Source organism: Streptomyces sp. NPDC003379 (genome assembly GCF_053589195.1).
The window spans coordinates 56,395-112,819 of record NZ_JBSFRK010000025.1; the positions used below are offsets into that span (position 1 = coordinate 56,395).

At 71.2% G+C, this 56,425-nt stretch carries 52 protein-coding genes and 2 riboswitches (2 of these 54 running past the window's edge); of the genes, 20 read left to right on the plus strand and 32 right to left on the minus strand.

Features of this window, described 5'->3' with window-relative positions; all coding sequences use genetic code 11:
- The 3 genes from ACWDVB_RS24275 to ACWDVB_RS24285 all read right to left on the minus strand — a co-directional run.
- A protein-coding gene (locus ACWDVB_RS24275) for a cysteine desulfurase family protein (protein WP_451516658.1) crosses the window boundary here: on the minus strand, positions 1-374 show its start. It extends 796 nt beyond the left edge of the window; only the first 374 of its 1,170 coding nucleotides appear in the window; the start codon lies at positions 372-374; the stop codon falls past the left edge of the window.
- 48 nt (positions 375-422) lie between these two features.
- Entirely contained in the window at positions 423-641 is a 219-nt protein-coding gene (locus tag ACWDVB_RS24280) for a DUF4190 domain-containing protein (RefSeq protein ID WP_451516709.1), read from the minus strand.
- A 196-nt stretch (positions 642-837) separates the two neighbouring features.
- Positions 838-990, minus strand: a complete 153-nt coding sequence (locus tag ACWDVB_RS24285; RefSeq protein WP_451516657.1) for a hypothetical protein — start codon at positions 988-990, stop codon at positions 838-840.
- Between the two features lie 111 nt (positions 991-1,101).
- On the opposite strand from ACWDVB_RS24285, the gene ACWDVB_RS24290 reads away from it, so the two are divergent.
- Together ACWDVB_RS24290 and ACWDVB_RS24295 are read left to right on the plus strand one after the other, a co-directional pair.
- Positions 1,102-1,749 carry a TetR family transcriptional regulator gene (locus ACWDVB_RS24290; protein ID WP_451516656.1) on the plus strand — a complete coding sequence of 216 codons (648 nt, stop codon included), beginning with the start codon at positions 1,102-1,104 and terminating at the stop codon, positions 1,747-1,749.
- 171 nt (positions 1,750-1,920) lie between these two features.
- On the plus strand, positions 1,921-2,826 hold the full coding sequence (locus tag ACWDVB_RS24295) for an alpha/beta fold hydrolase (RefSeq protein ID WP_451516655.1): 906 nt from the start codon (positions 1,921-1,923) through the stop codon (positions 2,824-2,826).
- Here the strand turns inward: ACWDVB_RS24295 and ACWDVB_RS24300 are convergent.
- The 3 genes from ACWDVB_RS24300 to ACWDVB_RS24310 form a co-directional block, all read right to left on the minus strand.
- Positions 2,726-3,763, minus strand: coding sequence for a helix-turn-helix transcriptional regulator (locus ACWDVB_RS24300; protein ID WP_451516654.1), 1,038 nt, complete (start codon positions 3,761-3,763; stop codon positions 2,726-2,728). The two genes, ACWDVB_RS24295 and ACWDVB_RS24300, sit on opposite strands and share 101 nt — an antisense overlap.
- Positions 3,764-3,790: 27 nt before the next feature.
- Positions 3,791-4,660: a thioesterase family protein gene (locus tag ACWDVB_RS24305; protein ID WP_451516653.1), complete on the minus strand. Its 870-nt coding sequence runs from the start codon at positions 4,658-4,660 to the stop codon at positions 3,791-3,793.
- 64 nt (positions 4,661-4,724) lie between these two features.
- On the minus strand, positions 4,725-5,399 hold the full coding sequence (locus tag ACWDVB_RS24310) for a trimeric intracellular cation channel family protein (RefSeq protein WP_451516652.1): 675 nt from the start codon (positions 5,397-5,399) through the stop codon (positions 4,725-4,727).
- Positions 5,400-5,573: 174 nt separating this feature from the next.
- Between ACWDVB_RS24310 and ACWDVB_RS24315 the strand changes: the two genes are divergently transcribed.
- The gene (locus ACWDVB_RS24315) at positions 5,574-5,762 is read left to right on the plus strand and encodes a hypothetical protein (protein ID WP_451516651.1); all 189 of its coding nucleotides are present in this window, start codon (positions 5,574-5,576) and stop codon (positions 5,760-5,762) included.
- A gap of 64 nt (positions 5,763-5,826) precedes the next feature.
- On the opposite strand, the gene ACWDVB_RS24320 is transcribed toward ACWDVB_RS24315, so the two are convergent.
- From ACWDVB_RS24320 to ACWDVB_RS24355, 8 genes are all read right to left on the minus strand, one after another.
- Complete coding sequence (locus ACWDVB_RS24320) at positions 5,827-6,972, minus strand: ABC transporter ATP-binding protein (RefSeq protein ID WP_451516708.1); 1,146 nt, start codon at positions 6,970-6,972, stop codon at positions 5,827-5,829.
- Between the two features lie 29 nt (positions 6,973-7,001).
- A complete protein-coding gene (locus tag ACWDVB_RS24325) occupies positions 7,002-8,099 on the minus strand; it encodes an ABC transporter ATP-binding protein (RefSeq protein WP_451516650.1) in 1,098 nt (365 codons plus the stop codon).
- Complete coding sequence (locus ACWDVB_RS24330) at positions 8,096-9,097, minus strand: ABC transporter permease (RefSeq protein WP_451516707.1); 1,002 nt, start codon at positions 9,095-9,097, stop codon at positions 8,096-8,098. The genes ACWDVB_RS24325 and ACWDVB_RS24330 overlap by 4 nt, the downstream gene beginning before the upstream one ends.
- Positions 9,098-9,258: 161 nt before the next feature.
- The gene (locus ACWDVB_RS24335) at positions 9,259-11,022 is read right to left on the minus strand and encodes an ABC transporter substrate-binding protein (RefSeq protein ID WP_451516649.1); all 1,764 of its coding nucleotides are present in this window, start codon (positions 11,020-11,022) and stop codon (positions 9,259-9,261) included.
- Positions 11,023-11,124: 102 nt separating this feature from the next.
- Complete coding sequence (locus tag ACWDVB_RS24340; RefSeq protein WP_451516648.1) at positions 11,125-12,129, minus strand: ABC transporter permease; 1,005 nt, start codon at positions 12,127-12,129, stop codon at positions 11,125-11,127.
- Between the two features lie 308 nt (positions 12,130-12,437).
- The gene (locus tag ACWDVB_RS24345) at positions 12,438-13,211 is read right to left on the minus strand and encodes an enhanced serine sensitivity protein SseB C-terminal domain-containing protein (RefSeq protein ID WP_451516647.1); all 774 of its coding nucleotides are present in this window, start codon (positions 13,209-13,211) and stop codon (positions 12,438-12,440) included.
- 151 nt (positions 13,212-13,362) lie between these two features.
- Positions 13,363-14,142 (minus strand): enhanced serine sensitivity protein SseB, encoded by a 780-nt coding sequence (locus tag ACWDVB_RS24350; RefSeq protein ID WP_451516646.1) that lies wholly within the window; start codon positions 14,140-14,142, stop codon positions 13,363-13,365.
- Between the two features lie 70 nt (positions 14,143-14,212).
- A complete protein-coding gene (locus ACWDVB_RS24355; RefSeq protein ID WP_451516706.1) occupies positions 14,213-14,917 on the minus strand; it encodes an AAA family ATPase in 705 nt (234 codons plus the stop codon).
- 143 nt (positions 14,918-15,060) lie between these two features.
- A riboswitch (glycine riboswitch) is annotated at positions 15,061-15,166 on the plus strand.
- Positions 15,167-15,290, plus strand: a riboswitch (glycine riboswitch).
- A gap of 35 nt (positions 15,291-15,325) precedes the next feature.
- On the opposite strand from ACWDVB_RS24355, the gene gcvT reads away from it, so the two are divergent.
- The 4 genes from gcvT to ACWDVB_RS24375 all read left to right on the plus strand — a co-directional run bounded on the left by gcvT (position 15,326) and on the right by ACWDVB_RS24375 (position 19,729).
- Positions 15,326-16,459 (plus strand): glycine cleavage system aminomethyltransferase GcvT, encoded by a 1,134-nt coding sequence (gcvT, locus tag ACWDVB_RS24360; protein ID WP_451516645.1) that lies wholly within the window; start codon positions 15,326-15,328, stop codon positions 16,457-16,459.
- Positions 16,460-16,517: 58 nt separating this feature from the next.
- Positions 16,518-16,898, plus strand: coding sequence for a glycine cleavage system protein GcvH (gene gcvH, locus ACWDVB_RS24365; protein ID WP_451516644.1), 381 nt, complete (start codon positions 16,518-16,520; stop codon positions 16,896-16,898).
- A gap of 11 nt (positions 16,899-16,909) precedes the next feature.
- A complete protein-coding gene (gene glyA, locus ACWDVB_RS24370; RefSeq protein WP_451516643.1) occupies positions 16,910-18,169 on the plus strand; it encodes a serine hydroxymethyltransferase in 1,260 nt (419 codons plus the stop codon).
- 159 nt (positions 18,170-18,328) lie between these two features.
- The gene (locus ACWDVB_RS24375; protein ID WP_451516705.1) at positions 18,329-19,729 is read left to right on the plus strand and encodes an L-serine ammonia-lyase; all 1,401 of its coding nucleotides are present in this window, start codon (positions 18,329-18,331) and stop codon (positions 19,727-19,729) included.
- A gap of 9 nt (positions 19,730-19,738) precedes the next feature.
- Here the strand turns inward: ACWDVB_RS24375 and ACWDVB_RS24380 are convergent, their stop codons facing one another.
- Positions 19,739-21,340 (minus strand): alpha/beta hydrolase, encoded by a 1,602-nt coding sequence (locus ACWDVB_RS24380; protein WP_451516642.1) that lies wholly within the window; start codon positions 21,338-21,340, stop codon positions 19,739-19,741.
- Positions 21,341-21,443: 103 nt separating this feature from the next.
- On the opposite strand from ACWDVB_RS24380, the gene ACWDVB_RS24385 reads away from it, so the two are divergent.
- Complete coding sequence (locus ACWDVB_RS24385) at positions 21,444-21,734, plus strand: hypothetical protein (RefSeq protein ID WP_451516641.1); 291 nt, start codon at positions 21,444-21,446, stop codon at positions 21,732-21,734.
- 62 nt (positions 21,735-21,796) lie between these two features.
- On the opposite strand, the gene ACWDVB_RS24390 is transcribed toward ACWDVB_RS24385, so the two are convergent.
- Positions 21,797-22,456: a GNAT family N-acetyltransferase gene (locus ACWDVB_RS24390; protein WP_451516640.1), complete on the minus strand. Its 660-nt coding sequence runs from the start codon at positions 22,454-22,456 to the stop codon at positions 21,797-21,799.
- Between the two features lie 81 nt (positions 22,457-22,537).
- On the opposite strand from ACWDVB_RS24390, the gene ACWDVB_RS24395 reads away from it, so the two are divergent.
- On the plus strand, positions 22,538-22,750 hold the full coding sequence (locus tag ACWDVB_RS24395; RefSeq protein ID WP_451516639.1) for an EF-hand domain-containing protein: 213 nt from the start codon (positions 22,538-22,540) through the stop codon (positions 22,748-22,750).
- A 55-nt stretch (positions 22,751-22,805) separates the two neighbouring features.
- Here ACWDVB_RS24395 and ACWDVB_RS24400 read toward each other — a convergent pair whose 3' ends face one another.
- From ACWDVB_RS24400 to ACWDVB_RS24410, 3 genes are all read right to left on the minus strand, one after another.
- Complete coding sequence (locus ACWDVB_RS24400) at positions 22,806-23,606, minus strand: ABC transporter ATP-binding protein (protein ID WP_451516638.1); 801 nt, start codon at positions 23,604-23,606, stop codon at positions 22,806-22,808.
- Between the two features lie 5 nt (positions 23,607-23,611).
- On the minus strand, positions 23,612-25,321 hold the full coding sequence (gene leuA / locus ACWDVB_RS24405; protein ID WP_451516704.1) for a 2-isopropylmalate synthase: 1,710 nt from the start codon (positions 25,319-25,321) through the stop codon (positions 23,612-23,614).
- A 269-nt stretch (positions 25,322-25,590) separates the two neighbouring features.
- On the minus strand, positions 25,591-26,238 hold the full coding sequence (locus tag ACWDVB_RS24410) for a MerR family transcriptional regulator (protein WP_451516637.1): 648 nt from the start codon (positions 26,236-26,238) through the stop codon (positions 25,591-25,593).
- A gap of 127 nt (positions 26,239-26,365) precedes the next feature.
- On the opposite strand from ACWDVB_RS24410, the gene ACWDVB_RS24415 reads away from it, so the two are divergent.
- Together ACWDVB_RS24415 and ACWDVB_RS24420 are read left to right on the plus strand one after the other, a co-directional pair.
- A complete protein-coding gene (locus ACWDVB_RS24415) occupies positions 26,366-27,334 on the plus strand; it encodes a hypothetical protein (RefSeq protein WP_451516636.1) in 969 nt (322 codons plus the stop codon).
- Positions 27,331-27,813: an ABA4-like family protein gene (locus tag ACWDVB_RS24420; protein WP_451516635.1), complete on the plus strand. Its 483-nt coding sequence runs from the start codon at positions 27,331-27,333 to the stop codon at positions 27,811-27,813. The genes ACWDVB_RS24415 and ACWDVB_RS24420 overlap by 4 nt, the downstream gene beginning before the upstream one ends.
- Here the strand turns inward: ACWDVB_RS24420 and ACWDVB_RS24425 are convergent.
- A complete protein-coding gene (locus ACWDVB_RS24425; RefSeq protein WP_451516634.1) occupies positions 27,755-28,696 on the minus strand; it encodes an AraC family transcriptional regulator in 942 nt (313 codons plus the stop codon). The genes ACWDVB_RS24420 and ACWDVB_RS24425 overlap by 59 nt on opposite strands.
- A 102-nt stretch (positions 28,697-28,798) precedes the next feature.
- On the opposite strand from ACWDVB_RS24425, the gene ACWDVB_RS24430 reads away from it, so the two are divergent.
- Together ACWDVB_RS24430 and ACWDVB_RS24435 are read left to right on the plus strand one after the other, a co-directional pair.
- Complete coding sequence (locus ACWDVB_RS24430) at positions 28,799-29,800, plus strand: zinc-dependent alcohol dehydrogenase family protein (RefSeq protein ID WP_451516633.1); 1,002 nt, start codon at positions 28,799-28,801, stop codon at positions 29,798-29,800.
- A 107-nt stretch (positions 29,801-29,907) separates the two neighbouring features.
- Complete coding sequence (locus tag ACWDVB_RS24435; protein ID WP_451516632.1) at positions 29,908-30,567, plus strand: NADPH-dependent F420 reductase; 660 nt, start codon at positions 29,908-29,910, stop codon at positions 30,565-30,567.
- 22 nt (positions 30,568-30,589) lie between these two features.
- On the opposite strand, the gene ACWDVB_RS24440 is transcribed toward ACWDVB_RS24435, so the two are convergent.
- The 7 genes from ACWDVB_RS24440 to ACWDVB_RS24470 all read right to left on the minus strand — a co-directional run bounded on the left by ACWDVB_RS24440 (position 30,590) and on the right by ACWDVB_RS24470 (position 38,057).
- Positions 30,590-31,141, minus strand: coding sequence for a glycoside hydrolase family 25 protein (locus tag ACWDVB_RS24440; RefSeq protein WP_451516631.1), 552 nt, complete (start codon positions 31,139-31,141; stop codon positions 30,590-30,592).
- 93 nt (positions 31,142-31,234) lie between these two features.
- A complete protein-coding gene (locus ACWDVB_RS24445; protein WP_451516630.1) occupies positions 31,235-32,422 on the minus strand; it encodes a YncE family protein in 1,188 nt (395 codons plus the stop codon).
- The gene (locus tag ACWDVB_RS24450) at positions 32,422-33,216 is read right to left on the minus strand and encodes a polysaccharide deacetylase family protein (RefSeq protein ID WP_451516703.1); all 795 of its coding nucleotides are present in this window, start codon (positions 33,214-33,216) and stop codon (positions 32,422-32,424) included. Before ACWDVB_RS24450 ends, ACWDVB_RS24445 begins: the two co-directional genes overlap by 1 nt.
- A 492-nt stretch (positions 33,217-33,708) precedes the next feature.
- Entirely contained in the window at positions 33,709-34,212 is a 504-nt protein-coding gene (locus ACWDVB_RS24455) for an ATP-binding protein (RefSeq protein ID WP_055530097.1), read from the minus strand.
- Between the two features lie 307 nt (positions 34,213-34,519).
- Positions 34,520-35,287: an enoyl-CoA hydratase/isomerase family protein gene (locus tag ACWDVB_RS24460; protein ID WP_451516629.1), complete on the minus strand. Its 768-nt coding sequence runs from the start codon at positions 35,285-35,287 to the stop codon at positions 34,520-34,522.
- A gap of 87 nt (positions 35,288-35,374) precedes the next feature.
- On the minus strand, positions 35,375-36,613 hold the full coding sequence (locus ACWDVB_RS24465) for a L,D-transpeptidase (protein WP_451516628.1): 1,239 nt from the start codon (positions 36,611-36,613) through the stop codon (positions 35,375-35,377).
- A 232-nt stretch (positions 36,614-36,845) separates the two neighbouring features.
- Positions 36,846-38,057 carry an Ig-like domain-containing protein gene (locus ACWDVB_RS24470; RefSeq protein WP_451516627.1) on the minus strand — a complete coding sequence of 404 codons (1,212 nt, stop codon included), beginning with the start codon at positions 38,055-38,057 and terminating at the stop codon, positions 36,846-36,848.
- Between the two features lie 153 nt (positions 38,058-38,210).
- On the opposite strand from ACWDVB_RS24470, the gene glgX reads away from it, so the two are divergent.
- The 3 genes from glgX (at position 38,211) to ACWDVB_RS24485 (ending at position 43,097) form a co-directional block, all read left to right on the plus strand.
- Positions 38,211-40,499 (plus strand): glycogen debranching protein GlgX, encoded by a 2,289-nt coding sequence (gene glgX, locus ACWDVB_RS24475; protein ID WP_451516626.1) that lies wholly within the window; start codon positions 38,211-38,213, stop codon positions 40,497-40,499.
- Positions 40,500-40,589: 90 nt separating this feature from the next.
- Positions 40,590-41,546: a LysR substrate-binding domain-containing protein gene (locus ACWDVB_RS24480; protein WP_451516625.1), complete on the plus strand. Its 957-nt coding sequence runs from the start codon at positions 40,590-40,592 to the stop codon at positions 41,544-41,546.
- Positions 41,547-41,720: 174 nt separating this feature from the next.
- A complete protein-coding gene (locus tag ACWDVB_RS24485) occupies positions 41,721-43,097 on the plus strand; it encodes a carbohydrate-binding protein (protein ID WP_451516624.1) in 1,377 nt (458 codons plus the stop codon).
- A 7-nt stretch (positions 43,098-43,104) separates the two neighbouring features.
- Here ACWDVB_RS24485 and ACWDVB_RS24490 read toward each other — a convergent pair whose 3' ends face one another.
- The 4 genes from ACWDVB_RS24490 to ACWDVB_RS24505 all read right to left on the minus strand — a co-directional run bounded on the left by ACWDVB_RS24490 (position 43,105) and on the right by ACWDVB_RS24505 (position 46,723).
- Positions 43,105-43,737, minus strand: a complete 633-nt coding sequence (locus ACWDVB_RS24490) for a response regulator (protein ID WP_451516623.1) — start codon at positions 43,735-43,737, stop codon at positions 43,105-43,107.
- Positions 43,727-44,956: a sensor histidine kinase gene (locus ACWDVB_RS24495; RefSeq protein WP_451516702.1), complete on the minus strand. Its 1,230-nt coding sequence runs from the start codon at positions 44,954-44,956 to the stop codon at positions 43,727-43,729. The genes ACWDVB_RS24490 and ACWDVB_RS24495 overlap by 11 nt, the downstream gene beginning before the upstream one ends.
- A 112-nt stretch (positions 44,957-45,068) precedes the next feature.
- A complete protein-coding gene (locus ACWDVB_RS24500) occupies positions 45,069-45,824 on the minus strand; it encodes an ABC transporter permease (RefSeq protein ID WP_451516622.1) in 756 nt (251 codons plus the stop codon).
- On the minus strand, positions 45,821-46,723 hold the full coding sequence (locus ACWDVB_RS24505) for an ABC transporter ATP-binding protein (RefSeq protein ID WP_451516621.1): 903 nt from the start codon (positions 46,721-46,723) through the stop codon (positions 45,821-45,823). Before ACWDVB_RS24505 ends, ACWDVB_RS24500 begins: the two co-directional genes overlap by 4 nt.
- A 187-nt stretch (positions 46,724-46,910) precedes the next feature.
- Between ACWDVB_RS24505 and ACWDVB_RS24510 the strand changes: the two genes are divergently transcribed.
- From ACWDVB_RS24510 to ACWDVB_RS24525, 4 genes are all read left to right on the plus strand, one after another.
- Positions 46,911-48,854 carry an ABC transporter ATP-binding protein gene (locus ACWDVB_RS24510; protein WP_451516620.1) on the plus strand — a complete coding sequence of 648 codons (1,944 nt, stop codon included), beginning with the start codon at positions 46,911-46,913 and terminating at the stop codon, positions 48,852-48,854.
- Positions 48,851-50,755, plus strand: coding sequence for an ABC transporter ATP-binding protein (locus tag ACWDVB_RS24515; protein ID WP_451516619.1), 1,905 nt, complete (start codon positions 48,851-48,853; stop codon positions 50,753-50,755). Before ACWDVB_RS24510 ends, ACWDVB_RS24515 begins: the two co-directional genes overlap by 4 nt.
- A gap of 343 nt (positions 50,756-51,098) precedes the next feature.
- A complete protein-coding gene (locus tag ACWDVB_RS24520) occupies positions 51,099-53,141 on the plus strand; it encodes a M4 family metallopeptidase (RefSeq protein WP_451516618.1) in 2,043 nt (680 codons plus the stop codon).
- Positions 53,142-53,413: 272 nt separating this feature from the next.
- The gene (locus ACWDVB_RS24525) at positions 53,414-55,045 is read left to right on the plus strand and encodes a M4 family metallopeptidase (protein ID WP_451516617.1); all 1,632 of its coding nucleotides are present in this window, start codon (positions 53,414-53,416) and stop codon (positions 55,043-55,045) included.
- 91 nt (positions 55,046-55,136) lie between these two features.
- Here the strand turns inward: ACWDVB_RS24525 and glgP are convergent, their stop codons facing one another.
- Positions 55,137-56,425 carry the 3' end of an alpha-glucan family phosphorylase gene (gene glgP, locus ACWDVB_RS24530; RefSeq protein WP_451516616.1) on the minus strand. The gene runs 1,339 nt beyond the window's last position, so only the last 1,289 of its 2,628 coding nucleotides appear in the window; its start codon lies off the right edge, out of view — the gene reads right to left on this strand; the stop codon is at positions 55,137-55,139.

The following is a 56,425-nucleotide window of genomic DNA, read 5'->3' on the forward strand; positions in this document are numbered from 1 at the left end:
GAGTCGACCGGCAGGTACTCGACGGTGGCGCCCTCGTGCTCCCCGAGCCAGTGGACGGCGTCGAGGACGGCGTGGTGTTCGACGGGGCTGGCGAGAACGCGGGTGCGGGCCGGGTCCGCGTCGCGGCGGGCCCAGTACAGGCCCTTCACGGCGAGGTTGTCGGCCTCGGTGCCGCCGGAGGTGAAGACCACCTCGCTGGGGCGTGCGCCGAGCGACTCGGCGAGCGTCTCGCGGGCCTCCTCGACGGTACGGCGCGCCCTGCGGCCCGCCGCGTGCAGCGAGGAGGCGTTGCCGGTGACGGCGATCTGCGCGGTCATCGCCGCGATCGCCTCCGGGAGCATCGGAGTGGTCGCTGCGTGGTCGAGGTAGGCCATGGTGCGCACGATTCTACGAGCCGCGCGGCACCGGACGACCCCGCGGTATCAGCCTCCGAGACCCCAGGACACGGTGTTGTCCATCGAGACCAGCGCGGCGAGGACGATCAGGTCGGCCACACCGAGCCCGAGTCCCAGCAGCGCACGGCCCCTTCGGGCGGTGCCGCGCCACAGGGCGACGCTCGCGAGGACGATCGCGACGGGGCCGAGAAAGATGTTCAGGACGAGCAGCCCGAGAAGGCCGCAGACGAAGGAGGCGACGGCCATGCCGTCGGTGTCGCGGCGTCCGGTGGGGCGTTCGGCACGGGTTTCAGTACGGGCCTCGGTGCGGGCCTCGGTGCGGGCCTCGGTGCGGGTTTCACTACTGGCCTCAGTACGGGCTTCAGTACCGCGTTCGGTGGTGAGTGCCATGGTCCGACTCCTTGCAGGTGGAGTTGCCGTGCGGATCTGGGGCGATGGCCGCTCAGTGGTGACGCGTGCCGCGCTCGCGGATCGCGAAGACGACCAGCCATACGCCGATGACCGCGGCGGCGACGAGAGTGACCGGCAGCGGGGTGTGGGCCACGGAACCCATGGCGACACCCAGCAGGAGCAGGGCGGCGACAAGGAAGATCACGAGAGATTCCTCTCCGGTTCGGTGAACGCTTGTGGTAACAACTGTTCACTGACTTACAGAGTACCCCCTCCGCGCTTTCAAAACTCGGAGAACAGTTGTTGACTGCATGGCATGAGTCACACGCTCGGCGTCCGGCAGGCCCAGAAGCAGAAGACCCGGCAGGCGCTCCTCGACGCGGCGCTCCAGCTGCTTGAGGAGCAGAGCCTCAGCAGCCTGGGCCTGCGCGAGGTCACCCGCGCCGTGGGTGTCGCCCCCACCGCCTTCTACCGGCACTTCCGCGACACGGCCGACCTGGGCGTGGCCCTCGTCGAGGAGGCGCTCGGCAGCCTGCACACCGCGCTCACCGCCCTGCTCGCCGCGACCGGCGACCGCGCGGGAGAGGACGACGGGGAGGAGCGCATCGCGGCCACCGTCGAACTGATCGCCGCGTACGTCCGCGCCCACCCCGCCCACGTCCGCTTCATCGCCCGCGAGCAGCACGGCGGCGTGCAGTCGGTGCGCGCCGCGATAGGCGGCCAACTCGCGCTGTTCGCGGAGGAAGTGAAGGATCAGTTCGCCAGGGAACCGGAGGCGGCAGGCTGGGCCGAGGACGATCTGCTGATGCTCGCCGGGATGTACGTCGACCACATGGTCATGACCGCGTCCGCGCTCCTGGAGGCGGGGCGGGACCCGCGGGCCGCCGAGCGGGTGGCGGCCACGGCGCGCCGACAGCTGCGGCTCGTCAGCCTCGGCCGCCGCCACTGGCTGGACGAGCGCTGACACCGGCCGATCCCGAACACCGGCCGATCCCGAAGACCGGCCGATCCCGAAGACCGGCCGACCCCGAACACCGACCGACCCCGAGCATCGACCGGCCCGGAACACCGACCCCCTCCGGCGCAAGCGGCGGCTCCTCGACTCCCACGTAAGGGGCAACTAACCTCTACGCTCATGACGATCGCCGACGACACCTGGACCCTCGACCGCACCTTCCCCAGCTCCTCGGGCGCCGTCCGCTGGGCCGCGCTCGGCCCCGCCGACGCCCCGCCCGTCGTACTCGTGCACGGCACGCCCTTCTCGTCGTACGTCTGGCGGGGCGTCGCCCGGGCCCTCGCGCGTGAACACCGCGTGTACGTATGGGACTTGGCCGGATATGGCGCATCGGAGATGCGGGAGGGGCAGGACGTCTCGCTCGCCGCGCAGGGCCGCGTCCTGACCGAGCTGCTCGACCACTGGGGTCTTGAGCGGCCCGCCGTCCTCGCCCACGACTTCGGCGGCTGCGTCGCCCTGCGCGCGCGGCTGCTGCACGGCGCCCGCTACGACCGTCTCGCCCTCGTCGACCCGGTGGCCCTCGCCCCCTGGGGCTCCCCCACCTACCGGCTCCTCGGCGCGCACCCCGACGTCTTCGCGCAGCTGCCACCCGGCCTGCACGAAGCGCTCGTACGCGAGTACGTGGGCTCGGCGAGCCACCGCGGTCTGCACCCGGCGGTGCTCGACCGGCTGGTGGCGCCCTGGTGCACGGACGAGGGCAGGCCCGCCTTCTACCGGCAGATCGAGCAGAACGACCAGCGCTACACCGACGAGATCCAGGGCAGGTACGGCGAGCTGGACCTGCCCGTGCTGATCTGCTGGGGCGCCGACGACACCTGGATCCCGGTGGAGCGCGGCCATGAACTGGCCAAGGCGATCCCAGGTGCCGAGCTTCACGTGATCGACGGCGCGGGACATCTCGTACAGGAGGACGCGCCCGCCGAACTCACCGGGGAGCTGGCGCGTTTTCTCCAGGACCGGCTGCCTCAGGAGGGCCGTACAGCGGTCCGTACAGCGGTTCGTACGGCGGGCCGTACAGCGCGATGACCGAGGCTGCGGCGCGGGCGAGTTCCTCGCGGATCTCCGGTGGCGAGAGCACCTCGACGTGATGGGTGAACGGCAGCAGCATCTTGGCGGCGCCCACCACCTCGTACGCGAGGCGCACCGTGATCCACTCGCTCACGCCGTCGTCCTCGGGGCGCTCGGCGAGCGCGTGGCCGTTGATGCGCAGGAACTGGTCGAAGCGGGCCCTGCGCACCCGGGCGGTCACCGCGATGCCACCCGGCCGCTCCTCCACCTGGCGTCTCAACACCGCCCATACGTCGGCCAGTTCGACGCCAGGCCGCCGCTGGGCCGGGGCGTCGGTGAGGGCCGCCGAGTGGACCCGGTCGACGCGGAAGAGACGCGGGGCGCCGCGCCGGTCCGCGACGAGGTACCAGACGCCCGCCTTGGACACCAGGCCGTACGGGTCGACGGTGTACGTCCTCGGCTGCGCGGCGCCGCTGTGCCGGTAGCGCAGCCGCAGCCGCCGGTCGGCGAAGACCGCGTCCTGGAGCGCCTCCAGGTCGACGCTCATGCGCGGCCCCGGCATCCAGCGCGAGGCGTCGACGAGGATGCGGCGGCTCGCCAGCTCGGCGGCGGGCCGGTGCGGTGCGGGCAGCGCGGCCATGACCTTGCGCAGCGCCGAGCCGAGCGCCTCGTCCAGGCCGAGTGCGGCGTGCGCGCCCTGCGCGGCGAGGACGAACAGCGCCCGCGACTCGTCGGCGGTCAGCCCCGTCACGTCGGTGCGGAAACCGGCGAGCAGCTCGATGCCGCCGTGCCGCCCCCGCTCGGCGTAGACCGGGACACCGGAGGCGGACAGGGCCTCGATGTCCCGGTAGATGGTGCGGACGGAGACTTCGAGCCGCTCGGCGAGCTCGTGCGCGGGCACCCGGCCGCGGGTCTGGAGCAGCAGCAGGATCGAGAGCAGCCGGTCAGCTTTCACGCCGTCCAGGATCCCCCACGGCCTGGCCTAGGAGAGCCGCGCCCGCGCGAGCTGGCGGGACTGCGCGACCAGGCGGTCCTCGCTGTCCCAGACCTCGGCGTCCTCCTCCAGGAAGCCGCCCGCGAGGTTCCGCGTGGTGATCGCGACGCGCAGCGGTCCGGGGGCCGGGCGGTGACGGACATGGACCGTCAGCTCCACGGTCGGGACCCAGCCGGTCAGGCCCATCTCGAAGGCGGTCGGCGGCAGCGCGTCCACCGCGAGCAGCAGCGACAGCGGGTCGGCGTCGCGGCCGTCCGCGAGACCGAACCAGGCGCGCATCTCGCCCTTGCCGGAGGGCTGCCCGAGCGCCCAGCCGAGCGTGGCGGGGTCCAGCTTGAGGAAGAGGCGGTCGGCGATGGCGGAGCTGCCGGGCACCGGGCGGTGGTCCGGGGCGTCCTGGGCGCCGAAGCACTGGTCGAGCGGCGGGATCGCGGGCGGCTCGGCAGTGGTGCGGACGTCGTCGGGCAGCGCGTCGAGGTCTCCGTACGAGGCGAGCACGCGGATGCGCTCGACCTCGCGGCCCTCCTCGTCGTACTGGAAGAGGGAGGCCTGTCCGGTGGAGAGCGACCGGCCGCCGCGCACCACGTCCGTGCGGACCACGGCGGGGCCGGGGCTCGACGCGGTGAGGTAGTGCGCCGAGATGGTGAAGGGGTCGGCGTGCGGCAGGGCGTCCGCGAGGGCGCGGCCGATGACGGCGAGGAGATAGCCGCCGTTGACGGCGCTGATGATCGTCCACCCCGCCGAGAGCTCGGTGTCGTAGACGCCGGGCTCGCGCCGGGTGACCGCGGTGTCGCGGTCGAACTCGCTGTCGCCGATGCGCGCGGGCACCGCTGCGGGAACTGTTGCTGCCGTTGCCATGGCAGCAACGTACAACATGTAATTACTGAGCGGTAGCTTTTTCTGTCGGTCCGGCAGAGCCCTGCTACGGCGTCTCCTCGACCTCCGCCTCCACGGCCGTCGACCGCCGGTGCCAGGCGCGCGGCGCCCGCCAGTGGTAGCGCAGCGCCAGCAACCGCAGGACGAACGTCGTCACGACGGCGAGGCCACTGGTGAAGGCCGTCAGCTCGTCGAAGCGGATGCACAGGGCGACCATCGTGGCGCCCACGATGGCGGGCACGGCGTACAGGTCGCGGTCCCAGCGGACCAGCGAGGGCACTTCGTTGGCGACGATGTCGCGCAGCACGCCGCCGCCCACCGCGGTCGCGAGCCCCAGGGTGGCCGACGCGGTGAGGCCGAGGCCGTAGTCGTACGCCTTGGTCGTGCCCGCGACGCAGAAGAGGCCGAGCCCCGCCGCGTCGAAGACGTTCACCGCGAGCTGGGTGCGCTCCACCTCCGGGTGGAGGAAGAAGACCAGCGCCGCCGCGAAGAGCGGCGTGATGAAGTATCCGAGGTCGGTGAAGGCGGCCGGCGGCACCGCCCCGATGACCAGGTCGCGGAAGAGCCCTCCGCCCAGCGCGGTGACCTCGGCGAGGACGGCGATGCCGAAGACGTCGAAGTTCTTGCGTACGGCGAGCAACGCGCCGGAGATCGCGAAGACGAAGATCCCCACGATGTCGAGCGCGTGCTGGACGGAAGGGCTGAACAGATCCTGGAGCACGCGCCATTCTTACCTGTGGCCGGGCGGGGCCCGTCGTGACCTTCACCGCGGCTTGAGGGTTTGCGCGCCCTGAACCCTATCCCCCACGGCTCCCTCGTCCGGAAAGTCTCACAGGGGATGTCAATGACAAGGTTGAAGCTCAGGCGACGCACGAGAGGGAGGAGCGCGGAAGCCATGAAGTTCCTGCTGGAGGTCGACATGGGCGAGAACGCGTTCGACGGGAAGGCCGCCGACGAGCTGGGCCGCATCCTGCGGTACTGGGGCGGCAACCTCGGGCACTACGCGCTGACGCCCGGCGACGGCGAGACGATCAGTGACTCCGCCTACCGGGAAGTGGGCCGCTGGAGCGTCGTCGCCGAGTGACGTGGGTCCCGGACACGCCGACGGGAGGGTGCGATCCCCTCGCACCCTCCCGTCGGCGGTCTTCCTACTTCTCTGCCTGCTTCCCGGTCGGCTTCGCGGAAGCCTCCGCCGCCGACTCCTCGGCCTTGGGGACCACCGTCACCACCTCGATCGCCTCCTTGGCGGCCGAGAGCAGCTTTGTGTCCTCGGGCGCCTGGTCCTCGGCGTTCTCCGGGTGGTGGCACGCCACCTGGTGCCCCGTGGCCAACGCGGCCAGCGGCGGCTCCTTCGTCGTGCAGATCTCCGTCGCCTTCCAGCACCGCGTGTGGAAGCGGCAGCCGGTGGGCGGGTCGATCGGCGAGGGGACGTCGCCGCGGAGCAGGATGCGCTCGCTCTTGACGCCGCGCCGCCTGGGGTCGGGCACCGGCACGGCGGAGAGCAGCGCCTTCGTGTACGGGTGCATCGGCGTGGAGTAGAGGTCCTTGCGGTCCGCCAGCTCCACGATCTTGCCGAGGTACATCACCGCGATGCGGTCCGAGACGTGCCGGATGACCGACAGGTCGTGCGCGATGATCACGTACGTCAGGCCCAGCTCGTCCTGGAGGTCGTCCAGGAGGTTGACCACCTGGGCCTGAATGGAGACGTCGAGCGCCGAGACCGGCTCGTCCGCCACCACCAGCTTCGGCCGCAGGGCGAGCGCCCGCGCGATGCCGATGCGCTGGCGCTGACCGCCGGAGAACTCGTGCGGGTAGCGGTTGTAGTGCTCGGGGCTGAGCCCGACGCGCTCCAGCATCTCCTGCACGGTCTTCTTCACGCCGCCCTCGGGCTTGACGCCCTGGAGCTTGAAGGGCGCGCCGACGATCGTGCCGATGGTGTGCCGCGGGTTCAGCGACGAGTACGGGTCCTGGAAGATCATCTGGACGTCGCGGCGGAGCGGACGCATCTTCCCGGTGTTCAGGTGCGTGATGTCCGTGCCCTGGAACTCGACGCGGCCGCCGGTCGGTTCGAGCAGCCGGGTGATGAGCCGGCCCATCGTCGACTTGCCGCAGCCGGACTCGCCCACCACGCCGAGCGTCTCACCGGGGCGCACGTCGAAGGTCAGCCCGTCGACCGCCTGTACGGCCCCGACCTGGCGCTGGAGCAGCCCCTTCTTGATGGGGAAGTGCTTCACCAGGCCGTCGACCTTGAGCAGCGGCTCGGTCGGACTCTTCGTGTGCGCCGGGATCGTCATCTCCTGGCCCTGGCCCTTCACGTCATCTTTCACAGCTTCGGCGCAATCTCTTCGGTCCAGATCCGGGTGCGCTCTTCCTGCGACATGTGGCAGGCGGAGTAGTGCCCGGCGGCCACCTCGCGCAGGTCGGGGCGCTCGCGGCGGGTGATCTGATCCTTGGGGATGTCCGCGTAGGGGCAGCGCGGGTTGAAGGCGCAGCCGCTCGGCAGGTTGATCAGGCTGGGCGGGGAGCCCTTGACCGGGATGAGGCGCTCGGTCTCCTCGCGGTCGATGCGGGGCATCGAGCCGAGCAGGCCCCAGGTGTAGGGGTGCTGCGGCTCGTAGAAGACCTTCTCGGCGGTGCCGCGCTCGACGCACCGGCCGCCGTACATGACCAGGAGCTCGTCCGCCATCTCGGCGACGACGCCCAGGTCGTGCGTGATCATGATGACGGCGGAGCCGAACTCCTTCTGCAGATCCCGGATGAGGTCGAGGATCTGCGCCTGCACGGTGACGTCCAGGGCGGTGGTCGGCTCGTCGGCGATGAGCAGCTCGGGGTTGTTCACCAGCGCCATGGCGATCATCGCGCGCTGGCGCATGCCGCCGGAGAACTCGTGCGGGTAGGAGTCGACGCGCTTGTCCGGCTGGGGGATGCCGACCCGGTCGAGCATCTCGATGGCGCGCTTGCGGGCGGCCTTCTTGTCGACGTCGTTGTGGACCCGGTACGCCTCGGTGATCTGCTTGCCGATGGAGTAGTACGGGTGCAGCGCGGAGAGCGGATCCTGGAAGATCATCGCCATTTCGCGGCCGCGCAGCTTGCGTACGTCGTCGGGGGCGGCGCTCAGCAGTTCCTTGCCGTTGAGCCAGATCTCCCCGGAGATCCGCGCCCTGCGGGCACCGTACTGGCCGGCGGTGTGCAGACCGAGGATGCCCAGCGAGGTGACCGACTTGCCGGAGCCGGACTCGCCCACGATGCCGAGGGTCTTGCCCTTCTCCAGCTGGAAGTCGAGTCCGTCGACGGACTTGACCAGGCCGTCGTCGGTCGGGAAGTGCACCTTGAGGTCGCGCACCTCCAGGAAGGCGGAGGGATCGGGCGAGTCGGCGACGGGCTCGCCCACCGCGGCTCCGCTCTTGGACAGTTCGGTCATCCCAGCCTCACTCGCGGGTCGATGACGGCGTACATGAGGTCGACGACGAGGTTGGCCACGGCGATCGCGAGCGCCGCGCACAGGGTCACGCCGAGGATGACGGGCAGGTCCTTGCTGCTGATGGCCCTGACCGCCTCCAGACCGAGCCCCGGCAGGTTGAACGTGGACTCGGTGAGCACCGCGCCGCCCATCAGGACACCGAGGTCGAGTCCGAAGACGGTGAGGATCGGCGTCATCGCGGAGCGCAGCGCGTGCTTGCGGATGACGGTGACCTCGCCGAGGCCCTTGGCGCGGGCGGTACGGATGTAGTCCTCGCCGAGCACTTCGAGCATGGTGGCGCGGGTGAGGCGGGCGTACATCGCTGCGTTGAGGAAGGCGAGCACGATCCACGGCAGGATCAGCGTCTGGAGCCAGACGCCGGGTGAGTCGTCGGTGCTGAGGCTGTCCGCGATCTTCACCCAGCCGAGCTGGTGGACGAAGATGCCCATCGCGATCATGCCGGTGAAGAAGACGGGGAGCGAGACGCCGGCGAGGGCGGTGGTCATCGCGGCCCGGTCCCAGATGGTGCCCCGCCGCAGCGCGGAGATCACACCGGTGGCGACACCGCCGGCGAGCCAGAGCACACAGGCACCGGCGGCGAGCGCGCCGGTGACGGGCAGGGCCTCCTTGAGGGTGTCCCAGACGGGAGCCTCGGTGCGGAAGGAGTAGCCGAAGCAGGGCGCCGGGCAGTGCGTGACGTCACTGCCGTTGACGTAGTCGCGCCCCATCGGGATGCCCTTGATGAAGTCCCAGAACTGGACGAGGAGCGGGTCGTCGAGTCCCAGCTTGGTCCGGATGCCCTCGATCTGCTCGGCACCGGTCGCCTTGCCGGCGAAGAGGACGGCGATGTCCTGTCCCGCCCACTTGGGCAGCATGAAGAAGACGGTGAAGGTCGCGAGCAGTACGACCAGCACCATGATGACGACGGCGATCAGGCGCCGGATGAGATAAGCAAGCACTGTGCGCGGCCCGGCGGTGGCCGGGGCCCCCTTGTGGGGAGTCCCGGCCATCGCCCCGGGCCATCACCTGCCCTTCGGACTGGCGGGATTCGGCGGCGGTGAGACGGTCGATCGACCAGAGGGGTCGATCAGTCGATCAGCTACGGGTCATACGGGCGTTGCTACTTGACGACGCCGAGCGAGACGTAGTCGTAGCGGCCGTTGTAGGCGTCGCTCATGTAGGCGTTGGTCAGCCGCGGCCCGCGCCAGGTGATGTTCTTCTCGTAGAGGAAGGGCATCCAGTCGGCGTTGTCGAGGATCCGCTTGTCGAGTTCCTTGTAGATCTCGCCGGCCTTGGCCGGGTCGGTCTCGGCGATCGCCTTGTCGAAGAGCGCGTCGACCTTCTTGTCCTTGATCTGGGACTCGTTGTAGTTGCCGGTCGGCATCACGAAGCGGCTGTCGAACAGCGGCTGCGCGTAGCCCTGGCCGGACGGGAAGTCCGGGCCCCAGCCGCTCATCGTCATGCCGTAGCCGCGCTTCTTCACGACGGAGGGCGAGCCGGTGATGCTGGAGGTGTCGGCGCCGTCGAGGGGGTCGACGGAGACCTTGATGCCGACCTTGTCGAGCTGCGCCTGGAGCGCCTCGGCCGCGTCGACCTCACCCGGGTTGTTGTTGCGGGCGGTGAGCTTGGTGCTGAAGCCGTTCGGCTTGCCGCACTTCTTCAGCTCGTCCTTGGCCTTGGCGGCGTCGGGCTTGCCCTTGCGCGCGAGGACGCCGTACGGGTCGTAGTCGCTGTGGCCGGGGATCGCCACCGGGAAGGTGCTGTTGGCGATGTCACCGGCCGCGACCTTGCCGCCGCGGGTCTGCTGGAGAGCCGCGAAGTCCGTGCCGTAGAAGACGGCCTTGCGGCAGTGCACGTTGTTGAAGGGCTCCGCCGTGTGGACGAGCGCGACGTAGCGCACGAAGGACGTGTGCATGTTGTCGACGCTGTCCTTGTGGTCCGATACGGCGGTGACGCGGCCGGACTGGGTCATGCCCGTGCCGTTGAGGTCGACGTCGTAGTCGCCCGCCATCAGCTTCTTGTCGTTCTCCTCCAGGTTGGCGGAGATCGTCACGTCGATCTTGTCGGGCAGCGCCGCGCGGATCGGGTCCGAGGACTTCTTCCACTTGTCGTTGCGGACCAGGACGATCTTCTTGCCGGCCTTGTACTGCTGGAACTTGTACGGGCCGGAGGAGAACGGACGCTGGGTGTACTTGGCCTTGGTGTCCTTGGCCGCCTTCACCGGGGAGCCGCTCGGCATCGCCAGGAACTGCTCGAAGTCACCGTTGCGCTTGGGCAGCTTGAAGATGATGGTCTGGTCGTCGGGCGTCTCGATCGCGTCGAGGCCCTCCTTCGAGGTGTCCTTGTAGGGACCCTTGTACTTGGTCTTGGGGTCGAGCGTCTGCTTGATGTAGCCGGGACCGCCGGTGATGGTGTCCGTCGCCCAGGCGCGCTCGATGCCGTACTTGACGTCCTTGGAGGTCAGCTTGGAGCCGTCCTCCCAGGTCAGGCCGGAACGCAGCTTGTACGTGTAGGTCTTGCCGTCGTCCGAGATCTTGGCGTTGGAGGTGGCGAGGTCCGGGACCAGCTTCGTGCCCGCCTTGCCCGGCTTGGTGTCGTAGGACACCAGCTGCCGGGTGTAGAAGCGCATGAAGTCCCACGACATGCCGTAGTAGGCGCGCTGGGGGTCGGCGGAGTCGAGGTCCTGCTTGCCGACCATCTTCAGCGTGCCCCCCTTCTTCTTGGACGCGTTGGCGACCTTGTCGAGCGCCGCGTTGTAACCGGCTCCCTTGCCGCCGTCACCGCTGTCACCGTCACCGCTGCCACAGGCCGTGGTGGTCACCAGCGCCGCGACGACGAGGGCCGCACCAGCGGTGAGCCGTCGTTTCGAGGAAACTGTGGGCATTTTCTCGTAACCTCCGAGATTCGCGGTCCCTGGCCTTGAGCTGCCGGAGAACCATGGATAGAGCCACCTGACATGCGGCAGGGGCAAGTCGGTCGAGGACCTCTAACGCGTCCCCTTCGGATCGAGCGCGTCCCGCAGCCCGTCACCGAAGAGGTTGAAGGCCAGGACCGTGATGAAGATCGTCACGCCCGGGAAGACCATGAACATCGGGTCGTGCTCGTACGTTTCGAGCGCGTCGCGCAGCATGCCGCCCCATGAGGCGGTCGGCGGCCGCACACCGGCGCCGAGGAAGCTGAGGGCCGCTTCCGTGAGGATGTTGGTCGGGATCATCAGCGTCGCGTAGACGGTGATCGGGGCGACCAGGTTGGGCAGGAGCTCGCGGAAGAGGATGTGGCGCTTGCCGCCGCCGAGACTGCGGGCCGCTTCGACGTACTCGCGTTCACGGAGCGAGAGGGTCTGGCCTCGGACGATGCGGCCGACGTAGGGCCAGCCGAAGAAGCCGATGACCAGGACGAGGATCGCGACGCGCACGCTGGAGCCGGTCAGGCCGAGCAGGTCGTCGGGGAGCACGGAGACGAGGGAGATGATGAAGAGCAGCTGCGGGAAGGAGAGCAGCACGTCCATCACGCGGCTGATCAGCGCGTCGACCCAGCCGCCGAAGTAACCGGCGATGATCCCGAAGAGCGTGCCGAGCACCACGGCGACGATGGCGGCGAGGAACGCCACCAGGAGCGAGATCCGCGCGCCGTAGACGATGCGGCTGAAGACGTCACGGCCCTTGTTGGGCTCGACCCCGAAGAGGAAGTCGCTGCTCATGCCGCCGAGCGCACCCTTGGGGAGGTTCGTCAGCTCGTCGAGCTTCTCCTGATGGAAGTCGTTGGGCGGATGGCCCAGCAGGCTGACGATCAGCGGGGCGAAGACGGCGACCAGGACCAGGAGGACCACCGTGATGCCGCCCGCGAGAGCGACCTTGTCCCGCTTCAGGCGGTTCCAGGCGATCTGCTTGAGGGAACGGCCCTCGACCTTCTTCACCCCTGCACCAACTGCGGAAGCGACGTCCTCGGTCGGGTCCGCGTCCGCAGGTGTGTCATGCAATGGTGCCGTCATCGTGGCAGGGACCCCTCTCAACCGGTGGTGACCGGCCCGCACTTGCCGCTGTAGCGACGTGATCAGTCCGTCGTACACAGGGGGCGAAAGCCCCTGGAGCGGGAGTCTTCATCCACGTCGTGATCTGTTACCAGACTTGACGGGGAATGGATGCGCAACCGTGATGCTGATCGAGGTGTTCCGTTATGCGGACGCGAGTGAACGAGGGGCGAACACGGGGCACTTGGGGTGCAGGACTGCACGGGGGTCCATAGGGCCCCACCTGCATCAGAACGGACATCGTCGCCGTTCGCGCTGCTCAGTACCGGTCAGTACTGCGCGGGGTAGCCGTATCCCCCCGCGGGCGCCGGGGCCGCCTGGGCCTCGCGGTCGTAGAACGGGCGGGCGTTGGCGCGCAGCCACATGGCGACCGGATCGTAGTCGTCGGACATCGCTACGGTCGAGACCGGCAGGCCCTCCGGGACGGCGGCGATGGACTGCTGCATCATCGCGCGCACCGCGTCGACCGACGGCGGCGACGTGTCGTACACGTCGAGGCCGATGGCCAGATACGGCGCGCCGAGCGCGGGCTGAACCCAGGCGCGGCGCAGCGAGCGGACGGCGGGGGTGCGGTGCGCGTTCTGCGTCAACAGGGCGTAGAACTGGGGGATTTCGATGCTCGGCTCGGTGAGCCTGAGCGGTCCCGCGGGCAGCAGGTCCAGGCCCGTGGCGATGCGGCGCAGATCGAGCCAGGGGATGCCGACGCCGCCGCCGGGGGCGTGCGGGTTCAGCCACAGGCCGTAGTGGTCGGGGTAGAGGGTGCGGGAGACGTCGATGCCGCGCACCACTTCATAGCTGCGGTTCCAGCCACTGGCGGACAGCTCCTGGGCGGAGGTCACACAGGGGGCGTAGCCGAGGCCCTCGACCTCCATGTTCCCGTACTGGGCGTCGGGGGAGCCGGCCTGGCCGTGCCAGAGCAGCATCCACACCTGGTCGGCGGCGAGCGCGCGCAGCAGTGCCTCGTACGCGTCGTAACGCCCCGGCGTCACCTGGCGCAGCATCTGCTCGATCTGCCCGGCCGCAGCCGTGCCCGACGCACTCACCCGTAACCGCCCCTTCACCACGAACCCGAGAACATGTGCCCGGCCGGGCCATGGAACCAGCTTAAGCGGCGATCTGGGCGCGGACTTGACGTACGCGCCTCAGCGTCTCGCCCAGGGTCTCGCCCGACGTCTCGCGCGGACCGGTACGGGCTCAGGGCTGCCGCTGGTAGAACGGCCGCACCTTCGCGCGCAGCCAGTCGCCCACCGGGTCCTGCGCCACGTCGAGCAGGACGAGGTTCACCGGCCAGCCCACCGGGACCCGGCCGAGGGCGCGGCCCAGGGCCTCCATCGGCAGGTCACGGGCGGCGCCCTCCCACGTGGACAGCTCCACGCCGACAAAGAGGGTCGGCTCGTCCGTCTCGATGGCGGCCAGGCAGCGGCGCGCGGTGAGCACGACGCCCGTCGCCTCGAACTCGCTGCCCGCGGCGGCCAGGAAGTCGACGGGGTCCTGCTTCCAGTCCGGCTCGAAGAGGCGGACACGGCCGCCGGCCGCGGGCCCGTCCAGCGGGGTGCGTCCGGCCCGGCAGAGCTCGGCGACGGCGGGCGGCGGCAGCGGGACCCCGACGGTGCCGTCCGGGTTCAGCGCGATGCCCAGCTGCGGCGGGAGCCCGCGGGCGAACTCGACGGCGGGCGCCACCGTGCAGCCCATGCGGTCCGCCGCGCCGCCGAGGGCCTGGCGGAACTGCTGCTCGGAGGTGAAGACGGGGACGTACGCCTGCCCGTCGATCTCCAGGGTCGGCAGGTCCAGGGTGCCGCTGTCGGGGCCGCCGCCGTTCGGCAGCGGGATCCATATCTGGCTGCGCCCGAGGACCTCCACGATCCGGGCGCCCGCCGACGCGGGGCCGCCGAGGGAGGCCGCGAGGACCTCTTCGAGTTCGTTGCCCGGCCATCCGCCGTACGGATGGGCGTGTGCCTGCGCCGGAAAGTCCATCTGTCCAACCCCTGCTCGCGACCGCTCTGCCTGCCCTCTGCCTGCGGCTGAACCCTAACGTCGGCCGCCCTCAGCGGTCGAAGGCGATCCCCCGCAGCACCTGCGCCGCCGCACGGTCCAGGAGCACCGCCGAGCCGCAGCCGCGCGGCAGGTCGCCGCGCTCGGCGGCGCCGACCAGCCGGCCGACCGTTCTGCGGTGGCGCGCGAAGGCGTACCGGGACACGCCCCGGCCGCGCTCGCGCTGGCCCTCCAGGGCGGTGTCCGCGGGCACGTCGAGCAGCAGCAGGTGCAGTGTCCTGCCGCGCCGGGCGGCCTCGCGGGCGAGCCAGCGGCGCACCCAGGGCTGGGTGCCGCAGTCGTGTACGACGACGCCGGCCCCGGAGCGCAGGACGCGGCGCAGGCCCGCGTAGTGCGCGAGGCGGACCAGGGGGCGGTAGACCGCGTACGGCAGCAGGCGGGGCATGCGGCGGGCCCAGCGGTCCCGGGTGTCCTGGGAGTCGATGCGGGGGCCCGTCACGGCCTGCCGCATCAGCGTCGACTTTCCGCCACCGGGCAGCCCTGAGACGACGACCAGGTCGCCCTCGTCGAAGGTGAGGCGGTACGGGCTGTGGCCGGCCCGCTGCCGCAGATCGCGGACGACGGCCACCGGGTGCGGGCCGCAGCCCTCCCGGACCGGGGCGGCGGCCTGCTTCGGCAGCGCCACTCCAGCGGTCGTGGCGTAACTGGTCGTGGCGTACACACTCGTCCTGCTGCGCACCGTGATCGGCCTCCCCATAGCGGTCACGTACTGCTTTCCCCGGCAAGTGTAAAGAGAAGGTAATGCGGCACAAGGGAATTCCCTGACCGCGAGTCGGACCACCGGTCCCCCTGGCCCGAGCCGCGTGCAATGATGTGCCCGCCAACTCCATACCGGCCGTTTGAATCCGCGCGGGAGAGTCCCCGGCAGCCGTCGTACGACGTGCTGGGGCGCCGAAGGAGCAAGTCCCTCCCTTGAATCTCTCAGGCCCCGTACCGCGCGGGCGAGGCACATCTGAAAAGCGGGCCGGCAGCCGTCGGCCCCACCCAAGGTGCAAGCCGGGCCCTCGATCCTCTCGAAGATCGGGACGCTCCCGGCGAACCTCTCAGGTTCCGATGACAGATGGGGAGGATCGACCTCGCCCGTCATGCCCTGGGAGTTCCCTTCATGAGCACTGCCCCCCGTCTGACCGCACTCGATGGCGTCCATCGGGCGCTCGGCGCGACCATGACCGATTTCGCGGGCTGGGACATGCCGCTGCGGTACGGCAGCGAGCGCGACGAGCACAACGCCGTGCGCGCCAAGGCCGGTCTCTTCGACCTCTCCCACATGGGCGAGATCACCGTCACCGGCCCCGAGGCCGCCGACTTCCTGAACTTCTCCCTGGTCGGCAACATCGGCTCCGTCGGTGTCGGCCGCGCCCGCTACACGATGATCGTCGCCGAGGACGGCGGCATCCTGGACGACCTGATCGTCTACCGCCTCGGTGCGGCCGAGTCCCCCGAGTACATGGTGGTCGCCAACGCCTCCAACGCGCAGGTCGTGCTGGACGCGCTCACCGCCCGCGCCGACGGCTTCGACGCAGAGGTCCGCGACGACCGCGACGCGTACGCGCTGCTGGCCGTCCAGGGCCCCGAGTCCCCCGGCATCCTGAAGTCCCTGACGGACGCCGACCTGGACGGTCTGAAGTACTACGCGGGCCTGCCCGGCACCGTCGCGGGCGTCCCCGCGCTGATCGCCCGCACGGGCTACACCGGCGAGGACGGCTTCGAGCTGTTCGTCGCTCCCGGTGACGCCGAGAGGCTGTGGAACGCGCTCATGGAGGCGGGCACCCCCGTCGGCATGGTCCCGGCCGGGCTGTCCTGCCGCGACACGCTGCGCCTTGAGGCGGGCATGCCGCTGTACGGGCACGAGCTGACCGCCGAGCTGACACCGTTCGACGCCGGGCTCGGCCGGGTGGTCAAGTTCGAGAAGACGTCGCAGGCGGAGGCCTTCGTGGGGCGTGCGGCACTCGCGGCCGCCGCCGAGCGCGCCGAGTCCGCCCCGCCGCGCAAGCTCGTCGGCCTGGTCGCCGCGGGCCGCCGCGTCCCGCGCGCGGGCTTCTCCGTGGTCGCGGACGGCAAGGTCATCGGCGAGGTCACCTCCGGCGCCCCGTCCCCGACGCTGGGCAAGCCGATCGCCATGGCGTACGTCGACGCGGAGCACGCCGCCCCGGGCACCCCGGGCGTCGGCGTGGACATCCGGGGCACCCACGAGCCGTACGAGGTCGTGGCGCTGCCGTTCTACAAGCGTCAGAAGTGACCCCCCGCACATCTTTCCCGTTCCGCAGCACCCACCCGCGTACAGGAGAATTCAGGTCATGAGCAACAACCCCCAGCAGCTGCGTTACAGCAAGGAGCACGAGTGGCTGTCGGACGCCCAGGAGGGCGTCTCGACGGTCGGCATCACGGAGCACGCGGCCAACGCGCTCGGTGACGTCGTCTTCGTGCAGCTTCCGGAGGTCGGTGACACGGTGACGGCGGGCGAGACCTGCGGCGAGCTGGAGTCGACCAAGTCGGTCAGCGACCTGTACTCCCCGGTGACCGGCTCGGTCGTCGAGGCCAACCAGGACGTCGTGGACGACCCGTCGCTGGTGAACTCCGCGCCGTTCGAGGGTGGTTGGCTCTTCAAGGTCCGGACCACGGAGGAGCCGAAGGACCTGCTCTCCGCGGACGAGTACACCGAGTTCTCCGGCAGCTAAGGATCTCCCCGATGTCGCTTCTGAACACCCCTCTCCACGAGCTGGACCCGGACGTCGCCGCCGCCGTCGACGCCGAGCTCCACCGCCAGCAGTCGACCCTCGAAATGATCGCCTCGGAGAACTTCGCTCCGGTCGCCGTCATGGAGGCCCAGGGCACCGTCCTGACCAACAAGTACGCCGAGGGCTACCCCGGCCGCCGCTACTACGGCGGCTGCGAGCACGTCGACGTCACCGAGCGACTCGCGATCGACCGCGTCAAGGAGCTGTTCGGCGCCGAGTACGCCAACGTCCAGCCGCACTCCGGCGCCTCCGCCAACCAGGCCGCCCTCTTCGCGATCGCCCAGCCCGGCGACACGATCCTCGGCCTCGACCTGGCGCACGGCGGGCACCTCACCCACGGGATGCGTCTGAACTTCTCCGGCAAGCAGTTCAACGTGGTCCCGTACCACGTGAACGAGGCCGGTCTGGTCGACATGGCCGAGGTCGAGCGCCTGGCCAAGGAGAACAGCCCCAAGGTGATCATCGCGGGCTGGTCCGCCTACCCGCGTCAGCTGGACTTCGCCGAGTTCCGCCGGATCGCCGACGAGGTCGGCGCGTACCTGTGGGTCGACATGGCGCACTTCGCCGGTCTCGTCGCCGCCGGTCTGCACCCGAACCCGGTGCCGTACGCGGACGTGGTGACCTCCACCACGCACAAGACGCTGGGCGGCCCGCGCGGCGGCATCATCCTGGCCCGCAACAAGGACTTCGCGAAGAAGCTGAACTCCGCGGTCTTCCCCGGCTTCCAGGGCGGCCCGCTGGAGCACGTGATCGCGGCGAAGGCCGTCTCCTTCAAGGTCGCGGCCTCGGAGGAGTTCAAGGAGCGCCAGCAGCGCACCCTGGACGGCGCCCGCATCCTGGCCGAGCGCCTGGTCCTGGACGACGCCAAGGCCGTCGGCGTCGACGTCCTGTCCGGCGGCACGGACGTGCACCTGGTCCTGGTGGACCTGCGCGACTCCGAGCTGGACGGGCAGCAGGCCGAGGACCGCCTCCACGAGGTCGGCATCACGGTCAACCGCAACACGATCCCGAACGACCCGCGCCCCCCGATGGTCACCTCGGGCCTGCGGATCGGCACCCCGGCGCTCGCCACGCGCGGCTTCCAGGAGGACGACTTCCGCGAGGTCGCCGACATCATCGCCGAGGCCCTCAAGCCGGGCTTCGACGCGGAGGCCCTGAAGGCCCGGGTCTCGGCTCTGGCCGACAAACACCCCCTGTACCCCAACCTGTAGTGGTTTCGTACGCTTCCCTTCGTACGTAACTTCGGGGCACCACGCACACTGGAAGTGAACACAGTGAGCGCGGTGCCCCCGCTCATGCCCGGCGCACGCCCTGATTTCTGCACCACCCCGGCAGACAACGGCGTCTACCAATAACCCTTGGAGTCCTCCGTGGCCATCTCGGTCTTCGACCTGTTCTCGATCGGCATCGGCCCGTCCAGCTCCCACACGGTCGGCCCGATGCGCGCCGCCCGCATGTTCGCGAGCCGCCTCAAGAACGAGGGCCTCATGGCCCACACCACCGCGATACGGGCCGAGCTGTACGGCTCGCTCGGCGCGACCGGCCACGGGCACGGCACCCCGAAGGCCGTCCTGCTCGGCCTGGAGGGCGAGTCGCCGCGCACGGTGAACGTGGAGAGCGCCGACGGCCGCGTCGACGAGATCAGGAGCAGCGGACGCCTCAACCTCCTCGGCGTGCACGAGATCGGCTTCGACTTCGACGAGGACCTGGTCCTGCACCGCCGCAAGGCGCTGCCGTACCACGCCAACGGCATGACGATCTTCGCGTACGACCGTGAGGGCGCCCTCGTCCTGGAGAAGACGTACTACTCCGTGGGCGGCGGCTTCGTCGTCGACGAGACCGTGCTGGACCAGGAGGGCGCGGCGGGCGAGAACCCGATCGTGCCGGACGACACCGTCCTCAAGTACCCCTTCCGCACCGGCGACGAGCTGCTGCGGCTCGCCCAGGAGTCCGGGCTGTCCATCTCCGCCATGATGCTGGAGAACGAGAAGGCCTGGCGCACCGAGGAGGAGATCCGCGAGGGCCTCCTCGACATCTGGCGGGTCATGCAGGCGTGCGTCTCCCGCGGCATGTCCCGCGAGGGCATCCTGCCGGGCGGCCTGAAGGTCCGCCGCCGCGCGGCGAACTCGGCCCGCCAGCTGCGCGCCGAGGGCGATCCGCAGGCCCGCTCGATGGAGTGGATCACTCTCTACGCCATGGCCGTGAACGAGGAGAACGCCGCGGGCGGCCGCGTCGTGACCGCCCCGACGAACGGCGCGGCGGGCATCATCCCGGCCGTCCTGCACTACTACATGAACTTCGTGCCCGGCGGTTCCTCCCAGGAGGAGAAGGACGAGGGCGTGGTCCGCTTCCTGCTCGCGGCGGGCGCGATCGGCATGCTCTTCAAGGAGAACGCCTCCATCTCCGGCGCCGAGGTCGGCTGCCAGGGCGAGGTCGGCTCGGCCTGCTCCATGGCCGCGGGCGCCCTCGCCGAGGTCCTCGGCGGCTCCCCCGAGCAGGTCGAGAACGCCGCCGAGATCGGCATGGAGCACAACCTCGGCCTGACCTGCGACCCGGTCGGCGGCCTCGTGCAGATCCCGTGCATCGAGCGCAACGGCATGGCGGCCGTGAAGGCCGTGACGGCCGCGAAGATGGCGATGCGGGGCGACGGCTCCCACAAGGTGTCCCTCGACAAGGTCATCAAGACCATGAAGGAGACCGGCGCCGACATGAGCGTCAAGTACAAGGAGACGGCTCGGGGTGGGCTCGCGGTGAACATCATCGAGTGCTGAGGAGCTGGACTAGCAGGTCGTGTCGGGGCGGATCCGCTTCAGGTCGATGAGGTAGTCGTCCACCGCGTCCGTGACGCAGCCGTCGCCGCGGCCGTACGCGGTGTGGCCCACGCCCTCGTACGTCAGGAGCATGCCGCCGGGGAACTGGTCCGCGAGGCTCTCCGCCTCCTCGTACGGCGTCGCCGGGTCGCCCGTGGTGCCCACGACCAGGACCGGCGGGAGGTCGCCCTGGGCGCGGACGCGGTGCGGGTGCTGGGTGCCGGCGGGCCAGTCCTTGCAGGTGAGTTCGTCGACGACGCTTGACGTGCCGTAGACGCCCGCGGCCTTGTCGGCGGCGGCGAGGGCGTCCCAGTAGGGGCGGACGCCGCGTGGGTGGGGCGTGTCCAGGCAGCTGACGGCGAGGAGGGCCTCGTCCTCGTTGTCGGCGCTGGTCCTGGAACTGGTGGCGGTGCTGGTGGTGGTGTCCGTGCTGGTGTCCTCGGCCAGGTCGGCGATGCGGGTGGCGTCGCCGTCCGCGGCCTCGCGCAGTGCGTCGGACAGGGGTTCCCAGTCGTCCTCCGGGCTGTACATCGCGGCCGTGACGACGTCGAGCAGCGTCCGCGCGTCCACTTCGTACGCCGTGTCGTCGGTGACGGGCAGCGGCTCGCGCGCCGCCTTCTCGTACAGTTCGTCGATCAGTTCCGATATCTCCTCCGGAGTGGCGCCGGGGCAGCTGTCCCCCGCGATGTCCGCGCAGTGCTCGGTGTAGTCCCCGACGGCCCTGCGGAAGCCCGAGCCTTGGCTGATGGCCCGCTCCGACCAGGTCAAGGAGGGGTCGATGGCGCCGTCCAGGGCCAGGGCGCGGACGCGGTGCGGGAACTGTTCGGCGTACGAGGTACCGAGGCTCGTGCCGTAGGACCAGCCGAGGAAGGTCAGCTTCCGGTCGTCGAGGGCCGCGCGCAGGACGTCCATGTCGCGGGCCGCGTCCTCGGTGCCGACCTGGCGCAGGATGCCGCCGCTGCCCTTCACGCACGCCAGGGCGTCGGCGTGCGCCACGGCGAGGGCGCGGTCGCGCTGGTCACGGGTCTCGGGGCTGATGGGGTCCGGGGTGTCGTCCGACCCGTCCTCGTCGTCGGCCTCCGCGCACTTCACCGCGGGTCGGCTGCCGCCTACGCCCCGCGGGTCGAAGGAGACGATGTCGAAGCGGGCGCGCACCTCGGCGCTGAAGACCTCGCCGCTGTCCGACGTGAGGTCGCTCACTCCGGAGGCGCCCGGCCCGCCCGGGTTGTAGACGAGCGAGCCGATGCGTTCGCCGGGCGCCGCCGTGGCCGCCTTCGCCACCGGCAGGACGAAGGTCTTGCCGTTCTCGGGGTGGGCGTAGTCGCGGGGCACGGTGAGGCGGGCGCAACGGAGGCCGTCGCCGCACCGGTGCCACGTCAGCTTCTGTCCGTAGAAGCGCTTGAGGCCGGGCCGGTCGGCGGGGTCGATGCGCGCGCCGACCGCCGCCTTGTCCCCACCCGCGCCCACGCCCGCCCCGTTCCCAGCAGCACTACAGCCGCCGAGCGCCAGCGCGGTGGTGAGGGCGCCCAGGGCGAGGGGTACGGGGTGGCGGAGACGGGCTGCGAGGTTCAAGGGGGGCTCTTCCTGGGGGCCTGGGGGGCGGCGGGGCGGTGGGGGTGGCTGCGGCGGCGGGGCGGGGCTGAGGCTGCGGGTGGGGCGCTGGACGGGGCTGCGGGTGGGGCGACGGGCAGGGCTGCGGTGGGGCTACGGATGGGGCTGGAGCTGCGGGTCGGGCTGCGGCGACGGGCGGGGCGACGGGTGGGGCGACGGGCCGGGCTACGGCTGCGGCGACGGGCTGCGGGCGCGGAGACGGGCGGAGCTGGAGCTGCGGTCCGGGCTACGGCTGCGGCGACGGGCGGGGCTGCGGATGGGGCTGGAGCTGCGGGTCGGGCTGCGGGCGGGCTGCGGCTGCGGCTGCGGCTGCGGCTGCGGCTGCGGCTGCGGGGGAACGGCGGGGCGACTGTAAAGGGGCTGCTGAGTGGCTCCAGGTGACGAAGGGCTGTGGCTGCGGTGCGACCATCGCGTGGCTCAGGGCGCGAAGAACAACGCCTCCGAGCCCACCGGCCGGTACCCCGCCGCCTGGAACGCCCGTACGCTGCGCGCGTTGCCCGGTGACTGCTGCGCCCAGACCACGTCCCCGTCCGGTATGAGGTGCCGTGCCGCGCTCGCCAGCGCGCGGCCGAGGCCCCGGTGGCGTACGTCCTCCTCGACCTCGATCGACGTCTCCCAGCGGCCCGCGACGCCCCGGCCGAGGACCAGCACACCGCCGCCCGCCGCCGACCACACCCGTACGTCGTCGCGGCGCTTGCGGGCCCGGACGACGCGCGGGTGGTCCGGGTCGTCCAGCTCGCGCAGCTCCAGGCGCGGGTCGGGGGCGCCGGGCCGGGCGGTGGCGGCGGTCAGGAGGTCGATGGTGTCCGTCGTACGTCCCGTCCGTTCCAGGAAGGCTCCGTGGAAGCGCGCGCTCATGGTGGCCGCCAGCGGATCGCAGTCGAGCGAGGCGAGCGTGGACCGCACCCACCCGGGGTCCTCGTCGGTGAAGACGACGGAGTGCGCCGTGAAGGCGATCACGCCCGCGTCGCGGTGGCCGGACTGCGGTACGACGGTGGTGGAGCCGTCCGGTGGCGGGAAATCGCCGCGTGCGGCGGCGTCGAGGACGGCCCCGAGCTCGGCAGAGGCACTGGCCATGGGCGTACTCCTTGTGATCTGGTCCCGGGACGGCCGTTACCCTAACCCCCGTCAGTACTGCACCAAGAAGGGGTGGATCCGGTGGCGGACATCGAGGAAGCGCGCAAGACGTTCGACCAGTTCGACGCGGACGGCGACGGCTTCATCACGGCGGCCGAGTGGAAGAGCGCCATGGCCAAGATGGGCGACTTCTACATGACCGAGACGGTGGCCGAGGCCGTCATCGGCACGAAGGACAGCAACGCGGACAAGCGGCTGTCCTTTGACGAGTTCTGGGCGAGCCTGAACAAGTAGTCGTGCGTGGAGGGGCCCGGCGCATTCTGCGCGCCGGGCCCCTCCGTCGTATCCCTCAGCGGTGCGTCCGCACGCTCCAGCGTCCCTCCCTGCGCTCCAGCCGCACAGGATGGTCGAAGCACTTGCTGATCCGGTCGCTCGTCAGTACGTCCCCCACCTCGCCGGAGGCGAGCGCGCGGCCGTCGCGCAGGAGCAGCGCGTGGGTGGTGCCGGCGGGCAGCTCCTCCAGGTGGTGCGTGACCAGGACCGTGGCGAGTTCCGGGTGGGTCTCGCGCAGGGTGTCGAGGCTGTCGAGCAGGCGTTCCCGTCCGGCGAGGTCCAGGCCGGTGGCCGGTTCGTCGAGCAGCACCAGACGGGGCCTCGGCATCAGGGAGCGCGCGATCAGCGTGCGGCCGCGCTCGCCCTGGGAGAGCGTGGGCCAGCGGGCGTCGGCGCGGTGCGCGAGGCCCAGCAGGTCGATCAGGCGGTCGGCCTGCTCCTCCTGCTCGGGCGTCGGATGCCGACGCGGCACCGGTTCGGTGCTGTTGGTCAGCCCGGTGAGGACCACGTCACGGACCGGCAGCGGTGAGCGCAGCGGGTGGCGCGGGTTCACATGACCGACGTACGCCCGAAGGTCGCGCAGGTCGACGCTGCCCAGGCGGCGCCCGAGCACCTCGACCGTGCCGTGCGTGGGGTGGCTGACGGCGCCGCAGAGGCTGAGCAGGGTCGACTTGCCCGCGCCGTTGGCGCCGAGCAGCGCCCAGTGCTCGCCGGGGCGGACGGTGAGGGTGACGTCTTCGAGGATGGGGCGGCCGTCACGGACGACGGTGACGGCGTCGGCGTGCAGGACGGCGGGCGGGGAATTCCCTCGGGTCACGGGGCTCACCGCGTGGCCCCCGCCCGGTTCACCGCGGCGAGGACGGCCTGCACGGACGCGGTCAGGACCGACGTGTCCAGGCCCGCGCCCCAGCGGACGGCGCCGCCGACCCGGCACCGCGCGTACGCGACGGCCTCGCTGCCGCCGCCCTCCCGCACCGCGTGCTCGGCGTAGTCGAGGATGTCGACGGTGATCCCGGCGGCGGCGAGTGCGTCGACGAACGCGGACAGCGGGCCGTTGCCCACGCCCTCGAAGTCCCCTGTCCTGTCGCCTACTTGGAGGGTGCAGATGAAGCGGTGCGCGCCGTCCGGGGCCCGGTCGGCCGTCCAGCTGCTCAGCGCCACCTCACCGTCCTGCCCGGGTGCGACATACGTCGCGCGGAACAGCTCGTACAGCTCCTTCGCCGTCGCCTCCTGACCGCTCTCGTCGGTGGCCTCCTGCACCACGCGCGAGAAGTCGGGCCGCATGTCCTGCGGCAGGTCGAGACCGTGCCGGGTCTGGAGCAGGTACGCCATTCCGCCCTTGCCCGACTGGGAGTTGACGCGGATGACGGCCTCGTAGGAGCGGCCGATGTCAGCGGGGTCGATGGGCAGATACGGAACGTCCCACGGTGCCTCGCTCTCCGGAACGCCCAGCTCGGCGGCCCGGCGGGCGTGATGGGCGAAGCCCTTGCCGATGGCGTCCTGGTGCGTGCCGGAGAACGCGGTGTGGACGAGATCGCCGGCGTAGGGGTGGCGGGGGTGCACGGGCAGGCGGTTGCAGTACTCGACGACCTCGCGCACGGCGTCGATGTCCGAGAAGTCGATCATCGGGTCGACGCCCTGGGCGTAGAGGTTGAGGGCGAGCGTCACCAGGTCGACGTTGCCGGTCCGCTCGCCGTTGCCGAACAGGCAGCCCTCGACGCGCTGGGCCCCGGCGAGGACGGCGAGTTCGGCGCAGGCGACGCCGGTGCCGCGGTCGTTGTGGGGGTGGACGGAGAGGATGACGGAGTCGCGCCGGGCGAGGTTGTGGTGCGTGTACTCGATCTGGTCGGCGTACACGTTCGGGGTCGCGATCTCGACGGTCGCCGGCAGATTGTGCGTCACGGGCCGGTCGGGGCTCGCGTCCCACAGCTCGGTCAGGCCGTTGCAGACGTCGAGGACGTAGTCGGGCTCGGTCAGGTTGAACGTCTCGGGGGCGAACTGGAAGCGGATGTCGGCGTGCGGCCGCGCGTCGGCGAGCCTCGCCATGTGCGCGGCGGCCTCCTTGACGACGTCGTACACCTCGGCGCGCGACCGCCCGAGGACGACGTCGCGCCAGACCGGCGAGGTGGGGATGTACAGATGTACGACGGCGCGCGGCAGCCCCTCGATCGACTCGAAGGTGCGGTCGATCAGCTCGGGCTTGGCGGGCGTGAAGACGACGACGGTCACGTCGTCGGGCAGCGCGCCGTCGCCGCGTGCGCTCAGCTCGGCGAGGTGGCGGACGAACTCGAAGTCCGTCCGGCTGGCCGACGGATAGCCGACCTCGATCTCCTTGAACCCCATCGAGACGAGCAGATCGAAGAAACGCCGCTTGCGGCCGGTGTCCATCGGCTCGGCAAGTGCCTGATTGCCGTCACGCAGGTCGACGGGGACCCAGAGGGGCGCCCGCTCGATCCGGGCACTCGGCCAGCTTCGCTCCTGGCCGGGGACGTTCACCCGCTCCTGGTAGGGGCGGTAGCGGTGGTGCGGCATGGGGCCGGGGCGCTGGGGGTTCCAGTCGTACGTGGGTGCAGTGACGGAAGGCGTGGCTATGGGAGGCGTGGTCACGGGAGGCGTGGTCACGGGAGAATCTGCTCCTGGGCTCGGTCGGGAGACCGGCAGCACGGCACCCCGCGGCGGGGTGCCGGTCGCTTCAGGCCCCGCCGCGGCAGCCGAGAAGGAGGAGCCCGCAGAAGATCACGGCGCTACAGTAGGTTCATGCCCGCCCTTCGGCAAGGCCTGATCGACCTGCCCCGAGACGGCTACGCGTGCCCCTCCCCCTGTTCAGCCCCGTACAGCCGCGCCGAAGCGTCCACATGCGCGAGCCTCCGCATCGCGACGAACACCGCCTCGCCGAGGACCGTGCCGATCACGACGCTCTCCACGAGGTCCTCGACCGCTACCCGCCGGCCCACGTAGGCGAGGTCGGCGCGGGCGACGAGTTCGGCGGCGTCGGCGTACTCGTCGAGCAGCTCCGTGAACGCGCCGTGCCCGAGCCGGCCCATGGCGGCCAGCGCCCGTGACAGGTCCTCGGCGGCGGGGTTGGACTCGTGTGTCCGCCAGCCGCGCCGCTCGATGAGCTGTTCGACGGCGGTGTTCGCGGCGGCCGCCTCCGCGTCGTCCTCGGCGGCGCCCTGCCCGCCGAGCCGGTCCGCCGCCGCGCCGAGGACCTTGTGCAGCGGCCGGCCCGGGTCGTCGACCGCGCCGAGCACCTCCGCGATCGCGGCCACCTTCAGCCCGCCCACCTCCAGCAGCGCGCGGATCAGCCGCAGCCTGCGCTCGTGCGTCTCGTCGTAGTGCGCCTGGTTGGGGCTGGACAGTTCGCCCGGCGGCAGCAGTCCTTCACGGACGTAGTACTTGATCGTCGGCACCGGCACGCCGGTCCTGCGGCTCAACTCACCAATACGCACAGCCTGTTCCCGCTCCTGTTCATCGATCCCCCTTGCCAGCCCCGCCTCCCATCATAGATAGTGGCGCTATCAGATAGCAGATAGCGTCGCTATCTATTAACAGGCAACGACAATCAAGGGGATACCCATGTCCTTATGGCGTTCGTGGCACCGCCCCCTGGTGCTGTTCTCCGCATCGATGGCCGTCCTTGCCGTCATCTCCGCGGTGGGGCTCATGGTCGACGACCGCGTCCTCGTGGGCGCGCCGATCTGGGCCAAGCCGTTCAAGTTCTCGGTCTCGTTCATCGCGTACGGCCTCTCGCTCGCCTGGATGCTGTCGCGGCTCGACCGAGGACGGCGCGCCGGATGGTGGGCGGGCACGGTCGTCGCGGCGACGAGCACCATCGAGATGGTGATCATCACCGGGCAGGTGGTCCGCGGGAAGCGCAGCCACTTCAACCACCAGACCCCCTTCGACGAGGCCCTGTTCAACGCCATGGCCGTCACCGTCGTCATCCTCTGGTTCGGTACGGTCGTCATCGCGATCCTGCTGCTGCGCGCCCGGATCGCCGACCGGGCCTCCGCCTGGGCGATGCGCTGCGGCGTCGTCATCGCGCCGGCCGGAGCCGCCATCGGTTTCCTGATGACTCGGCCCGCGGTCGGCCAGCGGCGCGGCGAGTCCCCGGTGGTCGGCGCGCACAGCGTGGGCGTCCCGGACGGCGGGCCCGCGATGCCGCTGACCGGCTGGTCGACGACCGGCGGTGACCTGCGCATACCGCACTTCGTCGGCATGCACGCGCTGCAACTGCTCCCGCTGCTGCTCATGGTCCTCATGTCGCTCGCGCCGCGCGTCGCCCGCCTCGCCGACGAGCGGGTGCGGCTGCGGCTCGTCCTCGTCGGCTCGGGAACGTACGCGGCTCTCTTCGCCCTGGTCACCTGGCAGGCCCTGCGCGGTCAGCCGCTGATCCACCCGGACGGCGCGACCCTGACCGCGGCGGGCCTGATCGTCTGCGCCGCGGCCGCGGGGACGTACGCGGCACTGCGGACGCCGACCGGGCCGCCCAAGCCGACCGGGCCAACGACTTCTACCCGCACGGAAATCGAGGTCGCGGCATGACCGGAACCCTCTTCGAACTGTCCTTCTGGCTGGCCGCCCCGGTCTGGCTCCTCATGATCTTCGCGCCCGGCTGGGGCCCGACCGCCCGCCTGGCCGCGTCGCCCCTGACCGTCCTCCCCGTACTCGCCGTCTACCTCGCGATGGCGGTCCCGGTCCTCCCCGAACTGTGGACCGCTGTCAGCAGCCCCGACATCGACGGCTTCCGCGAACTGACGGCACGCGCCAACGGGGCGGGTGCGATCTGGGCGCAGGTCATCGCCTGGGACCTGCTGCTCGGCCAGTGGATGTACCGGGAGGCGCGGCGGCTCGGCGTGCACCCGCTGGTGACCGGACCGCTGCTCGTGCTCACCATCCTCCTCTCGCCGTTCGCCCTGCTCCTGTTCCTCGCGCTGCGTACGGCACTCGACCGGCGTGCGGCACTCACCCGGCGGCACGCAGCTTCCGGTACCGTCCGGGCGCCAGACCGAACTCCCGCTTGAACGCCTTGGCGAAAGCGAACTCCGAGGCGTATCCAGCCCGTTCGGCCACCGCCCGCAGCGGTGCGCCGTCCGGCTCACGCAGCCGTCCCGCTGCCGTGGTCATCCGCCACCATGTGACGTACGCGAGCGGCGGCTTGCCCACCGACGCCGTGAACCTGCGCGCGAAAGGCGCCCGCGACAGACTGGAGAGCGCGCCGAGCTCCCCCACCGTCCAGGGGTGCGCCGGGTCGCTGTGGACGGCCCGCAGCGCGGCCGCGACCGCCGGATCGGCGAGCGCCGCCGCCCAGCCGCTGAGATCGCCGTCGCCGGCGCGCGCCCGTACCCACCAGGTGCGCAGGATCAGGAGCAGCAACGTGTCGAGGAGCGAGGTGACGATCGTGTCCGAGCCCGGCTGCGGCCGGTTCAGCTCGTCGCCCAGCAGTCCGAGCACGGTCCGCAGCCCACCGCTCTCACCGGCGCCCGCGGGCAGGTGCACGACATCGGGGAGTTCGGAGAGGAGCGGATGGCTGCGGCTCTCGTCCAGCAGATACGCGCCGCAGATCATGACGGCGGACGGCGACCGCCCGTCCGGCGAGCGGGGTGCGGGAGGCCGCGGCCAGGAGCCGTCGGGGAGCAGTGAGATCTCCTCGACCGGCGTACCCGGTTCGCTGACCAGCGCGTGCCCGCCGCGGTGCGCGATGAAGACCACGTCACCGGGGCCCAGCCGCACGGGCGGCGCGCTCTCGTCCGCCGGCACGAGCCACGCGGACCCCTCCAGGACGGCGTGGAAACCCGCCCGCCCCGGACTGACGAACCGCAGGCCCCACGGAGCGTACTTCTCCGTCCTCGCGGAGTGCGGCCGCCCGGTCCGCATGACCGCTATCGCATCACTGAGTACGTCCATGGAGGCACCGTAACGTGCCTGCTCAGGAGGCGAGACGAACGGACATGGGCGCGAGATCGGCGGGCATGGCCCGCCTCCCGGCGCCCGTTTAGCGTCTTGCACATGACGACAACCACCGCGCGCACCGTGCTGTTCGACGAGATCGGCGGCCCCGAGGTCCTGCGCGTCGAAGAGCTCCCGCTGCTCGCCCCCGGCCCTGGCGAAGTCCTCGTCCGCGTCGAGGCGTTGGGCCTCAACCGCGCCGACGCCCTCTTCCGCTCCGGCACCTACTACTACCAGCCGACCCTGCCCGCCTCGCGGCTCGGCTACGAGGCGTCCGGCGTCGTCGAGGCGGTCGGCGAGGGCGTGAGCGCCCACTCCCCCGGTGACGCCGTGCTGACGGGCCCCGGCATCGAGATGGGCGCCCAGGGCGTCCACGCCGACCGCCTCGTCCTGCCCGCCGGTTGTCTGGTGCCGCGGCCCGCGGGCCTCGACGCGGTGACAGCGGCGGCGACCTGGCTGACGTACTCGACGGCGTACGGCGGGATGCTGGAGAGCGGCGGGCTGCGGCCCGGCGACCACGTCGTGATCACCGCCGCGTCGAGCGGGGTCGGCGTCGCCGCGCTGCAGACCGCGGCGCGGATCGGCGCGGTCCCGATCGCGGTCACCCGCACCGGCGGGAAGAGGCAGCAACTCCTCGACCACGGAGCGGCGCTCGTCGTCGCCTCGGACACGGAGGACGTCGTGAAGGAGGTCCACCGCTTCACCGGCGGCAAGGGCGCCGAGCTGGTCTTCGACGCGGTGGGCGGCCCCGGCCTCGCGGAGATCGCCCGCGCGGCGACGGTCGACGGGACGGTCGTGGTGTACGGCTTCCTGGACGGGCGGCCGATGCGGATGCCGCTCAACTGGCCGGTGACGGTGCGGGGTTACGCCAACGAGCACCTCGCGGCGGACGCCGGCGGGCTGCGCCGCGTCAACGCGTTCATCGCGTCGGGCCTGCGGGACGGTACGTTCCGTCCGGTGGTCGCGGAGGTCTTCGAGGGCCTGGACCGCATCCGGGACGCGCATCGCCTGATGGAGGCCAACGACCACGTCGGGAAGATCGTGGTCAAGCTCCAGCCATGATCGGACCGCCCGGACCGCTCGGACAGCCCGGACCGCCTCCGCCGGAATACCCCGCCCATTCCGGAGGTTACCTCCGTTACTGCAGCGGATCACCGAAAGGGCACATCATGAAGATCGGCATCATCGGCGCGGGCAACATCGGCGGCAACCTCACCCGTCGCCTCACCGCTCTCGGCCACGACGTCTCCGTCGCGAACTCCCGCGGCCCGCACACCCTGACCGCCCTCGCCGAGGAGACCGGGGCGACGCCCGTCCCGGTCGAGGAGGCGGCGCGCGGCGCGGAGGTCGTCGTCGTGACGGTCCCGCTCAAGGCCGTGCCCGACCTGCCCAAGGGCTTCCTCGACGGAGCGGCCGAGAACGTCGCCGTCATTGACACCGGCAACTACTACCCGAAGGAGCGCGACGGGAAGATCGCCGAGATCGAGGAGGGCCTGACCGAGAGCCGCTGGACGGAGCGGCGGATCGGCCACCCCGTCATCAAGGCGTTCAACGGCACGTACGCGCAGGACATCCTCGACAAGCCGCAGCCCAAGGGCGCCCCGGGCCGCGTCGCCCTGCCGGTGTCCGGCGACGACGAGGCCGCCAAGAAGGTCGTACGCGACCTCATCGACGAGCTCGGCTTCGACACCGTCGACAACGGCGGCCAGGACGAGTCGTGGCGCCAGCAGCCCGGAACTCCCGTGTACGGCAACACCGGTGGCGTCGAGGAGATCCGCAAGGCCCTCGAAGCGGCCTCCCCGGAGCGCACGGCCGACTGGCGCGCCTGACGCGCCGAGAGGGGCGGGCCCGCTAGGGCGAGGCCCACTCCCTCAGCGCGTCCTCGCTCTCGAAGCGGGCGACGTTCTTGTCCAGCGGTGACGACGTGTACTGGTGGATCTTCCACTCCGCCTGGATGCGCGGCTTGCCCGCGCTCACGTAGTCGGCGATCCACAGTCCGTCGCCCGCGTAGGACGTGGTGTCCCGGTTCAACCAGAAATCGCGGTTGCAGTAGAGAAGCACCTTATGTCCAGGCCGAAGCCGCTTCACCTCCCGGATGAAGCGGTCCTTCTCCGCGTTGGAGGCGGCCGTGTGGTCGCCCGTCCACTCCCAGTCCACCGCCAGCAGGTCCCCCTTCTTCTCCGGGGCCTTGCTGACGAAGTACTCGGCCTGGGCCTTGATGTTCCCCGGCCACAGGAAGTGGTAGTAGCCGACGACGCAGCCGCCGTCGCGGGCCAGCTTCGTCTGGGCGGTCAGCTTCGGGTTGACATACGAACGGCCCTCCGTCGCCTTTATGATGACGAAGGAGAGGCCGTCGGTGGTGAACGTGGTCTGGTGGGAGCTGACGTCGATGCCACGCAGCATGGCGGCCTCCGAGGGCGGGTACGGCAGGGGGGTTTGTGAGCTGCCCCTTTTGTGCCCGGCGGTGACGTGGATCAACCGTCAACCATCAAACTGTCAACGGAAGATGCCTGTGTGACCCAGGGAGTAGCGGCCGGGCTGCGGATAGACCGCGAGGCCGTGCGGCCCGTCGCCCACCGGGATGCGGGCCAGCTCGACGCCGGTGCGGGTGTCGATGGCGTACACCTCCGAGTCGTAACGCCCGGAGAGCCAGAGGGTGTTGCCGTCCGCCGAGACGCCGCCCATGTCGGGGCTGCCGCCCTCCGGGAGCTTCCACTTCTTGGTGAGCTTGTTCTGCGGGAAGTCGAAGACGGAGATGGTGCCTTCGCCGCGGTTGGAGACGTACATCTCCTTGGAGTCACGGCTGACGTACAGGCCGTGGCAGCCCTTGCCGGTGGGCAGCAGCTTCGGGGTCGTGAACCTCTCGCCGTCCAGGACCCACATGCCGTGCGCCATCATGTCGGCGACGTAGAAGGTCTTGCCGTCCGGCGACATCTTCACGTCCTGCGGCATGGCGCCCTTGAAGGGGATCTTCTGCTGGCCGACGATCTCCATCCTCTCCGTGTCGACCTTCAGGAGTTCGCCGGAGAACTCGCAGGAGACGATGAAGTAGCGCCCGTCCATGGAGAAATCGGCGTGGTTGACGCCCGCGCAGCTGACGGGGACGGTCTTGACGCGGTTCATGGTCCTGGGGTCGCGGAAGACGAGTTCGCGGTCCATGGAGGCCATGACGACGGCGTGCTTGCCGTTCGGCGTGAAGTAGAGGTTGTACGGGTCGGAGACCTCGACGGTCCGGCCGGTCTTGCCGGTCACCGGGTCGATGGCGGTGAGGCTGTCGCCGAGGTCGTTGTTGACCCAGAGCGTCTTCATGTCCCAGGAGGGGACGACGTGCTGCGGCTGGTCGCCGACCTTGATGGTCTCGATGACCTTGAACTTCTTGGGGTCGATGACGGAGACGGTGTCGGACTCGGTGTTGGGGACGTAGACGCGCGACAGGAACTTCTTGGCCACGGGCGCCAGGGCGTTCGGCCGGTCGGCGGCGTAGGCGTCCTTGGGGTCCAGGACCGGGGGCATGCCGGGCAGGCCGGGGGCGGCCTTGGGCTGCGCGGGCTTGCGGGCGCCCTCGGTGCCGAGGGCTTCGTCGGACCGCTTGTCGGTGCCGCAGCCGGCGAGGGCGGCGAGCACCGCGCAGGCGGCGAGGGCGGCGGCGGTGCGCGTGGTGAGGTTCGGTTTCGTACGGGACATCAGGTCAGCAGCTCCGTGGTCGTCACCGCGCGCAGGCCGCGGCGTTCCAGTTCTTGCAGGATGTCGGGGAGCGCGGCGACGGTGTCCGCGTACCCGAAGTGCAGGCTCACCACGGACCCCGCGCGGACCTCGGCGGCGATCTTGCGGGTGATGGCCGGGGCGCCCGGCGAGGTGAAGTCGAGGGAGTCGACGTCGTACGAGAGGACGTGCGGGTAGCCCGCGCGGCGCGCGAGGCGTTCGACGAGCGGGGTCGCCGTCCGGGCGCGCGAGGGGCGGAACCAGGTGCCGATGGAGCCGGTGAGGCGGCGCAGACGGTCCGCGCAGCCGGTGATCTCGGCGTAGGCGTCGGCCTCGGACATGTCGTTGATGTCGAGGTGGCGGAGGGTGTGGTTGCCCAGGTCGTGGCCGCCGCCGAGGATGCGGCGGGCGAGGCCGGGGTGGGCGTCGAGCCAGCCGCCGACGGCGAGCACGGTGAGCTTGGCGCCGGCCCTCTCGGCCTCGGTGAGCAGTGCCTTCGCGGTGGCGGGGTCACCCTGGCCGTGGAAGGTGAGCGCGACCTCGGGCCGGCTGCGGGGGCCGTGCGCGATCTGCGCGGGCAGTCCGGGAAAGCGGTGCGGTGCGGGGGCGGGCGCGGGCGCCTTGGGCCGGTCGGGCCGGGCGGGCGGGGCGGACCGGTCCGGCGCGGTGGCCGCGTCGCGGTCGCCACCGGGCGTGGCGGCGTCGCGGTCGTCGCCGCACCCGGCGAGCAGTCCGCCCCCGAGAGCGGCGCCAAGGCCCGCGGCGGCCGTCGTCATCCCGGCCCGCAGGACCCCCCGCCGCCCGGGTGGAGGCCCGCCGGGGTCACAGGCGGCTTCGCGTCCCGTCACATGCTCAGTCACGCGACCATTTAATGGGCGTAACAGCCGGTTCCCGTTGATTGACCCGCTTTTTACCTCTTCCTGGGCAGGGTCCGCCGCCTCCCCCAAGCCTTGCTTATCGCCTGTCACAGCCTCTGCTTAACCAGCGTTTACCAGGCAGGTGTCCCATCTCACCAAGGATTCACCTCTAAACTGTATGCCTTTGTCCCCATATGGGCGGGTAGGGGCTTTTGGATCGTCGGCCCCCGTCTGCCATAGTCGGGGACACGACCCCCATTGACCCGGGCTCAGGTCGCTTCGGCGCCCGTGGATCACACCCCAAAAGTCCACGGCGCTTCACGAAAGCCCCCACCGTGCCCGACCGCGGCCGCAGGGGGCTTTCGCGTATCCGGGGCGGGGGCAGGGGCGGGGGCAGGGACGGCGCGGTCGTCAGCGGTCGGAGACCCGCATCTCGAACCACGTCGTCTTGCCGCGCGGCAGCAGATCCACGCCCCACCGGTCGGAGAGCTTGTCGACGAGGAAGAGGCCGCGGCCGCTCAGGTCCATCTCATGGACCGGCATCAGACAGGGCAGCCCCCGCGAGGGATCGCGGACCTCGACGCGGATCCAGCCGCGCCGCTTCTCCATGCGCAGACCGAAGACGCGGGCACCGGTGTGCCGCACGGCGTTCCCGACGAGTTCCGAGACGAGCAGGACGACGTCCTCGGTGAGCTTCGGGGAGAGGTGCCAGTGGCGCAGGACGACGACCTGGGCGAGGCGGCGCGCGATGGCGGCGGACTCCGGACGCGACGGCAGCGGCACCTCCGCGTCCGTCGGATTGCCGAACAACTCCAGCGCTTTCAGCGCGTGTTCGTCCTCCACCGCCGGCGACCAGCGCGCCGCGGTCGCACTCCCGTGCCGCCGCGGCCGTTCGTAACCCTCCAGCCCCGCCATGCCCCCCATCATGGCCGCCCAGGGCGCCCTACGGGGCGGTTCCGAAGGAATAAGCCCCCCGGAACCGTACATTCCGGGGGGCGTGGTAGGCATATGCCAATGGCAGAAATGGGCCGGAGAAGCCGCGCTCACCTGCGATGACACCCCGCTCATAGGTGACCGACCGGCACCTCGGACAGGGCGGGCTCAAGGCTCTGTCAAGCCGACGATGAACCGCCCCTTCGGGGGACGGGCCCGGCTGACGGCAGACTCAACTGGACGGGTGACCAAGGGAGTTAGAGAGTGCCGAAGGGGGGTTGAAGGGAATTCATACGAACTTCGCCTTGCCCGGGCCCTCCTCGACGAAGCTCCGCATACCCCGCTCCCGGTCCTCCGTGGCGAACAGACCCGCGAACCACGTGCGCTCGATGGCCAGGCCCGTGTCGAGGTCCGTCTCCAGGCCCGCGTCGATGGACTCCTTGGCGGCGCGCAGCGCGATGGCCGGTCCCCGCGCGAGCCGCGCGGCCCAGGCGTGCGCCTGCTCGTACACCTCGGCGGCGGGCACGACGCGGTCCACCAGGCCGATGGCGAGCGCCTCCGCCGCCTTCACCTGGCGCCCGGTGAAGATGAGGTCCTTGGCCTTGGACGGGCCGACCAGGCGGGCCAGGCGCTGGGTGCCGCCCGCGCCGGGGATGAGGCCGAGCAGGATCTCGGGCTGGCCGAGCTTGGCGTTGTCCGCGGCGACGCGGAAGTCCGCGCAGAGCGCCAGCTCGCACCCGCCGCCGAGGGCATAGCCGTTGACGGCGGCGACCACGGGCTTGGGGATGCGGGCCACGGCGGTGAAGGACTCCTGGAGGGCTCCGGAGCGCGTGATCATGGCCGCGTGGTCCATGGCCTGCATCTCCTTGATGTCCGCGCCGGCCGCGAACACCTTCTCCCCGCCGTGGATCACCACGGCGCGCACGTCGTCGCGGCGCGTGGCCTCGGCGGCGAGCTCCTTGAGGCGGTCCTGGGTGGCGATGTCCAGGGCGTTCATGGGCGGACGGTCGAGTCGGATCGTGCCGACGCCTTCGGCGACTTCGAGGTGTGCGGTCATGACAGGCACGTTAGCGGGGGTCGACGCCGAGGGGCCCGGTGCACTTGGTCACAGTGCGCCGGGCCCCTCCTCACTCAGGGAACGGTGTTACGCCTTCCACTTCTCCCACGGCATGTTCCAGCCGTTGTAGCCGTTCTCGGGCTGGATGTTCTTGTCCGCGGAGTTCTTCACCACGACGAGGTCACCGATCATCGAGTTGTTGAAGAACCATCCGGCGGGCGTCGTCTTGCTGTAGCCGCCGCGCACGTCGCTCAGGCCTATGCAGCCGTGGCTGGCGTTGGTGTTGCCGAAGGCGCCGCCCGACCAGTAGTTGCCGTGGATGAACGTGCCGGAGGTCGACAGGCGCATCGCGTGCGGGACGTCCTTGATGTCGTACTCGCCGCCGAAGCCGACGGTCTCGCCGTTCATCCGGGTCACCTGGAGCTTCTCGCTGATGACCATCTGACCGTTGTACGTGGTCGTGCCGGGTGCGCCCGCGGTGATCGGGATCTTCTTGATCCGCTTGCCGTCGCGGACGACCGTCATCTGGTGCGTCTTGACGTCGACGGTGGAGACCTGGCTGCGACCGATGGTGAAGTTCAGGGTCTTGGCCTGCTTGCCGTAGACGCCCGGGCGGCCCTCGACGCCGTCGAGGTTGAGCTTGACGGTGACCTTCGTGCCGGCCTTCCAGTACTTCTCCGGGCGGAAGTCGAGGCGGTCGTTGCCGAACCAGTGGCCCTCGACCGGCACCGACGGCTCGGTCTTGATCTCGATGGCCTTCTCGACGGCGTCCGGATCGGTGATGCCGCGCGTGAAGTTGACCGAGAACGGCATTCCCACGCCGACCTTCGCACCGTCCTCCGGCGTGAACTGGCCGACGAAGGTGTTCTTGGGAGTCAGCGTCGTGAAGGACGTGTCCTTGGCGGACGCGCGGCCTTCGGAGTCCTTCGCCACCGCGTGGACCTTGTACGTCGTGGCCGCCGCGAGGTGGTGCGCGGGCGCCCATCCGACACCGCCCGAAGTGATCTTGCCGGGGACGGGATTGCCCTTGCTGTCCTCGACCTTGACCTCGGCGAGCTTGCCCTTGTCCGCGGATATCTTCAGGGCGCCGCTGGTCGCCACCGCCTTCGCCCCGTCCTTGGGGGCTATCGTCACGACGGCCGCCGACGGCGCGTTCTTGTCCGCCCCGTCCTCGCCGCCGTCGCCCGCGTCCGAGCCTGACCCGCCGCATGCCGCCACCATCAGCAGTGCCGCTCCCGACAGCACCGCCGTCAGGCCCTTGGCGCCCCGCCGTCGCACGCGCGTGCGCGCGTCAACCGACGTCCCCGATATCGGTCGCCCGTTCAAGATGTTGTCTCCCCTCGCACGGCCTGGATCCAGGCCCGCACCCCAGTGCACCCGCGCGTTTCAGACACGCGCAAGCGATAGATAACCATATGGTTCCGGGCGATGACTCCCCGCCAATGTCACCGTTCCGTTCCAACTGCCCGTGGGGTGCGGGCGGATCATGATCACCTGGTGGTCGTACGCCGATCACCCGGCCGTCACCTGGCGATCGCCCGGGGGTCCACCCGGGGGATCAGCGGTTCCTCACCCAGTCCTTCCACTCCATGTTCCAGCCGCCGAGGCCGTTGTCGGGAGCGACTTTCTTGTCATTGCTGTTGACCACTTCGACGACGTCCCCGACGAGGCTCCGGTCGAAGAACCAGCCCGCGGGCGTCTTCGAGCTGCCGCCCTTCACGTCGCGCAGGCCCACGCAGCCGTGGCTGACATTGGTGTTGCCGGGGGCGTCCGGCGCCCAGTAGTTGCCGTGCAGGAAGGTGCCGGAGGTCGTCAGGCGCATGGCGTGCGGCACGTCGGGGATGTCGTACTCGCCGCCGAAGCCGACGGTGCGGCTGTTCATGCGGGTCACCTCCAGCATCTCCGTCACCACCATCTTCCCGTTGTACGTGGTGGTCTTGGGGGCGCCCGCGGTGATCGGCACGGTGGAGATCAGCTCGCCGTCGCGGCGCACCTCCATGGTGTGCGCCTCCGCGTCGACCAGGGACTCCTGGTGGCGGCCGACGGTGAACGCGAAGGTCTTGTCCTGGAGGCCGTAGACGCCGGGGGCGGCCTGGACGTCGCGCAGCCGCAGGCCGACGGTGACCTTGGTGCCGGGCTTCCAGTACTTCTGGGGGCGGAAGTCGACGCGGGTCCTGCCGAACCAGTGGGGGCGGATGTCGACGGCCGGGCGCGCGCTGACCTGGATGGCGCGCTGGACGGCCTCGCGGTCGACGACCTCCTGGTTGAACTCCAGGGAGATGATCATTCCGGTGCCGACCGTGGAGCGGTTCTCGGGCGCCACGTAGGCGACGAAGCGCTCGTCGGGGACGTCCGTCCGGAAGGTCGTGTGCCGGGCCGAGCGGCGGCCGTGGCCGTCCAGGGCGACGGCGTGGACCTTGTACGTGGCGGCGACCGCGAGCGGGCTCTTGTCCAGGGGCCGCCAGCTCATGCCGTCCTCGCCGATGCGGCCGGGCACCTCGAACTGCTGCGCGTCCTGCGTCCGGACGACCTCGACGGACTCCAGACGGCCGCCGGGGACCTTCACCTCCAGCCGTTCGTCGGGCTTGACGCCCTTGCTCGCGTCGTCGGGCGTCACCCGGATCGTGTCCGCGGGCGAGCGCGACTTCCCGAGGACGTCGTCGAGCCCGCCGCCGGAGCAGCCCGCCGCCCCGGCCAGCAGGCCCGCCCATGTCACCGCCGCGGCCAGCGCGGCTCCTGCGCGCCGTGCGCGCCTCGCAACCTGTCTCACGTGGGTCCCAACGACCGTCCTCGCTCATGGAAACGTGAGTGCGACCCGTGCGCTGGGCAGAACAGTGGGAGGGACGACGTAGGGGGAGCCGCGGCCGGGACGCCGTATGCCCTTCTTCACGCGTCGGCCGACAGAGCCGCGGGAGGCTGACAGGTGTCGAGCGCATCCGAGCAAGGGACAGTGCGGGAGGCACGGGCGGAGGGGCGCGCGGCGCCCGAGCGGCCGGCCCCCGCGGTGAACGGGAGCAGGCGGCCCGCGGGGCGCGCGGTGCCCACGCGGCCGGTGTGGCCGGGGGCGCCGACGCCGCTCGGGGCGCGCTTCCGGGTCGGGCCCGACGGCGTCGCGGGCACCAACTTCGCGCTGTGGGCGGGCGGTGCGGAGTCGGTCGAGCTGTGTCTGTTCGACACCGAGGGGCCCGAGGTCGTCGAGACGCGCTGTCCGCTGACCGAGCTGACGCACGAGATCTGGCACGGCTTCGTGCCGGGCGTGCGGCCCGGGCAGCGGTACGGGTATCGGGTGCACGGCCGCTGGGACCCGTGGACGGGCGCCCGCTGGAACCCGGCGAAGCTGCTCCTCGATCCGTACGCGCGTGCGGTGGACGGTGATTTCACGCTGCCCTCAGAGGTGTACGGGCACGTGCGCGACTGGCCGCAGCAGCAGGTGGCGGACACCGTGCGCGACGACCGGGACTCGGCGCCGTACGTCCCCAAGGGGGTGGTCGTGCACGACGACGCGCCGGACGACGAGTGGGCGGACGACCGGCGGCCGAAGACGCCGTGGGCGGACTCCGTCATCTACGAGCTGCATGTGCGCGGCTTCACCAAGCTGCACCCCGGGGTGCCGGAGAGGTTGCGCGGCACGTACGCGGGGTTGGCGCACCCGGCCGCGCTCGACCATCTCGTACGCTTGGGGGTGACGGCGGTCGAGCTGATGCCGGTGCACCAGTTCGCGCACGAGGACCATCTGCTGCGGCGGGGACTCAGGAACTACTGGGGGTACAACTCGATCGGCTATTTCGCGCCGCACGCGGCGTACGCGGCGTCGGGGACGACGGGGCAGCAGGTCGGCGAGTTCAAGCGGATGGTGCGGGCGCTGCACGCGGCGGGGATCGAGGTGATCCTCGACGTGGTCTACAACCACACGGCGGAGGCCGGTGAGCTGGGCCCGATGCTGTCGCTCAAGGGCATCGACAACCGCGGCTACTACCGGCTCCAGCCGAACGACGCGCGGCGGTACGCCGACTACTCGGGCTGCGGGAACACGCTCCAGGTCGTCCAGCCGCACGTACTGCGCCTGATCACCGACTCGCTGCGGTACTGGGTGACGGAGATGGGCGTGGACGGCTTCCGCTTCGATCTGGCGGCGGCCCTCGCCCGCTCCTTCCACGACGTGGACATGCTCTCGCCGTTCCTCGCAGTGATCGCTCAGGACCCGGTGCTGCGGCGCGTGAAGCTGATCGCGGAGCCGTGGGACGTGGGCTCCGGGGGCTACCAGGTGGGTGCCTTCCCCCCGCTGTGGACCGAGTGGAACGACCGCTATCGGGGGGCGGTGCGGGACTTCTGGCGGGGCGCGCTGCCGGACGTACGAGACCTGGGGTACCGCCTGTCGGGCTCCAGCGACCTGTACGCGTGGGGCGGGCGCAGGCCGTACGCGTCGGTGAACTTCGTGACCTCGCACGACGGCTTCACCCTGCGGGACCTGGTCAGCTACGAGAGGAAGCACAACGAGGCCAACGGCGAGGGGAACCGCGACGGCACCGAGGACAACCGCTCCTGGAACTGCGGCGCCGAGGGCGAGACGGACGACGCGGACGTCACGGCGCTGCGGCGGCGGCAGCTGCGCAACATCATGACGACGCTGCTGCTCTCCACCGGTGTGCCGATGTTCGTCGCGGGCGACGAGATGGGGCGTACGCAGGGCGGCTCCAACAACGCGTACTGCCAGGACAACGGGGTCAGCTGGGTCGACTGGGGGCTGCGGGAGGATCCGGGCTGGCGCGAGCTGTTCGCGCTGACGTCACGCCTCATCGGGCTGCGGCACCGCCACCCGGTGCTGCGTCGGCGCGCGTTCTTCTCCGGGCGCGCGCACTCGGCGGACGGGCTGCGGGACCTGGCGTGGTTCACGGCGCGCGGCACGGAGATGACGGAGGCCGACTGGTACGCGCCGACCGCGACGCTCGGCATGTATCTCTCCGGGCGCGACATACCCGGCCGTGACGCCCGGGGCGCGCCGGTGGACGACGACAGCTTCCTGGCGATCCTGCACGCGGCGGACCGTCCGACCGACTTCGTGCTGCCGGGGCCGCCGTGGGCGCGGTCGTACGAGGTCATCGTGGACACGGCGCTGGAGGACCAGGGGGCGCCGCCCGGCACCGTGCATCGGGCCGGGAGTGCGGTGGAGGTGGCGGCGCGGGCGGTGTTGTTGCTGCGGGTCGGCGCCTAGCCTTCGGAATACGCTGTTCCAGTTCGCTGTGCGCCGCTTGGTCCAGACCGGAGTATTGCCGCGCCTGCGGCCCAGGTCCAAGCTCGGGCCATGGACCTGGAGTTGCGGCACCTGAAGACGATCCGGGCGATCGCCGACGCGGGCAGCCTCACCAAGGCGGCCACCGCGCTCGGGCTCGCCCAGCCCGCCCTGAGCGCACAGCTGAAGCGGATCGAACGCGCTCTCGGCGGGGAGCTGTTCGAGCGGGGCAGGCACGGGGTGCGGGCCACCGCGCTCGGCGAGTTCGTGCTGGCGCGGGCCCGGGTCGTGCTGCCCGCGGTGAGCGGGCTGCGGGAGGAGGCGCAGCGGTTCGCGCGGGCCTGGGAGGGCGGCGCCGGGTTCCGGCTCGGCGCGACGCACGGGCCGCTGCTCGGCGCCCTGGTGGACCGGCTGGCCGCCGCGCATCCGGGGGTGCCGGTGTCGACGCACACGTCCTGGTCGGAGCGGGAGATCGCGGCCCGCACGGCCGCCGGGCGCCTGGACTTCGCGCTGGTGGGGACGTGCGGGGCGAGCGCGCCGCCGGAGAGCGAGCTGCTCGTGTGGCGGGAGGTGGGCCGTGACCCCGTCTTCGTCATGCTGCCGACCAGCCATCCGCTGGCCGGCTGCCAGGAGATCGACCTGGCGCTGCTGGCCGACGAGGCGTGGACGGACGTGCCGGGGGACGGCTGTTTCGGTGACTGCTTCACGGCGGCGTGCGCGCGTGCGGGGTTCACGCCCTCGCGGGTGTACGAGGCGGATGTCGCCTCCTGCGTCCATCTGGTGCAGGTGGGGCGGGCGGTGGGGCTCTGCCGGGCCACCTTCCCGCCGACGCCGGGCCTGGTGACCAGGCCACTCGCGGGGACGCCGCTGTACTGGCGGCATGTGCTCGGCTGGCACCCGGCGGCTCCCGCCCATGACACCGCGGCCGGTGTCTTCGCCCAGGCCCGCGCGGTCCACGCGGAGGCCGCGGCCCGCAGCGAGAGTTACACGGCGTGGCTGGCGGCGTCCCCCGTGACGCCTCGCCCCTAGGAGCGGCCCTGCTCCGCGTTCAAGCCTCCCCGTAGGAACGGGCCGTGGTGGGCTCCCCGTGTCTTCCATAACGCCGTGTACCGGGGTCGACTGACAGCTGTCGAGCGATCAGTTGAGGCTTCTACGGTGTGGGGCGATCCCCGCTCACCCCTCGCCCCCGAGGAGATCCCCCGCATGCTCCCCATACCCCACAGACGTGCCGCAGCGGCCTGCGCCACGCTCGTCGCGGCCGGCGCGCTGGTTCTCGCCGGACTGCCCGGCAGCGCCGCGGCCCAGACCGACCCCGCCACCACCTCCCCGTTCCCCTCCCCCGCCGAGAGCGCCGCCGTCGGCAAGACCTCTCCCGGAGTCCTGCAGGCGATGCGGCGCGATCTCGGCCTCACGTCGGCGCAGGCCAAGGCCCGTTTGGTCAACGAGGCCGAGGCCGGCGCCGACGCGGGAGCCCTGCGGAACGCGCTCGGCCGTGACTTCGCGGGCGCCTGGGTGCACGGCGCCACATCCCAGCGGCTCACCGTGGCCACCACCGACGCCGCCGACGTCCCGCTCATCGAGGCGCGCGGCGCGCGGGCGCGTGTCGTGCCGTACTCGGTGACCCAACTGGACGCCGCAAAGGCCAAGTTGGATCGCGCGGCGAAGAAGGCGACGACGCGTGACGCGCCCGTCTGGTATGTCGACGTGCGCTCCAACGCGGTCGTGGTGCGCGCTGTACAGGTGTCGGCCGCCAAGTCCCTCGTCTCCGCCGCGGGGGTCGACTCCTCCCTCGTACACGTGGAGAGGACCAAGGAACGGCCCCGCCCGCTGTACGACCTCGTGGGCGGCGATCCGTACTACATGGGAGGCGGCCGCTGCTCCATCGGCTTCTCCATCACCAAGGGCGCGCAGCAGGGCTTCGCCACGGCGGGGCACTGCGGGCGCGCGGGCACGGCGACCACCGGCTACAACCGGGTGGCCCAGGGCACGTTCCAGGCGTCCATCTTCCCCGGCAGGGACATGGCCTGGGTCGCCACGAACTCCCAGTGGACCGCCACCCCGTACGTGAAGGGCCCGGGTGGCCAGCGGATCGGCGTCGGGGGCTCCACACAGTCCCCGGTGGGTGCGTCGATCTGCCGGTCGGGCTCCACTACGGGGTGGCACTGCGGCACGATCTCGCAGCACAACACCAGTGTCACCTACCCCGAGGGCACCATCAGCGGTGTGACCAGGACGACGGTCTGCGCGGAGCCCGGCGACTCGGGCGGCTCCTACATCTCCGGCAGCCAGGCGCAGGGTGTCACGTCCGGCGGCTCGGGCAACTGCCGCAGCGGCGGCACGACGTTCCACCAGCCGATCAACCCGCTGCTCCAGCAGTTCGGCCTCACGCTGAAGACCACGGGCGGTGACCCGGGCCCGGGCCCCGAGCCGGAGCCGGGCGGCACGTGGGCGGCGGGCAAGGTGTACGCCGCGGGTGACTCGGTGACGTACGGCGGCTCGACGTACCGCTGCCTGCAGCCGCACCAGGCGCAGCCGGGCTGGGAGCCGCCGAACACGCCGGCGCTGTGGCAGCAGGCGTAGCGGCCGGTCAGCTCAGGATGCCGCGGCTGTACGCCCTCGCTACGGCCGCGGCACGGTCCTTGACGCCCAGCTTGCCGTAGATGTGGGTGAGGTGCGTCTTGACCGTGGCCTCGCTGATGAAGAGCTCCGCGGCTATCGCGCGGTTCGACGTGCCCTCGGCGACGAGCGCGAGCACCTCCCTCTCACGGGTGCTCAGCGGTTCGTTGCCGGGGGCGCGTACGCGTGAGACGAGCCGGGAGGCGACCGCGGGCGACAGGACCGTGCGGCCCTCGGCGGCGGCGCGCACCGCGGTGAACAGCTCCTCGCGCGGGGCGTCCTTGAGCAGATAGCCCGTCGCGCCCGCCTCGATCGCGGGGAGCGTGTCGGAGTCCGTGTCGTACGTGGTGAGGACCAGGACGCGGGCGCGGGCCCCGCGCCGGGTCAGCTCGGTGATCGCGTCGACGCCGCCACCACCGGGCATGCGCAGGTCCATCAGGACGACGTCCGGGTCGAGTTCGGCGGCCATGGCGACGGCCTCGACGCCGTTCGACGCCTCGCCGAGGACCTCGAAGCCGGGGGCCGAACGGAACATGCCGCGCAGACCGTCGCGGACCACCGGGTGGTCGTCGGCGATGAGGAGAGTGATCACTTCAGTGCTCATGGCGCACCAACGGTACGCGAGCCGACACCGCGGTCCCGCCGCCCGGTTCGGACTCCACGGTGAGGGAGCCCGCGATGCGTTCGGCGCGGGCCCGCATCCCGTCGAGGCCGAAGCCGCCCGACCCGGTGCGTTCGGCCGTGGCGAGCGGGTCGAAGCCGCGACCGTCGTCGCGGACGTCCAGGGTGACCTCGTCGCCCATGAAGGAAAGGGTGACGCCGAGGCGGGTGGCGTGGGCGTGCCGGGCGGTGTTGGACAGGGCCTCCTGACCGATGCGCAGAAGGGTCGCCTCGATCTCGTCGTGGAGGGACTCGGCGGTGCCGGTGACCGTGAAGACGGCGCGTACGGGGGTGTGTTCGGCCCATTCGGCGACCGTTTTCTTCAGTGCCTCGGGGAGCCTGTCGTGCTCCAGGGCCGTCGGGGAGAGGTTGTGCACGGAGCGGCGCGCCTCGCCGAGGCTGTGCCGGGCGAGGTCGGCGGCGCGGCCCAGGTGCGTACGGGCCAGCGCCCTGTCCTCGGCGGCCTCGGCGTCCGCGACGACCTGGAGCTGGGCGATGATGCCGGTCAGGCCCTGCGCGATGGTGTCGTGGATCTCGGCGGCGAGCCTGCGCCGCTCGTCGGCGACGCCCGCCTCCCTCGCCTGGACGAGGAGTTGGGTGTGCAGGGCGGCGTTCTCGTCCATGGCCTGCCGGAGCGCGGTGTTGGTGCGTTCCAGCTCGACGATGGTGGCGGCCGCGTCGCGGGTGCGCTGTTCCTCCTGTGCCGCGAGGTGGGCGAAGACGATGAGCAGCGCGACGTTCACCGCGAGCAGCCCGCCGAAGACGCCCCAGCCCAGCTCGTCGTCCGGCGGCAGACCGCCGGACTGGGAGCCGGACATGGTGACGGCGGTGAGGAACAGGCCGGGCTTGACCAGGCGCGCGGGCAGCAGCCGCTCGGCGCCGAAGTAGCCGACGACGGCGTAGAACGCGAAGAACGGGTTGAGCCAGGTGAGGGTGAAGCCGATCACCCAGCGCAGGACGTAGTAGACGGTGCCCGCGGCCGAGGGCTCCGGGGGGCGGGAGCGGGCTGCCGCCCCCCAGCACAGCTGGAGCGCCAGCCCCGCGCCGACCAGGGTCCCGGACACGTACCAGTCGCCGCGTGGCATGCCGATGACGTCGCTGGTGGCCAGCGCCATGAGGACGCTGAAGCCCAAGAGGGCGTAGGGGCCCCAGCGGTGGAACATGGTCCAGCGCTGTTCGAGCAGCTCGGTGGCGTCCGCCGTACTCCTGCTCGTACTTTTGGTTCTGCTCCCGTTCACGCGACCAGTGTCGTCGACGAGTCGGCGCACGCGCCGGTCACTCCCATCGGAACCAGCGCGTGGCCCCGGCCGACAGGGCCACGGTCCACAGCGCGAGGACACCCAGGTGGACCCAGCCGGGCCAGTCGCCGGCGGCGGCGTCGCTCAGGGCCTGGGAGGCGGCGCCGAGCGGGGTGGCCTCCACGGCGCGGGCGAGCGCGTCGGGCATCGCCTGCACCGGCAGCCAGACGCCCGCGCTGAACATCATCGGGAAGAAGACGGCGGAGCCGATCGCGGTCGCCGCCTTGGTGGTGGGCGCGATCGCCGAGACCAGGGCGCCCAGCGCGAGCCCGCACAGGACGGCGAGGACGAGCGCGAGGGCGTATCCGAATCCCTGGCGCGGCAGCGCCACGTCGAAGGCGAGGCGGCCGACGGCCAGCGAGAGCAGGGACGAGGCGAGGGCGGCCGCGCCGTGGATGCCCATCTGCGCGCCGAGCACGGCGGAGGGGCGCACCGGTGTGGTGGACATGCGGCGCAGGATGCCGCTTTCGCGGTAGCCGGTGATGAGCGGCGGCATGGCTTGTACGCCCGCCATGATCAGGGAGAGCAGCACGGCGACGGGGACGTACGCGTCGACCATCCTGAGCCCACCGAGCGAGTCGGCGGGCTCCCGGAAGGAGGGGATGGAGCCGAGGATCGCCAGGAGGAGGGTGGGGAACGCCATGGTCCAGAAGATGGTGCCCGGTTCGCGGCGGAAGAGGCGGAACTCGGTCCTGGCGACGGCCTGCGCGGGGTTGGCCTTGGTGGAGGTCATGCCGATGCTCCCGTGAGGTCGAGGAACGCGTCGTCCAATGTCGCGTCGGCGACCCGGAGCTGGTGGGCGGTGATGTGGTGCCGTGCGAGCAGGGTGATGGCGGCGTCGACGGTCTCGTCGGTGCCGTGCAGGGTGTAGCGGCCGTCCCGGAGCTCGACGGAGGTGACCGCGGGCAGCGCCGCGAGCGCGCCTTCGTCGAGCGGCGCGGACGGTGTGAACGACATGACGGTGGAGTTCGCGGACCGGCTGATCAGACCCGCCGGGGTGTCCAGGGCGGCGACGCGGCCCCGGTCGATGACCGCGACGCGGTCGCAGAGGCGCTGGGCCTCCTCCATGAAGTGCGTGACCAGCAGGACGGTGACGCCGCTGTCGCGTACGTCCTCGATGAGCTGCCAGGTGTCGCGGCGGGCGCGCGGGTCGAGGCCGGTGGTCAGCTCGTCGAATACGACGACCTTCGGGTTGCCGATCAAGGCGAGCGCGATGAACAGGCGCTGCTTCTGGCCGCCGGAGAGCTTGCCGAAGCGGTTGTCGAGCTTGTCGGTCAGGCGCAGGCGTTCGGCGAGCGGCCGCCAGTCGGCGGGGTTCGGGTAGAACGCGGCGTACAGACCGAGGGCCTCGCGGACGGTGAGCTTCGGCTGGAGCCGACTCTGCTGGAGCTGCGCGCCGAGGACGCGGGTGAGGCGTTCGTGGTCGGTGACCGGGTCGAGGCCCGCGACGCGGACGGCCCCGGAGTCCGGGACGCGCAGGCCCTCGACGCACTCGACGGTGGTGGTCTTGCCCGCGCCGTTCGGGCCGAGGACGCCGAAGATCTCGCCCTCCTCGACGGTGAAGGAGACGCCGTCGACGACGGTCCGGCCGCCGTAGGCCTTCTTGAGTCCGTGCACTTCGATGAGGGGCATGTCCCGAGAATCGCTGGTGGGCGGGGGTACGGGCATCGCCCATCGCGCTCGAAGGGACATCAGCCGATCGGTTGATGGCGGGGGTACGACCCCTGGGCCGCTCCCCGGGACTTACGACCATCGGAGTACCCCGTAGGGTCCGAAACTCGGTGGGCTCTGTCAGTGGCGATCCGTAGGCTCGCTCTTGATGCCGAAATCAGATGCCCCCACCAAGGATCGGTCCACCGTACGGGTACTGCTGCGTCTGTGGCCGTATGTGCGGCCGGTCCGAACCCGCCTGATCGTGGCGGCGGTTGTCGCGGTCGTCGCGTCCTGCACGGGGCTGGTCCTCCCCCTCGTACTGAAGTGGATGGTGGACGGCCCGGTGGCCGACGGGGACGGGGCGGGGGTGTGGCTCGGGGCGCTCCTGCTGCTTCTGCTGGGTGTGACGGAGGCGCTGCTCTTCGGGCTGCGGCGGTGGCTCGTCGCGCGGCCGCTGGCGAGCGTGGAGGCGTCGATGCGGGCGGATCTCTTCCGCCATCTGCAACGGCTGCCGGTGGCCTTCCACGACCGGTGGGCGTCGGGGCAGTTGCTCTCGCGCGGCACCACGGATCTGATGCTGCTGCGTATGTTCCTCGCGTTCCCGCTGACGTTCCTGCTGGTCAATGGGGCGACGATCGTGGTCGGCGTGGCCATCCTGCTCGGGCAGGACTTCACGCTCGGCCTGGTGCTGCTCGCGCCCGTGGCGCCGATGGTGATCGTGTGCGCGTACTACGAAGGGCGGTACACCGCGGTGGCGCGGCGCGCGCAGGACCAGGTCGGCGATCTGACGACGGTCGTCGAGGAGAGCGTGCTCGGCATCCGCATCATCAAGGGCTTCGGCCGCCACCGCAGCCAGGCACGGGCGTTCCGCGAGCTGTCGCACACCCTGCGGGGCACGGAGCTGGCCAAGGCGCGGATCCTCGCGGCGGTCAACGCCGTGATCATGGCACTTCCGGAGGCCGCGATCGGGGCGGCGCTCGTCCTCGGCACGGTGCGGGTCGCTGACGGCGACCTGTCGGCGGGCACGCTGGTCGCCTTCCTGTCGACGGCACTGGCGCTGCGCTGGCCGGTGGAGTCGATCGGCTTCCTGCTGGCGATGAGCCAGGAGTCGGCGACGGCCACGGAGCGGTACTTCGAGGTGATGGACGCGGAGCCGGAGGAACCCGCCGTTGCCGGGGCCGCCGCCACCGCTGCCGCCACCGCTGCCGCTGCCGCCACTGCCTCCTCCTCCGCCTCCGCCGCCTCGTCCCTCGCCACCTCCTCCTCCGCCTCCTCCGCCTCCACCGCCTCGCCGCTCGCCACCTCCGCCGCCTCCCTCGCCCCCGCCCCCTCCGCCGCCGCGGGAGACGGCGGGCTCCGGTTCCACGGCGTGGAGTTCGCCTATCCCGACGCCCCGCCGGGCGCGCCCCCGGTCCTGAGCCGTATCGACCTCCATATCCGCCCCGGCGAGACCATGGCCTTGGTCGGCTCGACCGGCAGCGGCAAGACGACGCTCACCGCGCTGGTGCCACGGCTGCACGAGGTGACCGGCGGGCGCATCACCCTGGACGGCGAGGACATCGCGGCGATGGACCGCGAGCGCCTGCGCACGCTGGTGGCGGTCGCCTTCGAGGAGCCCACGCTGTTCTCGGCGACGGTCGGCGAGAACGTCCTGATGGGCGCCGAAGAGGGCGCCGACGGCGCCGAGTTGGGCCGCGCCCTGGACGTCGCGCAGGCCGACTTCGCGCACGCCCTGCCCCAGGGCACCGGCACGCAGGTCGGCGAGCAGGGCCTGAGCCTGTCCGGCGGCCAGCGCCAGCGCCTCGCGCTGGCCCGCGCGGTCGTGGGCCGCCCCCGCTTCCTGGTCCTGGACGACCCGCTCTCCGCGCTCGACGTCCACACGGAGGCACTGGTGGAGGCGGCGCTGCGGCGGGTCCTCGCGGACACGACCGCGCTGATCGTCGCCCACCGCCCCTCCACGGTGCAGCTCGCCGACCGTGTCGCGCTGCTCTCCGGCGGCCGCGTCACCGCCGTCGGCACCCACCAGGAACTGCTGCGGGAGAACGCGGAGTACGCCTGGCTGATGTCCGGAGCCGACACCCACCACACTGCCGAGGAGGCTGCCCGATGACCACCTCGTCGACGTCCACGTCACGGACCGCGGAACCGCAGCGGCCGGAGCCTGCCGACGACCGTGCCCCGGATGCCGTACTCCACAAGCCGGTCGGCCCCGAAGACCCGTTCGACAAGGACGATCTGCCCACGCCGCCCGGCGCCACCCGCGCGCTTCTGCGCTCGCTGCTCTCGCCGCTGCGCGCCCGCGTCGTCCTGGCCGCCGTGCTGCTGCTCGTGCAGCAGGCCGTCGTGCAGGCCGGACCGCTGCTCGTCGCGTACGCCATCGACCGGGGCGTGCCCGCCGTACGCGCCGACGACTACGGCCCGCTGATCGCGGTCGCCGTCGGCTATCTGCTCTGCGCGGGGGCGGCGGGCGCCCTGCAGTACGCCTTCATCGTCGCCTCCGCGCGCGTCAACCAGGACGTGCTGCTCGATCTGCGCGGCCGCATCTTCCGGCACGCGCAGGCGCTCAGCGTCGACTTCCACGAGCGGTACACCTCGGGACGGCTGATCTCCCGCTCCACCACCGACGTGGAGTCGCTGCGCGAACTGCTCAGCGAGGGCCTCCAGGAACTCATCACCGTCCTGCTCTCCTTCGTCTGCATCTCGGCGATGCTGCTCTGGCTCGACATGGGCCTCGGCGCGCTGGCGGTGGCATCCTTCGTGCCGCTCTATCTCCTCGTACGCCTCTACCAGCGGCGCGCCGGGGCGATGTTTCGCGACCGCTCGACCGCGATCGCCGCCGTCATCGTGAAGTTCGCGGAGACCATGAACGGCATCCGGCCGGTGCGGGCCTTCCGCAGGGAGCGGACGAACGACGCGGAGTTCGCCGTGCTCAACCGCCGGCACGAGCGGGTCAACGGTGCCGCGATGCTGGAGATGGCCCGCTATGTGGTCGGCTCGCGGCTCGTCGCGAATGTCGCCGTCGCCGCCATCGTCCTGTGGGGCGCGCACCGCGTGGCGGACGGCGGGCTCGCGCTCGGCGTGCTGGCCGCCGCCGTGCTCTATCTGCGGCGGCTGTACGACCCGATCGACCGGCTCGGCATGTTCCTCAACTCCTACCAGTCGGCGGCGGCGTCCCTGGAGAAGATCGCGGGGCTGCTCGCCCAGACCCCGACCGTGCCCGAGCCGGAGGCGGCCGCCGCGCGTCCGCTGCCCGCGTCGGATGCGGCGCACCCGGGCCGCGAGGTGCGGTTCGACGGGGTGCGGTTCGCGTACCGCACGGGCGGTGAGGTGCTGCCCCGCTTCGATCTCACGCTGCCGGCCGGGCAGACCGTCGCCGTGGTCGGCTCGACCGGCGCGGGCAAGTCCACGCTGGCCAAGCTGCTCGCCCGCTTCTACGACCCCACGGAGGGCCGCGTCCTGCTCGACGGCGTCGACCTGCGGGAGCTGGCGGTCGCCGAGCTGCGGCGCGGGGTCGTCATGGTGACGCAGGAGGCGTTCCTGTTCTCCGGGACCGTCGCCGAGAACATCGCGATCGGCCGCCCCGACGCCACCCGCGAGGAGATCGAACGCGCCGCCGAGGCCATCGGCGCCCACGACTTCATCGCGTCGCTGCCGGACGGGTACGACACGGACGTACGCAAGCGCGGTGGCCGGATCTCGGCGGGCCAGCGCCAGCTGGTGGCCTTCGCACGGGCGCTCCTCGCCGACCCGGCGGTCCTGATCCTCGACGAGGCGACCAGCTCCCTGGACATCCCCGGGGAGCGGGCCGTGCAGCGCGCCATGCACACGGTCCTGCACGGCCGCACCGCCGTGGTGATCGCCCACCGCCTCTCCACGGTGGAGATCGCCGACCGGGTGCTCGTCATGGAGCACGGCCGCGTCGTGGAGGACGGCAGCCCGGCCCAACTCGTCGCGGACACAGGGTCGTTCGCGGACCTGCACCGTGCGTGGCGGGAGAGCGTGGTGAGCTGAGCGGTCAGCCGGAGGCAGCCCCTGGAGCCATGTGCGGGCGACCTCCGGATACCGAACGTGCGCCACCGGCCAACGGACTGATTCCGGCCAACTCTTGATGCGCTCCTGACAGGAACAGTCCTCCGGTGTCACTCTTCCCCTCGACCGCCGCACGGTTTTCAACAACGCGACGGTTTCTCGTGCACTGCCTGTCATGCCTGCGACACCCGCAACGCCCGCGACACCCGCAAGACCCGTTGTGCACCGCCCAGTTCTGCGTACCGCCTTGCTCTGCCCGGACAGCGATCCAGCCGTCCGGTAGCTCTGGCCGCGCACCGCCGCGGCCGCGCAGAAGGAGTCCGTGTTGAGAAGCACCTCCCACAGACGTGTCGCCGCCGCCGGCGCCCTCTCCGCAGTCGCCGCCCTGCTGGCCGTCGCCGTCCAGGCGGCCCCCGCGTCGGCCGACGGCCCCGCGGCGAAGGCCGCCCCCGCCGCGGCCCAGAAGCTCGGCAAGGTCGACCCCGGGGCGCTCGCCGCCAAGCTCTCCCCCGCCCAGCGCGCGGAGCTCATCCGCGACGCCAACGCCACCAAGGCGGACACCGCCGAGGACCTGGGCCTGGGCGCCAAGGAGAAGCTCGTCGTCCGCGACGTCACCAAGGACCGTGACGGCACGGTCCACACCCGCTACGAGCGCACCTACGACGGTCTGCCCGTCCTCGGCGGCGACCTGGTCGTCGACACCGCGAAGTCGGGAAGGACCGAGGGCGTCACCAAGGCCGCCAAGGCGCGGCTCAAGGGCATCGACATGAGCGCCGAGGTCAAGGCGTCGGCCGCGGAGAAGCAGGCGCTGGGCGCCGCGAAGGCCGAGGGCTCGAAGAAGACCGACGCGGACCGGGCGCCGCGCAAGGTCGTGTGGATGGCCAAGGGCCGGCCGGTCCTCGCGTACGAGACCGTGGTCGGCGGTCTCCAGCACGACGGCACGCCGAACGAGCTGCACGTCGTCACCGACGCCGCCACCGGCAAGAAGCTCTTCCAATGGCAGGGCATCGAGAACGGCACGGGCAACACGCAGTACAGCGGCCAAGTGCCCCTGGGGACTGCCCAGTCGGGCTCGAACTACACCCTCACCGACACCACCCGCGGCAACCACAAGACGTACAACCTGAACCGCGCCACGTCCGGCACCGGCACCCTCTTCTCGGGCGCCGACGACGTGTGGGGCAACGGCCTGCCCGCCAACCTGGAGACCGCGGGCGCCGACGCCCACTACGGCGCCGCGCTGACGTGGGACTACTACAAGAACGTGCATGGCCGCAGCGGCATCCGCGGTGACGGCGTCGGCGCGTCCTCGCGGGTCCACTACGGCAACAACTACGTCAACGCCTTCTGGTCGGACGGCTGCTTCTGCATGACGTACGGCGACGGCGCGGGCAACGCCAAGCCGCTGACCTCCATCGACGTGGCGGCCCACGAGATGACGCACGGCGTGACGGCCGCGACCGGCAACATGACCTACAGCGGCGAGTCCGGCGGCCTGAACGAGGCCACCTCGGACATCTTCGCGGCGGCCGTCGAGTTCGGCGCCAACAACGCCCAGGACAAGGGCGACTACCTCGTCGGCGAGAAGATCGACATCAACAGCGACGGCACCCCGCTGCGCTACATGGACAAGCCGAGCAAGGACGGCTCGTCCAAGGACTCGTGGTACTCGGGCATCGGCAACATAGACGTGCACCACTCGTCGGGTGTCGCCAACCACTTCTACTACCTGCTGAGCGAGGGCAGCGGCAAGAAGGAGATCAACGGCGTCCCGTACGACTCGCCGACCTCCGACGGCCTGCCGGTGACCGGCATCGGCCGGGACAAGGCGTCGCTGATCTGGTTCAAGGCGCTCACCACGAAGTTCACGACCACGACCAACTACGCGGCTGCCCGCACCGGGACGCTCGCGGTGGCCGGTGAGCTGTACGGCACGACGAGCACCGAGTACAAGGCCGTCGCCCACGCCTGGGCCGCGGTGAACGTCGGCGCCCGCCCCGGTGGCGAGGAGCCCGGTGGCACCTCCTTCGAGAACACCACGGACGTCTCCATTCCGGACAACGGCGCCGCGGTCACCTCTCCTGTCAACGTCACCGGCCGCACCGGCAACGCGCCCAGCGCCCTGAAGGTCGGCGTCGACATCGTGCACACCTGGCGCGGTGACCTCCAGGTCGATCTGGTGGCCCCGGACGGCACGGCGTACCGCCTGAAGAGCACCAGTTCCTCGGACTCGGCGGACAACGTCAAGGAGACCTACACGGTCGACGCCTCCTCCGAGGTGGCCAACGGCGCCTGGAAGCTGAAGGTCCAGGACAAGGCCGCGCAGGACACCGGTTACATCAACAGCTGGAAGGTCACCTTCCCGTAAGTCACCTTCCCGTAGGCCCCGCCCAGCACGGAAGTTCTGATCAGCACCGAGACACGCCACCGCCCCGGGTGATCAAATCCCCGGGGCGGTGCGCGCGTTCCGGGGGACCCGCCCGTTCAGGCTTCCAGGGACCCGCCCGTTCAGGCCCCGTTCGCATTTCGTATGTTGACCACCGCTCAACGGTTCATTTCCGGCCAATAACGCGTCAGAACCCTGACATGCACCTGGCTCGAATGACACGCTTCCCCGCACCCCTCGCAAAAGGAGCCCGCGTGACCCCCCAGATATCCCGTAAGCGTTCGACGCTCGTGATCGCCACCGCCGTCGCCGCCGGAGCGCTGCTCACCGCCGGACTGACCACCGGCGCCTCCGCCCAGCCGGACAAGAACGCCGCCGCCTCCGGCGCGCCCGACGCCCTGTCGACGTCGGCCCGCGCGGCCCTCCTCCAGGACGCGAACGCCGACAGATCGGCGACCGCCGACCGGATCGGTCTCGACGCCAAGGAGAAGCTCGTCGTCCGCGACGTCGTCAAGGACGCCGACGGCACCACCCACACCCGCTACGAGCGCACCTACGACGGCCTGCCCGTCCTCGGCGGCGACCTCGTCGTGCACACCGCGAAGAGCGGCGAGGTGAAGGGCGTCACCAAGGCGACCGAGGCGTCCGTGAAGGTCCCCTCCACCGACGCGAAGCTGGCCAAGTCCTCCGTCGCGAAGTCCGCCGAGTCGACCGCCGCGAAGGCGAAGACCGCGCAGGCCGACGCGCGGACCCCGCGCAAGGTGATCTGGGCCGCCTCCGGCAAGCCCGTCCTCGCGTACGAGACGGTCGTCACCGGCGTACAGAAGGACGGCACGCCGAGCAGGCTGCACGTCATCACGGACGCCGCGACCGGCAAGAAGCTCTTCCAGCACCAGGACATCGAGACCGGCACCGGCAACAGCCAGTACAGCGGCAAGGTCAAGGTCGGCTCGAAGAAGGTCGGAAGCGGCTACGAGCTGACCGACAAGACTCGCGGTGGCCACCGCACCTTCGACATGAAGCACGCGGAGAGCGGTTCGGGCAAGCTCTTCAAGGACGCCAACGACGTCTGGGGCAACGGCAAGCCCTCAAACGTGCAGACCGCCGCCGTCGACGCCGCCTACGGCGCCCAGCTCACCTGGGACTACTACAAGTCGGTGCACGGCCGCAAGGGCATCAACGGCGACGGCAAGGGCGCGACCTCGCGGGTCCACTTCGGCAACAACTTCGTCAACGCCTTCTGGGACGACAGCTGCTTCTGCATGACGTACGGCGACGGCGCGGGCAACAAGAAGCCCCTCACCTCGATCGACGTCGCGGCGCACGAGATGACGCACGGCGTCACCTCGGCGACCGGCAACATGGAGTACAGCGGTGAGTCCGGCGGCCTCAACGAGGCCACCTCGGACATCTTCGCCGCCGCCGTGGAGTTCAGGGCCAAGAACTCCAAGGACGTCGGCGACTACCTCATCGGCGAGAAGATCGACATCAACGGCGACGGCTCCCCGCTGCGCTACATGGACAAGCCGAGCAAGGACGGCGCCTCCCTGGACAAGTGGCGCGCCGGCGCCGGGAACGTCGACGTCCACTACTCCTCGGGCATCGCCAACCACTTCTTCTACCTGCTGTCCGAGGGCAGCGGCAAGAAGCGGATCAACGGCGTCCAGTACAACTCGCCGACCGCCGACGGCTCCAAGGTCCTCGGCATCGGGCGCGGCAAGGCCGAGAAGATCTGGTTCAGGGCCCTGACGCGGTACTTCACGTCGACCACCAACTACAAGGCGGCCCGTAAGGGCACGCTGCGCGCCGCGAAGGACCTTTACGGCGCGAACTCCACCGAGTACAAGCGTGTGGCGGCGGCCTGGGCCGGCGTCAACGTCAAGTAGTCACGTAGTCAAGTAGCAAACGGGCGGCTCCCCGTGCCCCGCGAGGGGCGCGGGGAGCCGCGCGCTCAGCCGCAGGCGGCCCGCGGAAGGGTCACCGCATCAGCACCCCCGCCTCTTCCCCCGTGGCCTCCGAAGGGCCCGCCACCAGCCCCAGCTCGGCCCCGCCGCTCAGCAGCCGGTGCGAGGGCAGAATCCGTACCGTGTAGCCGAACGGCCCCGTCCGGTCCAGGGCGAGCGGCCCCTCGTACACCCGGCGCCCCTCCTGGTCGGGCCCACTGACCGGCTTCAGCGGCACCGGAGAGGCATCGGCGAGGTGATCCTCAGGATCCACCCGCCCCGCGACGGCCTGCACCTCCACGTCGTCCGGCGTCAGCTCCCCCAGATGCACCCGCACACGCACGGACAGCGTGGCACCCAGTTCGGCGGTGGCGCCGGTCGCCGACGCCTCCACGTGGTCGACGGCGACACGCGGCCAGGCGGCGCGGACGCGGGCCTTCCAGGCGGCCAGTTCGACGGCGGCCGTGACGTCGAGCGCGCGATGGGCGTGGGCGGCGGGGACGTACAGCTCCTCGACGTACTCGCGGACCATACGGCCCGCGAGGACCTTCGGGCCGAGCCGGGTCAGGGTCCTGCGGACCATCTCGATCCACCGGTCGGGCAGGCCGCCGGGGCCCCGCTCGTAGAAGCGGGGGGCGATGCGGCGCTCCAGGAGGTCGTAGAGTGCGGCGGCCTCCAGGTCGTCGCGGCGGTCGTCGTCGGTGGCGGCGCCGTCCGCCGTGGGGATGGCCCAGCCGAAGTCGGGCTCGAACCACTCGTCCCACCAGCCGTCGAGGACGGACAGGTTGAGGCAGCCGTTGAGGGCCGCCTTCATGCCACTCGTGCCGCACGCCTCCAGGGGCCTGAGCGGATTGTTCAGCCAGACGTCGCACCCCGGGTAGAGCTTCTGCGCCATCGCCATGCCGTAGTCCGGCAGGAACACCACGCGGTGGCGCACCCGTGGGTCGTCGGTGAAGCGCACCAGCTCCTGGATGAGCCGCTTGCCGCCGTCGTCCGCCGGGTGGGCCTTGCCCGCGACGACGATCTGGAGGGGCCGCTCCGGGTGGGTGAGCAGCTCCATGAGCCGGTCCCGGTCGCGCAGCATGAGCGTAAGCCTCTTGTACGAGGGGACGCGGCGCGCGAAGCCGACGGTGAGGACGTCGGGGTCGAGGACCTCGTCGATCCAGCCCAGCTCGGCGGTGGCGGCGCCGCGCTGGCGCCAGGAGGCGTGCAGGCGCCGCCTGACCTCGTCGACCAGCTGGCCGCGCAGGGTGCGGCGCAGCTCCCAGATGTCGGTGTCCTGGATGTCGGCCACCGCGTCCCAGCGGTCGGAGCCGCCCACCG

Coding starts and splice junctions, on each gene's coding strand:
- ACWDVB_RS24455 (WP_055530097.1), bottom strand. CDS start 34,212: ATGGCGGGGCTGGAGGGTTACGAACGGCCGCGGCGGCACGGGAGTGCG.
- ACWDVB_RS24485 (WP_451516624.1), top strand. CDS start 41,721: ATGCTCCCCATACCCCACAGACGTGCCGCAGCGGCCTGCGCCACGCTC.
- ACWDVB_RS24500 (WP_451516622.1), bottom strand. CDS start 45,824: ATGACCTCCACCAAGGCCAACCCCGCGCAGGCCGTCGCCAGGACCGAG.
- ACWDVB_RS24445 (WP_451516630.1), bottom strand. CDS start 32,422: ATGTCCCGTACGAAACCGAACCTCACCACGCGCACCGCCGCCGCCCTC.
- ACWDVB_RS24280 (WP_451516709.1), bottom strand. CDS start 641: ATGGCCGTCGCCTCCTTCGTCTGCGGCCTTCTCGGGCTGCTCGTCCTG.
- ACWDVB_RS24440 (WP_451516631.1), bottom strand. CDS start 31,141: ATGCTGCGTGGCATCGACGTCAGCTCCCACCAGACCACGTTCACCACC.
- ACWDVB_RS24305 (WP_451516653.1), bottom strand. CDS start 4,660: ATGGCAACGGCAGCAACAGTTCCCGCAGCGGTGCCCGCGCGCATCGGC.
- gcvT (WP_451516645.1), top strand. CDS start 15,326: ATGAGCACTGCCCCCCGTCTGACCGCACTCGATGGCGTCCATCGGGCG.
- ACWDVB_RS24315 (WP_451516651.1), top strand. CDS start 5,574: ATGAAGTTCCTGCTGGAGGTCGACATGGGCGAGAACGCGTTCGACGGG.
- ACWDVB_RS24420 (WP_451516635.1), top strand. CDS start 27,331: ATGACCGGAACCCTCTTCGAACTGTCCTTCTGGCTGGCCGCCCCGGTC.
- glyA (WP_451516643.1), top strand. CDS start 16,910: ATGTCGCTTCTGAACACCCCTCTCCACGAGCTGGACCCGGACGTCGCC.
- ACWDVB_RS24510 (WP_451516620.1), top strand. CDS start 46,911: ATGCCGAAATCAGATGCCCCCACCAAGGATCGGTCCACCGTACGGGTA.
- leuA (WP_451516704.1), bottom strand. CDS start 25,321: ATGCCGCACCACCGCTACCGCCCCTACCAGGAGCGGGTGAACGTCCCC.
- ACWDVB_RS24515 (WP_451516619.1), top strand. CDS start 48,851: ATGACCACCTCGTCGACGTCCACGTCACGGACCGCGGAACCGCAGCGG.
- ACWDVB_RS24505 (WP_451516621.1), bottom strand. CDS start 46,723: ATGCCCCTCATCGAAGTGCACGGACTCAAGAAGGCCTACGGCGGCCGG.
- ACWDVB_RS24460 (WP_451516629.1), bottom strand. CDS start 35,287: ATGACCGCACACCTCGAAGTCGCCGAAGGCGTCGGCACGATCCGACTC.
- ACWDVB_RS24415 (WP_451516636.1), top strand. CDS start 26,366: ATGTCCTTATGGCGTTCGTGGCACCGCCCCCTGGTGCTGTTCTCCGCA.
- ACWDVB_RS24350 (WP_451516646.1), bottom strand. CDS start 14,142: ATGGACTTTCCGGCGCAGGCACACGCCCATCCGTACGGCGGATGGCCG.
- ACWDVB_RS24490 (WP_451516623.1), bottom strand. CDS start 43,737: ATGAGCACTGAAGTGATCACTCTCCTCATCGCCGACGACCACCCGGTG.
- ACWDVB_RS24335 (WP_451516649.1), bottom strand. CDS start 11,022: ATGCCCACAGTTTCCTCGAAACGACGGCTCACCGCTGGTGCGGCCCTC.
- ACWDVB_RS24325 (WP_451516650.1), bottom strand. CDS start 8,099: ATGACCGAACTGTCCAAGAGCGGAGCCGCGGTGGGCGAGCCCGTCGCC.
- ACWDVB_RS24295 (WP_451516655.1), top strand. CDS start 1,921: ATGACGATCGCCGACGACACCTGGACCCTCGACCGCACCTTCCCCAGC.
- gcvH (WP_451516644.1), top strand. CDS start 16,518: ATGAGCAACAACCCCCAGCAGCTGCGTTACAGCAAGGAGCACGAGTGG.
- ACWDVB_RS24425 (WP_451516634.1), bottom strand. CDS start 28,696: ATGGACGTACTCAGTGATGCGATAGCGGTCATGCGGACCGGGCGGCCG.
- ACWDVB_RS24495 (WP_451516702.1), bottom strand. CDS start 44,956: ATGTTCCACCGCTGGGGCCCCTACGCCCTCTTGGGCTTCAGCGTCCTC.
- ACWDVB_RS24340 (WP_451516648.1), bottom strand. CDS start 12,129: ATGACGGCACCATTGCATGACACACCTGCGGACGCGGACCCGACCGAG.
- ACWDVB_RS24320 (WP_451516708.1), bottom strand. CDS start 6,972: ATGACGATCCCGGCGCACACGAAGAGTCCGACCGAGCCGCTGCTCAAG.
- ACWDVB_RS24450 (WP_451516703.1), bottom strand. CDS start 33,216: ATGACGACGGCCGCCGCGGGCCTTGGCGCCGCTCTCGGGGGCGGACTG.
- ACWDVB_RS24290 (WP_451516656.1), top strand. CDS start 1,102: ATGAGTCACACGCTCGGCGTCCGGCAGGCCCAGAAGCAGAAGACCCGG.
- ACWDVB_RS24480 (WP_451516625.1), top strand. CDS start 40,590: ATGGACCTGGAGTTGCGGCACCTGAAGACGATCCGGGCGATCGCCGAC.
- ACWDVB_RS24435 (WP_451516632.1), top strand. CDS start 29,908: ATGAAGATCGGCATCATCGGCGCGGGCAACATCGGCGGCAACCTCACC.
- ACWDVB_RS24355 (WP_451516706.1), bottom strand. CDS start 14,917: ATGGGGAGGCCGATCACGGTGCGCAGCAGGACGAGTGTGTACGCCACG.
- ACWDVB_RS24430 (WP_451516633.1), top strand. CDS start 28,799: ATGACGACAACCACCGCGCGCACCGTGCTGTTCGACGAGATCGGCGGC.
- ACWDVB_RS24390 (WP_451516640.1), bottom strand. CDS start 22,456: ATGGCCAGTGCCTCTGCCGAGCTCGGGGCCGTCCTCGACGCCGCCGCA.